The following is a 57040-nucleotide window of genomic DNA, read 5'->3' on the forward strand; positions in this document are numbered from 1 at the left end:
CTCGTGGTGGCCGGCCTGACGGGCCTGCTGGTAGACCGGCCTGCCCTGGCCTTCGCCCTGTGCGCCGCCACCACGATCCTCGGCGTCCCCCTGGCCCTGCGCCTACGCCGACCAGGGGCCACGATCTAGGGCCGGTCCAGCGCGGTGATCAAGGCGCGAACAACATCTCCGGCGTTGCCATAGGTGGTGTAGCCGGCGGCGAAGCGGTGGCCGCCGCCGCCGAAAACCCCTGCCACCGCGGCGACGTCGATACCGTCGGTGCGGCAGGGCGCCGAGTCGCGGGACCGCAGCGAGACCGTCCAGCGATCGTTGTTGCCGCGAGCTTCTTTGAAGACGGCGGCGATGCCCGCTTCGGCGGTGGTGCGAATGATGTCGATGACGCTCTCGACCTCTTCGGGGCCGACGGCGTGGGTATCGCCGGCGCGCACGAGCGCGTAGACCAGACCGACCCCGGCGGCGGAGGGCACCACCACGGCGGTGGACAGCACCTTCGACAGCATCGGGAGCCAGGCGTAGGGGTGGGTGTCGAGCAGGACCCGGGTGATCTCGGTGCCATCGATGCCGGTGGCGAGCAGGCGCTCGGCCAAGGCGTGGCTGCCGGGGCGGGCCCAGCGGAAGGAGCCGGTATCGGTGACCAGGCCCGCGAACAGGCAGTGCGCGATGGGTGCGTCGATCTCCACGCCCCAGGCGTCGAGCAGCCGGGTCACCAACTCGGTGGTCGAGGCCGCTGATTCGTCGATCAGGTCGACGGTGCCGAAACCGTCGTTGGCGCGATGATGATCGATCACCACCGACATCGCCGCACCGGGTAATCGGTCGGCGAGCGCGCCGAGACGGCTGCGCGCGCCGCAGTCGACGACGATCAACAGGTCGACCTCGGCGGGCACCCGCGCGGGCGGCACGATCAGCTGCACACCGGGCAGTGTGCGCAACGAGGCGGGCAGCTCGGCGGGCTCGGCGAAGGACACACACACCGGCACCTTTCGCCGATGCAGCGCCAGCGCCAGCGCCAGCCCGCTCCCGACGGTATCGGCATCGGGCTGCACGTGGCACAGGATCGTCACCGACCGCGCCGCCGCCAGCGCGGCGACGACGGTGCCGAGCTCGGTCCCGTCGTGCACGCCCGTCATCCGGCGTCCACGACGGGCACCGGTCGTCGACCCGACAGGGCAGTGCCCACCGGGCAGCATCGCGCACCCTGCGTGGTCACTCGCGCTACCGCCTCGGGGCGCTGACCGGACATGGGTGCCTACTCGTCTTCGTCGTCGCGATCGGCCTTGTACGGATCGGCCTCGCCCGCGTGCTTGGCGTTGGCGGCGACCTTGGCCACCTCGTCGTCGATGGCGCGCGCTCGCGCGAGCAACTCTTCCATCTCGCGGGCCACCTCGGGCACCTTATCGAGAGTGAAAGACAGGATCGGGGTGAACTTCACCCCGGTACCCGCGCCCACCTTGGACCGCAACACGCCCCTGGCCGCGTCGAGTCCGGCGGCGGCTTCGGCGTAGTCGGGTTCGGCGTCGATGGTCTCGCCCATCACGGTGTAGTAGACGTTCGCCTCACGCAGATCCCCGGTCACCTTGGCATCGGTGACGGTGACGAACCGCAGTCGCGGATCCTTGATCTCGTATTCGATCGCGGTGGCCACGATCGCGGAAATCCGCTTGGCGAGCCGGCGTGCCCTGGCTTGATCAACCATGGCGATACCTCCCTAGTCTTCGGGTCCGAAGATCCGGCGGCGTACTGCCAGCAACTCTATCTCCGGACGCGCGGCAACGTGCCGCTCACACTTGTCGAGCACCTCGTTCAGGTGTCCCGTCTCCGCACTGACCATGGCCACCCCGAGCAGTGCCCGGCGGTGCAGGTCCTGATCTCCGGCTTCGGCGGCATTCACGCCGAAGCGCTTCTGTAGCTCGGCGAGGATCGGCCGGATCACCGACCGCTTCTCCTTGAGCGAATGCACGTCACCGAGCAGTAGATCGAATTCGAGCGCACCGATGAACAGCGGTGCTCACCTCCTGGTAGATGGGTCGGTTCGGGGGCAAGACTCCACGCCGCACCCGAGGAATCGGATGCGGCGTGGATCGAACCGGTATTCGTTGATCAGTCGCGCGGCTTTTCCCGAAGCTCGTAAGCCTCGATGATGTCGCCGTCCTTGATGTCGCTGTAGGTGACGGTCATACCGCACTCGAAACCTTCGCGAACCTCAGGAGCGTCGTCCTTCTCCCGCTTGAGCGAGGAGATGGTCATCGTCTCCGCGATCACTCGGCCGTCACGGATCAGGCGCGCCTTGGCGTTGCGCTTGACCGAGCCGGAGGTGACCATGCAACCGGCGATGTTGCCGATCTTCGACGAACGGAAGATCGCGCGGATCTCGGCGCGGCCCAGCTCGACCTCTTCGTAGATCGGCTTGAGCATGCCCTTGAGGGCCTTCTCGATCTCGTCGATCGCCTGGTAGATGACCGAGTAGTACCGGATGTCGACGCCTTCGCGGTTGGCCAGCTCAGTGGCCTTGCCCTCCGCGCGGACGTTGAAGCCGATGATGATCGCGTTGGAGGCCGACGCCAGGTTGACGTTGGTCTCGGTGACACCACCGACACCGCGGTCGATGACGCGCAGGCGCACCTCGTCGTCGATCTCGATACCGAGCAGGGCCTCTTCGAGGGCCTCGACGGTACCGGAGTTGTCGCCCTTGAGGATCAGGTTGAGCTCCGAAGTCTCCTTCAGCGCGGCATCCAGATCTTCCAGGCTGATCCGCTTGCGGCTGCGAGCGGCCAGCGCGTTGCGCTTGCGTGCGTTGCGGCGATCGGCGATCTGACGGGCGATGCGGTCTTCCTCGACCACGATCAGGTTGTCACCGGCGCCGGGCACCGAGGTGAAACCGATGACCTGGACCGGGCGCGACGGGGTCGCCGCGTGGACGTCCTCGCCGTGCTCGTCGACCATGCGACGGACGCGACCGTAGGCGTCGCCCGCCACGATCGAGTCACCGACGTGCAGCGTGCCGCGCTGGATGAGCACGGTGGCCACGGGGCCACGGCCGCGGTCGAGGTGCGCCTCGATGGCGACACCCTGAGCGTCCATGTCCGGGTTGGCCCGCAGGTCGAGCGAGGCATCCGCGGTCAGCAGCACGGCTTCGAGCAGCTGATCGATGTTGGTGCCCTGCTTGGCCGAGATGTTGACGAACATGGTGTCGCCGCCGTACTCCTCGGTGACCAGTCCGTACTCGGTGAGCTGCTGCTTGATCTTGTCCGGGTTCGCACCCTCTTTGTCGATCTTGTTGATCGCGACGACGATCGGCACATCAGCGGCCTGCGCGTGGTTGATCGCCTCCACCGTCTGCGGCATGACGCCGTCGTCGGCCGCGACCACGAGGATCGCGATATCGGTGGCCTTCGCACCACGGGCACGCATGGCGGTGAACGCCTCGTGACCCGGGGTGTCGATGAAGGTGATCAGACGCTCTTCCTCGTTGAGGTTGGTGAGCACCTGGTAGGCACCGATGTGCTGGGTGATGCCACCGGCCTCGCCCTCGGCGACGTTGGCCTTACGGATCGTGTCGAGCAGTCGGGTCTTACCGTGGTCGACGTGACCCATGACGGTCACGACCGGCGGACGGTGTTCGAGGTCGTCCTCGCCGCCGGCGTCCTCGCCGTAGGTGAGGTCGAACGACTGCAGCAGTTCGCGATCTTCGTCCTCGGGGCTGACCACGTGGACGACGTAGTTCATCTCGCCGCCGAGCAGCTCGAGGGTCTCGTCGTTCACCGACTGGGTCGCGGTGACCATCTCACCGAGGTTGAACAGTGCCTGCACGAGAGCAGCGGGGTTCGCGTCGATCTTCTCGGCGAAGTCCGACAGCGACGCGCCACGGGCGAGACGGATGATCTCGCCGTTGCCGCGGGGCAGACGCACGCCACCGACGGCGGGAGCCTGCATGTTCTCGTACTCGGCGCGCTTCGCCCGCTTCGACTTACGGCCACGGCGAACCGCGCCACCGGGACGACCGAACGCACCCGCGGCGCCACCACGGCCACCGGGACCACCGGGACGACCGCCGCCGCCACCGGGACGACCACGGAAACCACCGGCAGCGGGAGCACCGGCACCGGGAGCGCCGGGGGTACCGCCGCCACCGCCACCGCCGCGGTAACCGCCACCGCCGCCGCCACCACCGGGACGGCCTGCGCCGCCACCGCCGGGAGCGCCACCGGGACGACCCGGACGGCCACCGGCCGCGGGGCCGGGACGTGCGGAGCGCGCGGGCATGGCACCGGGGTTCGGACGCGGAGGCATCGAACCCGGGTTGGGACGGGGACCACCGGGACGCGGGGCGCCGCCCTGCGCGGCGGCCGGACGCTGACCCTGACCACCCTGCTGACCGGGGCGGGGACCGCCCTGACCGGGAGCCGGACGCGGGCCACCCTGGCCGGGAGCCGGACGGGGACCGCCCTGACCCGGAGTCGGACGCGGGCCACCCTGCGGGGCGGGACGCGGTGCCGGACGCTCACGATCGGGCGCCGAGCTGAACGGGTTGTTGCCGACGCGCGGAGCCTTGGGCCCCGGCTTCGGGCCGGGACCGGCCGGACGCGGACCGGGCGCGGCAGCACCCGGAGTGGCCTGGCCCGGACGGGCCTGACCGGCGGCGGGCGGCTGCGCCGGACGCGGCGCGGCCGGAGTCGGACGCGGGCCGGGTGCCGGAGCGCCCGCGGGCTTGGCCGCCGGAGCTGCCTGCGCCGCGGCGGCCGGAGCCGGGCTCGCGGGTGCCGGGGTAGCGGGCTTGGCCTCGACCGGGGCGACCGGTTCGGGCTTCGGCGCGACCGGCGCGGCAGCGGCTGCCGGGGCGGGCGCGGCCGGAGTCGGACGCGGACCGGGGCGGGGGCCACCACCGGGGGTGGGCTTGGCAGCCGGACGGGCTGCCGAGGCCGGCGACGGACCGGGACGGGCCGCCGGCTTGGCATCGGCCGCCGGAGCGGACTTCGACGCCACAGATTCACGCAGACGACGGGCGACGGGCGCTTCCACCGTCGAGGACGCCGATTTCACGAACTCGCCTTGCTCCTTGAGCTTCGCGAGTAGTTCCTTGCTTGTGACACCGAGCTCTTTAGCCAACTCGTGCACGCGGGCCTTGCCTGCCACTGCTCTCCTCACTGAGAGGCCGAGCAGTGACGCCGCCTAGGTAAGGCGGGCCCGCACGACCTCGGGTTATCTCCGACGGACGTTCATCGTTGGTGCTTCACGGTGTGCTCATGAGTGCTCGTGCCTGTTCTCGAGGTACTGCTCCAGGGCTGAGATATCCAGATTTCCGGACACTCGTAGGGCTCTGCCGAATGCTCGGCGCCGCTCTGCGGAACGCAAACAGACTGAAACGGGGTGCAGCCATGCACCCCGTCCGGGCTGTCTGCGCCGCGGATCGGGAACAATCGCGACATCGGAGTTCCGATGCTGCGCCACGATCCGCAACAGGTCGGCAGATGGCTCACGCTGACGGCATCCGATACAGGTGCGAACGGATTGCGCGGGCCGATCCTGTACCCACTCTACCGGTGACCCGGTCATAACGACGAACCCCTCCCCTCCGGAAGTTACGAACATGTCATCCGCCGGTCGGGATTCGACGTGTTCGGATCAGCTACGGTGCGGTTCCGGCCGGGTGGAGTCGTCCGGTTGCGGAGCCGCGTCGCTGCGGATATCGATGCGCCAACCCGTCAGACGGGCCGCCAGACGGGCATTCTGGCCCTCCTTGCCGATGGCGAGGGAGAGCTGGAAGTCGGGCACGATCACGCGTGCCGCCCTGGCATCGGGATCGACGACGGTGACCGAAACCACCTTCGACGGCGAGAGCGCATTGCCGACGAAAGTCGCCGGATCCTCGGCGTAGTCGATGATATCGATCTTCTCACCCGCCAACTCGCTCATCACGTTGCGCACGCGCTGACCCATCGGGCCGATGCACGCGCCCTTGGCGTTCACCCCGGGCACGGTGGACTGCACGGCGATCTTGGAGCGATGCCCCGACTCGCGCGCCACCGCGACGATCTCGACGGAGCCGTCGGCGATCTCGGGTACCTCGAGCGAGAACAGCCGCCGCACCAGATTCGGGTGGGTGCGCGAGAGCTGGATCTGCGGGCCACGCGGGCCACGCGAGACGCCGTAGACGTAGCACTTGATCCGGTCGCCGTGCTCGTAGGTCTCCCCCGGCACCTGTTCGGCGGGCGGAATCAGCCCCTCGGCGCCATTGGCCTCGCTGCCGATGCGGACCACCACGATGCCGCGGGCGTTGGCCCTGGCGTCGCGCTGGACCACCCCGCCGACGATCTCGCCCTCGTGGGTGGCGAAGTCGCCGAAGGACTTCTCGTTCTCGGCGTCACGCAGCCGCTGCAGCACCACCTGGCGGGCGGTGGTCGCGGCGATGCGGCCGAAACCCTCCGGGGTGTCGTCCCATTCGGAGACGAGGTTGCCGTCGCCGTCGAGTTCGCGCGCCATCACCCGCACCACACCGGTCTTCTGGTTGATGTCGATGCGCGCGTTGGCCTCGTGGCCGTCGGTGTGCCGGTAGGCGGTGAGCAGTGCCGACTCGATCGCCGAGATCACGGTCTCGATCGAGATGCCTTTGTCGGCGACGATCGCCCGCAAGGCTTCGATTTCAATATTCATTCCGCAACCCCTTCGGTGGGAGTGTCACTGTGTTGTCCTGGTGCGGTGAGGTCGGCCGGTTCCTCGCCCGGTACCGGGCGACCCGGTGCGATACCGCCCGCCAGTTCCAGTTCGGCGGCGCCCGGTGCGTTGAACTCGACCTGGACGACAGCCTCGGCGATATCGGCGAGGGGAACATGAACGCGGTGCGGCTTGGCCTTGCCGCCGATGACGAGTGCGATGGTGGGGGCGTCGGCGGCGAGCGGTCCGACGCGCGCGTCGAATCGGGCCTTGCCCTCGACTCGCTCGGCGCCGTCGGCCAGCTTGACCCGAACCTTGCGGCCCTGTGCGCGCCGCCAATGCCGGTCGGTGGTGAGCGGGCGCTCCACGCCGGGTGTCGTCACCTCGAGCAGATACGCGGCTTCGCCGAAATCGTTTGCGGCATCGAGAAATTCGGACATCTCACGGCTGAGCGCGGCGATGGCGTCCAGGTCGGCGGGGCCGTCGCTGTCGACGGTGACCTTCACTCGAACCGGAGCCAACTCGCCATTGCCCGCGGCCGCGATCGCGACGCCCTCGAGGTCGAATCCCCGGCGTGCGACGAGCTCAGCGACTAGCTGGCTCACCCTTTCCTCGGTGGGCATCGGCATATGGGCGGCTCCTGGTTCAGTTGTGACGCGATCGGAAATATCTACGCCGAAGGTCTAGCGTAACGCGCTCAGAGAGTGTAAAGGACCAGGCAACGAGCGCCACGCACCGGTCCGACTCGGCGAGCCAGAGGCGCGTCACCGCGCACGCGCGATCTGGCACGATGGTGCACGTGCCCCACCGCCATCCCGTCCCGCCGAGAGCCGGGCGACCTTCCGGCATGCACTCCGACCGGCACGAACCCGCTCCGTTACGGGTCGAGCTCGCCGGCGCGCGGCTCGCCGGTCCGGCGCCGGTTCCCACCGGCGTGACCGCGTCGCGCCCAGCCGCGGCAGTGCCGCATCCCACACCGACGCAACCGCTTTCGCCGGCACGGCTCGACACCCCGTCGACGTGGCCCCGCCGCACCCTGCTCCGGCTCGTCGGCGCGAGCGCTGTCGGCCTTCCCGTGGTGGCCGCGCTGGCCGCCTGCGCCGAGGACGATACCGTGCACCCGCCGGATCCTCTTGCCGCGCAAGAAGTCCTGGCTCGTGCCGACGCCGCGGCCGCGACGGCGGCGATCGCGCTGGCACCCGGTTCCCATGCCGCGCTGAGCACGATCGCCACCGAGCGCACCGCGCACGCCGACGCGCTTCGCACCGAGATCGACCGGGTGATCGGCGTCTACGGGGACGGCACCACACCCGTCCATCGCACGGGCGCGCTGACTGTGCCCGGTCCCGGCGGTTCCCCGGTCCCGGCCTCGGAGGTCGAGACCGCGTCGGCGCAACCGAGCACTCTCGACGGGGTTCGTGATCAGCTGGTCCGCTCCCAACAGTCCGCCGCCGCCCTGGCTCGCACCGAATCCGGTTATCGCGCCGGGCTTCTCGCGTCGATCAGCGCGGCCTGCGCCACCCAGGCAGGAGTCCTGCTGACATGACCGAACAGCGCAAGAGCTTGCAGAACGCGCTCGACGCCGAGCATGCCGCTGTCTACTCCTACGGCCTGATCGCCGCGTACGCCAACGCCGACCGGTCGCGCCTGGTCGCCGAGTTCAGCGCCGCGCATCGAGCCCGCCGCGACGCCACGGTCGAGCTACTCGAGGCAGAGGGAACAGCACCGGACGCCCCCCGCGCCGCCTATACCCCGCCCGCTCCGGTCGACGATCCGATCCCGGCGGCCCATCTGGCGGTGAGCGTCGAATCCGATTGCGCCGCGGCGTGGTACGCGGTCGTCGAAAACGCCACCGACGAATCGGTGCGCGCCACCGCGACGGAGGCACTCACCGACGCCGCCGTTCGCCGCGCCCGCTGGCAGGCGATCCTGGGAGCGGTCCCGGTCACCGTCGCATTCCCCGGGCGAGCGTAGGCACCGCCGCTTCGAGGGGCAGGACACAGTCGCGGGTGGATCGGCGACCCACCCGCGACCGTGGAACCCGACTACGGGCGCATCGCGTACGCGCCGTCGTAGGCCGCCACCTGCTGCCACACCCGGCCGAAACGCTCGGTATCGGGCACCGGGCTGCGCAGGGCCCCGATCGCCCAGGCGCGCTGAGCCTCGGTGACCGACGGCTTACCCAGCAGTGCCGCCGCCTGGGCGTTGAAGTCACGGATCTGGAAGTCGAAGATCTGATCGAGCACATCGCGGTCGAGCCCGGTGAGCTCGGCCTGCTCGAGAATCAGCTGTCCGTAGACCACCGTGGAGAACAGGTGGCCGATGGTGAGCATGAAGTCCAGGTCCTTCTGCTGGTCCGCATCGGGGGCCGCGGTGAGCAGCAGGCTGCGCAGCGCCTGGGCCTGCTCGTAGAACCGGCCGACATTGGGGACCTCGGCGGCCTGCTCGTAGGCGGGGGTCCAGTCGGCGAACTGCACCTTGCCCGCGCCGCGCGCCGGACCCTGCTCCCAGAAGAACGGCTGGTCGCCGGGTGCGAGGTCGGTGCCGATCGCCGGGTATTCCTTCGGGTTGAGCAGGTAGTTCGGCATGAACTTCAGGATCTGGCCCACGTTCACGTGCACGGTGCCCTCGAGGCGCGGCAGGTGGTTGATGTAGCGCGAGGCCTGCGCGAAGTAGGTGGCCTTCTCGAACCCCTTGGCCGCCAGCACATCCAGCAGCAGGGTCATGGCGACCTCGGCCTCGGAGGTGACCTTGGACTTGGTCATCGGGTTGAACAGCAGGTAGCGGCGGTCCTCGAGCGAGGCGCTGCGGAAGTAGTCGACGGCACGGTCGCTGAACAGCTTCATCGCGATCAACCGCGCGTAGGCGTCGACGAAATTGCCGCGGACGTGGCCGAAATCGGTGACCGGGTTGCCGTAGAGGATGCGGTTGTTGGCGTGGGTGATGGCCTCGAAGAACGAGTGCTCGACCATGCCGATGCCGCCGTGGCAGAGATTGAACTTACCGACGTTGACGGTGTTGAGCGCGGCGGAGAAGGCTTCCGGCCCTTCGTGGAGCAGGTCGGCAGCGGTCACCGGGTAGTTCGCCAACCGGAAGTGGCTGACATACATCTGACCATGGATGACGCTCTCGATCAGGTGGTAGTCGTCGTGGCGGCTGTCGGCGGCGAACCAGATGTAGCCGGCCGGGCCCTCCAGGTCGGCACGACGCGAGAACACCGACACCATCGAGGCGACGTTGCCGTTGCCGATGTAGTACTTCTCGCCACTGGCCCGGAACAGGATGCCCGCCTCGGCGTCGGCGCTGCCCGGCTCGCTCGGGGTGAGGATCAGGTCGGTGTTGTAGATGTCGGCGCCGTGGTCGCGCTCCGACAGCGCGAACGCCATCACCTGACCGTCGTCGAGATCCGCGGCGGCCCGGCGCTTGGCTGCCTCGTTGTCGCTCTGCCAGATCGGGCCCAGGCCGAGGATGGTGACCTGCTCGGCGTACCAGTACGCGAGTCCGTAGAACCCGAAGATCTCGGCCAGCGCGGCGTTGCGCGCCGCGTCCCAGCGCTTGTTCGGGTCGCCATCGGCGTAGGCGGCCGGGGTCAGGAAGGTCGCGAACAGCTTCTCCTTGCCGACGAACTCGAGGAATTCCGAGGTCCACACCGCGCCGCGATCCTCGGCCAGCAGCTGCGCCTTGCCCTTGGACTCGAACCACTCGATGGTGGCCTTCAACAGCCGCCGGGTCTCGGTGTCGAAGTGCTGCGGGTCGTAGGTGGCCGGGTTGAACAGCAGGCTGGGCGAACTCGTCATGCCCGATAACCTATCAGCGCCACGCACTCGCCTCGTCGACCCCGCAGCCCCACTACCAGCACTTTCGCCTACGTAGCCGTAACTTCGCGCAGCCCTACCACCAGCGATCGCGCTGCCCCACAGCACGGGGGACAGCGCGATCCGTGCGACTAACTCAGCCGCGGACCTTGGCGGTGACCGCGCTGACGGCGTCCTCGGCCGGGATCTCCTCGGCTTCGCCGGTGAAGCGGTTGCGCAGCTCCACCTTGCCCTCGGCCCAGCCCCGGCCGATGACCAGGATCCAGGGCATCCCGAGCAGTTCGGCGTCCTTGAACTTCACCCCGGGCGAGGCGGTGCGGTCGTCGAAGAGAACCTCTAGCCCTTCGGCGTCCAGGCCCGCCACGACGTGTTCGGCGCCGTCGCGGGCGGCGGCGTCCTTGTTGGCGATGACCACGTGCACGTCGAACGGGGCGACCTCGGCGGGCCAGCGCAGGCCCTTCTCGTCGTGCTGCTGTTCGGCGATCACCGCGACCATGCGGGAGACGCCGATGCCGTAGGAACCCATGGTGAGGCGGACCGGTTTGCCGTTCTCGCCGAGCACATCGACATCGAAGGCGTCGGTGTATTTGCGGCCGAGCTGGAAGATGTGGCCGATCTCGATGCCGCGCGCGGAGACCAGCGGGCCCGCACCGTCGGGCGAGGGATCACCGTCGCGGACCTCGGCGGCCTCGATGGTGCCGTCGGGGGTGAAGTCACGCCCGGCGACCAGGCCCACCACGTGCTTGCCCTGGACGTCGGCGCCGGTGATCCAGGCGGTGCCGTCGACGACGCGGGGGTCGACCAGGTAGCGAATGCCGTTGGCGGCCAAGCCCTTCGGGCCGATGTAGCCCTTCACCAGGAACGGATTGGCGGCGAAGTCGGCCTCGGTGAGCAGTTCCACCTCGGCGGGCTCCACGGCGGCGCCCAGACGCTTGTCGTCGACCTCGCGGTCACCGGGGACGCCGATGCCGAGGATCTCGGTCTTGCCGTCGGGGTGGCGCAGTTTCACCATCACGTTCTTCAACGTGTCGGCGGCGGTCACCGTGCGATCGAGGACCTTCGCCTCGTTGGCCCAGTCGACGAGCGTCGCGATGGTGGGGGTGTTCGGGGTGTCGTAGTCGACCGCGGCCGCCTGACCGTCGATGGGCAGCGGCGCGGGCGCGGGCGTGACCACGGCTTCCACGTTCGCCGCGTAGCCGGACTCGACGCAGCGCACGTAGGTGTCCTCACCGACGGGGCTGGCGGCGAGGAACTCCTCGGACGCGCTGCCGCCCATGGCGCCGGAGGTGGCGGCCACGATCACGTACTCGACGCCGAGCCGTTCGAAGATGGCCTGGTAGGCCTTGCGGTGGGTGGCGTAACTGTTGGTGAGACCGTCGTCGTCGAGGTCGAAGGAGTAGGAGTCCTTCATCACGAACTCGCGTCCGCGCAGGATGCCCGCGCGTGGCCGTTCCTCGTCGCGGTACTTGGTCTGGATCTGGTAGAGCGTGACCGGCAGATCCTTGTAGGAGTTGTACTCCCCCTTCACGGTGAGCGCGAACAACTCCTCGTGGGTGGGCCCGAGCAGGTAGTCCCCGCCCTTGCGGTCCTTGAGCCGGAACAGGCCCGGCCCGTACTCGGTCCACCGGTTGGTGGTCTCGTAGGGCTCGCGCGGCAGCAGCGCGGGCAGCGAGATCTCCTGGGCGCCGGTGGCGTCCATCTCCTGGCGCACCACGTCCTCGATCTTGCGCAGCGTGCGCAGACCGAGCGGCAACCACGAGTACACGCCGGGGGCGACCCGACGGACGTAGCCGGCGCGAACGAGCAGTTTGTGGCTGGGCACCTCGGCGTCGGCGGGATCGTCTCGCAGGGTGCGCAGGAACAGGCGGGAGAGGCGGGTGATCACGGATGCACAGGGTAGTCCCTGGTCCGGGCAGGGCGACAGCCGATTACCACCTGGGCGGTCCCGGCACCCCCGAAAACGGGGACACGGGGTCGTCCGCGGCGGCGATCGCGGCGGCGATTAGCGTTGACGATCGTGCTGGTGCTGCTGCCTCCCTCCGAAACCAAGTCCGACGGCGGATCGGGCGCGCCGCTGGACCTCGCCGATCTCGCGATGCCACAGCTGAGCGCGGTGCGCGACAAGTTGATCACCGAGGTCGTGCAGCTGGCGGCCGACCCCGCCGCCTCGGCCGAGGTGCTCGGGCTGGGCAAGGGCGCCGATGCCGAGATCGCCCGCAACGCGAGCCTGCGCACCTCGGCGACCCGCCCCGCCCTGGAGCGCTACACCGGCGTCCTCTACGACGCGCTGGACGCGAAGTCGTTCACCAAGGTGCAGCGCGCCAAGGCCTACGCGCGCCTCGGGATCGGCTCGGCACTGTTCGGCGCCGTCCGCGCGGCCGACCCGATCCCCGCCTACCGCCTCTCCGGCGGCACCAAACTCCCAGGGCTGCCGACTCTTTCGGCCCTGTGGCGCGATGTCCTGCCCGACGCGCTCTACGCGGAGGCCGCCGGTGAGCTCGTCATCGACCTGCGGTCGGGGACCTACCAGCAGCTGGGCCGAGTCCCCGACGCCATCACCGCCAATGTGCTCACCGAGCACCCGGACGGCTCACGGACCGTGGTCAGCCACTTCAACAAGCATCACAAGGGTCTGCTCGCCCGCGCGCTGGTCGTCACCCGCGCCGACCCCACCGACATTCGTGGCGTCGCCCGGGTAGCCACCGCCGCGGGCCTGCGCGCCGAAATCGCCTCCCCCACCGAACTTCTGATCATCACGGGGTGACGGGCGCCATCAGCTGGATGAGGTTGCCGCAGGTGTCGTCGAAGACCGCGGTACTGACCGGGCCCATAGGGGCGGGGGCCTGGGTGAAGAAGACGCCGCGGTCGAGCAGGCGACGGTATTCGGCGTCGAGATCGTCGACGGTGAAGACGATCACGGGAATGCCCTCGGCGCTCAGCGCCGTTTTGTAGGCCTTGGCCGCCGGGTGCTGATCGGGCTCGAGCAGCAACTGGATGCCGTCCACGTCGGCGGGCGAGACAAGGGTGAGCCAGTCGTACTCACCGAGGGAGACCTTGTCTTTGACCTGGAAGCCGAGCACGTCGGTGTAGAACGCCTCGGCCTTGGCCTGGTCGTCGACGAAGACGCTGGTCACTCCGATGCGGATCATGTGTCCTCCTGGGGAATCGGCCACCGCGCCGACACCGCCCGCAGCGGCGTGAAATCGTTCGCACCATAGGCAAGCAAGAAATTGCCTGTCAAGCGCAAGCGCCCACTTGCCTGTTACGCGTCGCATCCGGCTCGCCAACTTCGCGCGGCCGCCACCAGCCGCGCGCGGACCAGGTCGACGTGCGGTCGCGACGGTGCGCCGACCCGGCGTGCCAGGAACCCGGTGTTGATCGGCGGGTCGGCCGGATCGAGCAGCGTGACCAGCGTCCCGTCGGCCCGTTCCCGGCCACACAGGTAGTGCGGGAGCACGCTGATCCCCGCCCCGGCGATGACAGCGGCGAGCACCGCGCGCAGATCGCCGACGATCAGGGCGGGCTCGGTCTCCAGCCGGGTTTCGAAGACGTGGCGCCAGTAGCGGCGCAGGATCGGCAGATCGGCGGCGTAGCTGACGAGCGGGATGCCGTCGAGCGCGATCGGCCCCTCGGCCCGCAGTCGTTCAGTGTCGATGCGGTCGGCGATCGAGGGAGCGGCGACGAGCAGGAATTCCTCGTCGACGAGCGGCTCGGCCAGCACGGTCCGCCCCCGAGGGCGAGTGGTGGCGAAGACCAGATCCAGGGCCCCCGAATGCAATCGAGCGAGCAGCTCATCGGTCAGGCCGGTGCTGACGGTGAGCCGCACGCCGTCGGCGACCAGCGGCGACAACGCGGGCACGATCTTGGCCGCGAGCATCTCCGCCGGTCCGCCGAGCAGTACCGGCGGCTCGGGCGGAGCCGCGCGGTCGGTCGCCGCGCCGCTCACGATCGCCTCCAGCTCTTCGAGCGGACCGCCCACCCGCGCCGCGAGTTCGTGACCGGCGGCGGTCGGCGTCACCCCACGCGGCAGGCGTTCGAACAGGGGCCTGCCGAGGTGCCGCTCGAGCGCCTGGATCTGCGTGGTCACCGTGGGCTGCGACAACCCCACCTGGACCGCGCCCGCGGTGAGCGAGCCGGTGCGGAACACCGCCAGGAAGGTCCGCAACTGCACCAGATCCATCGAGCCATCAGCTGACCTATGTCTCATATAGGCCATCCTATTGGTCAGGGCATGCCACCGACCCTAGCGTTGACAACGCGACCCGACGACGAATTCGGCGCTCGCCCCGACACTGTGGAATGGAGAACCAATCCGATGGCACACATCCTGTTCGTCCTGACCGGCGCCGACCACTGGACCCTGGCGGACGGCACCGAGCACCCCACCGGGTACTGGGCCGAGGAATTCACCGCGCCCTACGAGGTGTTCACCGGCGCGGGCCACACCGTCACCGTGGCGACGCCCCACGGCGTGGTCGCGACCGTCGACCAGGCCAGTCTCGCCCCCGACGTCAACGGCGGCGACGAGGGCGCGGGGGCGGTCGCCGCGATCCTGGCCGAGGCCACTGCGTTGCGGAGTCCACTCTCGCTCGACAAGGTCGACCTCGCCGACTACGACGCCGTCTTCTACCCCGGCGGACACGGCCCGATGCAGGATCTCGCCGCCGACCCCATCTCGGGCGCCCTGCTCAACGACGCGCTGGCCTCCGGCAAGCCGCTCGGCGTCGTCTGCCACGCGCCCGCCGCCCTGCTGGCCACGGCGGAGTCGGGCAGCTCCCCCTTCGCCGGCTACCGGGTCACCGCGTTCAGCAATGCGGAGGAGACCCAGGCGGGCTTCGCCGACAAGGCGAAGTGGCTGCTCCAGGATCGTCTGGTCGCGCTCGGCGTCGACTACCGCGAGGGTGAACCGTGGGCACCGCACATCGAGGTCGACCGCAACCTCTACACCGGTCAGAACCCCGCCTCGGCGAATCCGCTGGCCACCGAGATACTCACCGCGCTCTGATCGACGACAGCGCCGGCCTCGTCAGCCGATCGCCGCGGTGAGTGCGGCGAGTTCGGCGGCGAGGTTGGCGCGGGCGATCGCCTCGTACCGATCGTGGGCGAGCTCGGTGCGGAACAGACGGGGCTGGTCCGCCAGATTGCGAAGAACCGAGGCGCGGCCTGCCCGGAACAGATCGTCGGGCACATGGGCGTATTCGGCACGGATCGCGGTGGTGTAGGCGGCGTATTCCTCGGGTGTGCCACCGAGCACGACCAGGTCGGCGTCACAGAGCACCGCGCCGTTCGCATCGCCCGGCTGCGGGCGGTGCCCGCGGGTGAGTACCACGAGCCGCACCACCTCCTCGACCAATTCCGGTGCGGCATCGAGTGATTCGAGAATGTCACGGCCGAGGTCGGCGCTGCGCTCCTCGTTGTCGGCGCGTTCGACCGCGTAGATCGCGTCGTGGAAGAACGCCGCGTAGCGAACCGCATCGATATCGGCAGCGGCAGCGGCCAATTCGTCGATGGCCGCCAGCATCACCGCCAGGTGCGTGCCGGTGTGGTAGCGGCGGTGCGGTTCACCGTAGCGCCCCACCACCCCGGCACCGATCTGTTCGGCCTCGATCCCCGCCAATGCGATCCACCGGTCCATCAGGTTCTGTGACAACGCACTCATACACCAAGTTTCGTCGTCGGCACCGACACCCACAAGACCCCGATCCCGGGCGTCCGGCCGCGACAGGCCGGACGTAGACGGGGATATCCCGTTGGGAGCGGCGGCTTTCGGCGAGGGCGCCACCGGCGACCAGGGTCACTACCGATGCCGTTCGCCACCGCGTGGTCGTTCCCCGCCCGGCACCATTGTCACCGTTGCCACCGCCCGATAGCGTGGGCCGATGGTGTCCTCGGCTCATCTCTTCTCGTTCGCGGGTTTGGCGTTTCTGCTGGTGATCGTGCCCGGCCCCAGCGTCTTGTTCACCATCGGCCGGGCGCTCACCGTCGGGCGACGATCAGCGCTGATGACCGTGCTGGGCAATGCGGTCGGGGTGTACGGCCAGGTCGTCGCTGTCGCGTTCGGGCTCGGCGCGGTGGTAGCGGCGTCTGCTGCGGTGTTCACCGCGATCAAACTGGTCGGCGCCGCCTATCTGGTGTATCTCGGCGTGCAGGCGATTCGCCATCGTGACGCGCTGCGGTCGGCCTTTCACGCCGAGCAGGACGTGGCCACGCACAGTCCGATGGCGGCGTTGCGCGACGGCGTGATCGTCGGAGCCGCCAACCCGAAGACCATCGTCTTCCTGGCGGCGCTGCTGCCACAGTTCGTGGACACCACGCGTGGCGGGGTCCCGCAGCAGATGCTGATCCTCGGGCTCTGCATCCCCGTCTTCGGCCTGATCTTCGACTCGCTCTGGGCGTTCGCGGCCGGGTCGGCACGCTCCTGGTTCGCGCGGTCGCCGCGCCGTCTCGCCGCCATCGGTGGCACCAGTGGCCTGGTCATGATCGGGCTCGGCACGTCACTCGCTCTCACCGGCCGCAAAGACTGAACCACGACCGTCGGGATGCTCGATGAAGCGGCACCAGCGACGAATCGTAATGCGAATGCCGCAACTGAGTACACAGCGTCAACCCGCGAGGGAGGCTGGAGGGAGCAGGGTGGAACCACCACACCGTCGGCGAAACGAGGGGTTATGCAGTCCATCGGCCATTGGATAGACGGCAAAGCGGTCGGCGGCACCAGCGAGGCCACCGCGCCGGTGACTGATCCGGCCACCGGCGCCGTCACCGGGGAGGTGGCGCTGGCGAACGTGGCCGACACCAGGGCCGCGATCGACGCCGCGACGGTGGCGTTCGCGACCTGGCGTGACGCCTCACTCACCCGCCGCACCCAGGTGCTGTTCCGTTTCCGCGAGCTCCTGTCCGAGCGCAGGACCGAACTGGCCGCGGTGATCACCGCCGAACACGGCAAGGTGGCCGCCGACGCGCTCGGCGAGGTGACCCGTGGGCTCGAGGTCGTCGAATTCGCCTGTGGTGTCCCGCATCTGCTCAAGGGCGGCTTCACCGAGAACGCCTCGACCGATGTCGACATCTACTCGATCCGGCAACCGCTGGGACCGGTCGCGATCATCACGCCGTTCAATTTCCCCGCCATGGTGGCGATGTGGTTCTTCCCGCTGGCGATCGGCGCGGGCAATACCGTGGTGCTCAAGCCGAGTGAGAAGGATCCCTCGGCGGCGCTGTGGCTGGCGCGGCTGTGGCAGGAGGCCGGGCTGCCCGACGGGGTGTTCAATGTCGTGCAGGGCGACAAGGTCGCCGTCGACGAACTCCTGGACAACCCGGACGTCAAGGCTGTCTCGTTCGTCGGTTCGACGCCGATCGCGAAGTACGTGTACCAGCGCGGCACCGCGGCGGGCAAGCGCGTGCAGGCGCTCGGCGGCGCGAAGAATCACATGGTGGTGCTGCCCGACGCCGATCTGGATCTGGCCGCCGACGCCGCCGTGAACGCCGGTTTCGGGTCGGCGGGCGAGCGGTGCATGGCGATCAGCGTGGTCGTCGCCGTCGGCGCGGTGGCCGACGACCTGGTCGCCAGGATCAGCGCACGGGCCGCGAGCATCGTCACCGGTGACGGCGCCACCCCCGGTGCCGAGATGGGCCCGCTGATCACCCGCGCGCACCGTGACCGGGTAGCCGAGTACATCGACGCGGGCGAGACGGCCGGGGCCCGGGTGGTGCTCGACGGCCGCACCCTCACCGTCGACGGCGCACCGAACGGGTTCTGGCTGGGACCGACGATTCTCGACGAGGTCACCCCGACGATGAGCGTCTACACCGACGAGATCTTCGGCCCGGTGCTGTCGGTCGTGCGGGTCGACACCTACGCGGAGGCGGTGGCGCTGATCAACGCGAACCGCTACGGCAACGGCACCGCCATCTTCACCAACGACGGCGGCGCGGGACGACGATTCCAGCACGAGGTGGAGGTGGGTATGGTCGGCATCAATGTCGCGATCCCGGTACCGATGGCCTACTTCAGCTTCGGCGGCTGGAAGAACTCCCTGTTCGGCGACTCGCACGCGCACGGCACCGACGGCGTGCACTTCTTCACCCGCACCAAGGCGGTCACCACCCGCTGGCTCGACCCCAGCCACGGCGGCGTGGAACTCGGCTTCCCCCAGAACACATGACCGTCTCGGCCCGCCCCCGACTCTGGACTGACCGAAGGGTGCGACGAAGGAGTGCCCGTAGGGAGGGAAGAGTCGGGGTCACAGGGCCGAGACCCGCGGCGCCAGCCGCCGACAGCACAGGAGACTTCGCATGACGCTTTCCGAAGAGGCCGCCCGCGCCTACGAACTCGACCGCCGCCACGTCTTCCATTCCTGGTCCGCGCAGGCGACGCTGACACCGACGGTGCTCACCGCCGCGCAGGGTTGCTACGTGTGGGACGGCGAGGGCAACCGCCTGCTCGATTTCTCCTCGATGATGGTGAACACCAATATCGGCCACCAGCATCCGAAGGTCGTCGCCGCGATCCAGGAGCAGGCGGCCACGCTGTGCACTGTCGCGCCGTCGTTCGTCAACGCCGCCCGCTCGGAAGCGGCCCGCCTGATCAGCGAACGCACGCCCGGTGACCTCGACATGATCTTCTTCACCAACGGCGGCGCCGATGCCGTCGAGCACGCGGTCCGGATGGCGCGACTGCACACCGGCCGCTACAAGGTGCTCTCGCGCTACCGCTCCTACCACGGCGGCACCGAGACCGCCGTGAATCTCACCGGCGACCCACGCCGCTGGCCCAACGACCACGGCAACACCGGCACCGTGCACTTCTTCGGCCCGTTCCTGTATCGCTCGGAATTCCACGCGACCGACGAGGCTCAGGAAACCGAGCGCGCGCTGGCCCATCTCGAACGCACCATCGAGATGGAGGGTCCGGCCACCATCGCCGCGATCATCCTGGAGCCCGTGCCGGGCACGGCGGGCATCATGGTGCCGACGCGGGAGTACCTGCGCGGAGTGCGCGCACTGTGCGACAAGCACGGCATCGTCTTCATCGCCGACGAGGTGATGGCGGGCTTCGGCCGGACCGGAAAGTGGTTCGCCATCGACAATTTCGATGTCGTGCCCGATCTGATGACCTTCGCCAAGGGCGTGAACTCCGGGTACGTCCCACTCGGCGGGGTGGCGATCAACGCGGCCATCGCGGCGACCTTCGCCCACCGCCCGTATCCCGGCGGGCTCACCTATTCCGGTCATCCGCTGGCCACCGCCGCGGCCGTGGCGACGATCAACGTCATGGCGCAGGAGCGCATCGTCGAGAACGCCGCCGAGATCGGCGCGAAGGTGATCGGACCAGGCCTTCGGGAACTGGCGCAACGGCATCGCAGCATCGGCGAAGTCCGCGGCCTCGGCGTTTTCTGGGCGGTCGAGCTGGTTCGCGACCGGGCCACCCGCGAGCCGCTCGCCCCCTACGGCGGCACCAGCCCCGCGATGACCGAAGTGGTGGCCGCCTGCCGCGCGGGCGGGATATTGCCGTTCGTCAATTTCAACCGCCTGCACGTGGTCCCGCCGTGCGTGATCACCGAGGCCGAGGCCAAGGAGGGGCTGGCCATCCTCGACCAGGCACTCACCGTCGCCGACGCGCACACCGTCTGACCCGCGCCGGAATGCCCGGCCGGGGACACGCGTTGTCCACGAGCGTGACCGATACCGCAGTGCTTTCCGATGAACTGAAGTCCTACCTCGACGAGGAGAAGGTCTACGCGACCGTCGCCACGGTGGGGACCAACGGGCATCCGCACCTGACCGTGGTCTGGATCAAACGCGAGGGTGATGAGCTGGTGTTCTCCACCACCGTGGAACGCCAGCAGGCCAAGAATCTGGTGCGCGATCCGCGGATCACCGTGATGGTGAACCCGCCGGAGCGGCCGTACCTGTACGCCGAGGTGCGCGGAACCGCCACCACCACACCGGATCCCGAACGGGCGCTGCCCGACGAGATGTCGCTCAAGTACACCGGCAAGCCGTACAGCGAGTTCAATCCGGCCTCGGTGGACGACGCGGACCGCGTCGTCATCCGCGTCACCCCGACGAAGGTGACCGGACGCTTCTGAGTGGCGGGCCCGGCGGAGTCAGCTCCGCTGGGCCTCCTCCTGCGCGTGCTGTGCCTGCATCAGCTGCTGCGGGGTGAACCGCAGTGTCAGGGCGACCAGCGCGGCCAGCACCGCCAAGATCGCGCACACGAACAACACCAGGGTGTAGCCACTGTTCAGCGCGTCGATCTGCGAGGGCGACATGTCCGCGGCGCGGCCGTCGGTGCCGCCGAGCGAGAGGGTGCGCGATGCGGCGATCGGGCTCAGCAGGCCGATCGCGATCGGCGTCGCCAGATTCATGAACATCTGGCCGACCGCGGACAGCGGCCCGATATTCGACTGCGGCACGCCGACCAGCACGCACAGCGGCGCCAGCACCATCGCGACGCCGACACCGAAACCGATCACCAGCAGCAGCGCCAGCAGTGTCGGCAGGTACTGCACGTGCCGGTCCAGGGTCGAGCCGAAGAGCAGCCCGATGGCCAGCACGACCGAGGCCGAGGCCAGCAACCAGCGGGGCGCGATCACCAGCGCCAGCTTCGACGCGACCGCCCCGCCCACCCCGATGCCGATGGTGAACGGGATCGAGGCGACACCGGCCTGCAACGGGCTGTAGCCGAGCACGTTCTGCAACAGCTGGGCGACGAAGAACGTCATCGCGCCGAGCACCGCGCCGGCCAGGAAGATCAGCGCGAAGGTGGCGACCCGGTCGCGACTGTCGAACAGTGACCACGGCAGCAACGGGTCGGCCTCGCGGCGTTCGGTGATCACGAAGATCACCAGCAGCGCGAACCCGCCGATCAGCGAGGCGAGGATGACCGGGCTGTCCCACCCCATCGCCGGACCCTCGGTGGCGCCGAACACGATCGTCGCGCAGGCCAGCGTGCCCAGGATCGCGCCCTTGATGTCGAGCGGGGTGCGGTGGTGCTCGGTGTCGGCCAGTTTGTAGATCGCCCCGAGCACGATGAGCGCGCCGATCGGCACATTGATCCAGAAGATCCAGCGCCACGAGAACTCGGTGAGCGCCCCGCCGACCACGAGTCCGCTGACCGACCCGATCCCGGCCATCGACCCGACGATCGCGATCGCTTGATTTCGCGCCGGTCCCGGCGCGAACGTCGTCGCGACCAGGGCGAACGCCGTCGGCGCCGCGATGGCCGCGCCCGCGCCCTGGAAGGCGCGCGAGATCAGCAGCATCGCCTCGCCGTTGGCGCAACCGCAGGCCAGCGAGGCCGCGGTGAACACCCCGACGCCGATGATCAGCATCCGTTTACGCCCGAACGCGTCACCGAGTCGGCCGCCGAGCAACATCAGGCCGGCGAAGGTCAGGCCGTAGGCGGTCACCGTCCAGGCACTGCCCGAACTGGACAGCCCCATCTCCTCCTGCAACCGCGGCAGCGCGAAGATCACGACGGTGCCGTCGAGCACGACCATGAACTGCAGGCCGCTCAGTACGAGGATGGCGAGACCGAAGGCCCGCCCCGTCACCGGATACTGCATCGTCGCAGCGGGTTTATCGAGCACAACGAGGCAGTGTAATTGGCGCTGGGGCAGCGCGAGGGCGCGCGGCCCACGAAGCTAGTCGAGGCCGAAGCCCGCGGTGGGGCCGATGACGATGATCGCGGGCGGCCGGATGCCCTCGTCCTTGACCCGGTCGGCGACGGTGGCGAGGTCGGCGCGCACCACCCGTTGCGTGCGCAGGGTGCCCTCCTGGATCACCGCGGCCGGGGTGTCGCCCGGACGTCCGCCTGCGAGCAGGGCCGCCGCGAACTTGTCGATCCGCTCGACCGCCATCATCAGCACGATCGTGCCGCGCAGCTTGGCCAGCGCCGACCAATCGACGAGCGAATCGGGATGCTCGGGGGCCACGTGTCCGCTCACGACCACGAATTCGTGGGTCACTCCGCGATGGGTCACCGGGATGCCCGCCGCGCCGGGCACCGAGATCGGGCTCGTGACGCCGGGCACCACCGTCACCGGGATTCCGGCCTCGGTGCACGCCTCGAGTTCCTCGTAGCCGCGGCCGAACACGTACGGGTCGCCGCCCTTGAGCCGGACCACGAACTTGCCCGCTTTGAAGCCTTCGACCAGCGCGAGGTTGATCGCCTCCTGGGCCATCGACCGGCCGTACGGGATCTTCGCGGCGTCGATCACCTCCACGTGCGGCCCGAGTTCGGCCAGCAGTTCCGGCGGGGCGAGCCGGTCGGCGACGACCAGATCGGCGCGGGCCAGGAGCCTGCGACCACGCACTGTGATCAGATCGGGGTCACCGGGGCCGCCACCGACGAGCGCGACGCCGGGGGTCACCGGTTCCGAATCATCGGTCACCACACCGGATTGCAGCGCTTCGAGCAGCCCGTTGCGCACGGCGGCCGAGCGGCGGTGCGCGCCACCGGCGAGCACACCGAGGGAGAGCCCGTCGTAGCGGGCGGTCGCGGGCGTGACCGCGGTGCCGTCGCGCGCGATGTCGGCGCGGACGCAGAAGACGCGCTTGGCGGTGGCTTCGGCGACCACCGCGGCATTGGTCTCGGGTTCGTCGGTGCAGGCCATCGCGTACCAGGCGTCGTCGAGATCGCCGTCGGCGTAGGCGCGCAGTTCCACGGTGATCTGCCCCGCCGTGCCCATGCCCTCCACGGCCGGGGTAACCGCCCGGCTGATCACGTGCACATCCGCGCCCGCGGCCACGAGCAGCCCGAGCCGACGCTGGGCGACGGTCCCGCCGCCGACCACCACTACTCTGCGCCCACGCAGATCGAGCCCGACCAGGTAGTTCGGGTCGCCTTCGGGCGGGGTCGATGCGGTGTCAACGGTGTTCGGCACAGTGTCCGAGCCTAGTTCCTGGCTCGGTGGGGCCCGAACGCACCCGCCGACAGGCTCATTTCCGTGCCTCGCGTTGCCGACCGGGCGAGCAGGCAGGACAGTGGAGTCATGACCCAGCCGGACGCACTCCTGGACGTGGCATACGACGAAGCCCTGCGTGGACTGGCCGAGGGCGGTGTTCCCATCGGCGCGGCCCTGTTCGACGTCGACGGCGCCCTGCTCGGACGCGGCCACAATCGCCGCGTCCAGAACGACGATCCGAGCGTGCACGCCGAAACCGACGCCTTTCGCGCGGCGGGCCGCCGCCGCGACTACCGACCGACGATCATGGTCACCACCCTGTCCCCGTGCTGGTATTGCAGCGGTCTGGTGCGCCAGTTCGGGATCGGCACCGTGATCATCGGCGAGGCACAGACCTTCCACGGCGGCCACGATTGGCTGGCCGAACACGGTGTGAAGGTGCTCGTGCTGGACGATCCACGCTGCGTGTCACTGATGACCGACTTCATCGCCGAGCGCCCCGACCTGTGGTTCGAGGACATCGGCGTCGCGCCGACGAAGCAGACACCCGCGTGAGCGTCGCGCCTCGCTCCTCCTCGACCTTCGCATTGTCAACCCTGAGTCCTACTCAGCGATGCCGCTCTTACTTTCTCGCCGCCGGTCCGGTACCCAGAAGTGACACACGTTACAGTTTTGTCGACAGGGGTACCCCATAGATGTCCGATGACCAGGATCCAGCCGCTCAGATGTCGCTCACCGTCAGTGAGCGCGATCTGGACGAGCTCGCCGGGAAGCTGGCGCGCTGGCTGACCGACAAGGTCGGCGCCGACGTGACGGTCAGCAACCTGGACAAACCGTCCACCGGCGGCATGTCGAGCACCACCATCCTGTTCGACGCCGAATGGTCGGCCGACGGTAGCGCCGAGCAAGGGTCCTTCGTCATCCGGATGGCGCCGGAGGACAGCTCCTTCCCGGTATTCGAGTCCTACGACCTCGCGATGCAGTACCAGGTGATGACCGGTGTCGCCGCGGCCTCCGACGTCGCCGTGCCGCCGCTGCGCTGGCTCGAACTCGACGATTCCGTGTTCGGTTCCCCTTTCCTCGTGATGGAACGAGTCGAAGGCCGGGCGCCGTCGGACAACCCGCCGTACGTGTTCTTCGGCTGGCTGTTCGACGCCACCGTCGCCGAGCGCGCACTGGTCGCGGACGCGACGGTCGAGGTGATCGCTCAGGTGCACGCCATCGACAGGGTGGCCGAGCGCTTCCCGCTGCTCGACGGTGCGGGCACCGCGCTGCGCAGGCATTTCGAGGACCAGCGCGCCTGGTACCGGTGGGCACTGACCGACCACGGCGTCGAAGTGCCGCTCATCGAGCGGACTTTCGACTGGCTCGAGGCCCACTGGCCCACCGATCCCGGTCCCGAGGTGCTGAACTGGGGCGACGCCCGCCCGGGCAACATCCTCTTCGACGGGTTCACCCCGGCGGCGGTACTGGACTGGGAGATGGCGACCATCGCGCCGCGCGAACTCGATCTGGGCTGGATCATCTTCATCCACCGGTTCTTCCAGGACATCGCCACCCGCTTCGACCAGCCGGGTCTCGTCGACTTCCTGCGCCGCGACGCGGTAGTGGCGAAATACGAAGAGCTGACCGAACATTCGGTGCGCGATCTGGACTTCTACATCGTCTACGCCGCGCTACGGCACGCCATCGTGATGGCCAGGATCAAGTGCCGGATGATCCACTTCGGCGAGGACACCGTGCCCGCCGAACTCGACGACTACGTGATGCACCGTCTCAGCCTCGAGGCGTTGCTCGACGGCACCTACGAATGGGACTGACTGTGCGCGCCATCATGCCCGTCCCCCTGGACGAGTACCCGATCCACCAGACCCCGCTGTCGCTGGCCAGGGTCGCCACTAGCGACCGCAACTTCTACGACCGCTACTACTTCAACGCCTTCGACCCGGCCGGTGACGCGATGCTGATCACCGGGTTCGGCGTGTACCCCAACCTCGGCGTGGTCGACGCGTTCGCGACGGTGCGCCACGGCGACGCCCAGCGCAGCGTGCGCTTCTCCGACGCGCTCACCTCGCGCGATCTGACCACCGCCGTCGGCGGCTACCGGATCGAGGTGATCGAGCCGCTGCAGAAGCTCCGAGTGGTCTGCGAGCACGACGATCTCGGCTTCGATCTGACCTGGACCGGCGCGCAGCCCGCCGTGCAGGAGCAGCCGCATCTGATCCTGTCCGGCACCAAACCGATGATCGAGGCCTCGCGTTTCGCCCAATCGGGTTCGTGGGAGGGCACTCTCGCGGTCGACGGCATCGACTACCGAGTCGATCCGGCGGCATGGACCGGCAGCCGCGACCGGTCCTGGGGCATCCGGCCCTCCGGCGAACCGGAACCCGCGGGCAGGCCGACCGGCATGGACGGTTTCTGGTGGCTGTACGCGCCGCTGCGGTTCCGGGACTTCTCGATCGTGGTGATCGTGCAGGAGGAGCCCGACGGCAACCGCACCCTCAACAACGCGGTGCGGATCTGGAACGACGGCCGCAAGGAACAACTGGGCTGGCCCCGCATGCACTGGACCTACGAGTCCGGCACTCGGCACCCGAAGTCGGTGCGCCTGGACATGACCACCCCCGACGGGAAGCCGCTCGAGGTCGAGATCGAGTCGCGCCCGGGAATCGCGCTGCACGTGGGCTGCGGTTACGGCGCCGATCCCGACTGGACCCACGGCCGCTGGATGGGCGAGAACTGGTCGCTGTCGAGCGCCTACGACCTCACCGACCCCGCGATCGAGGGCCGCACGCCCTACGGCGTGATCGACCACATCGGCTACGCCCGCTGCGGTGATCTCGAGGGCTGGGGCCTGTTCGAACACGCCTCCATGGGCCGCCACGACCCCACAGGTTTCGCCGATTGGTCCTCCGTCGCACCTTGACGGACCTCTCGCGCGAGAGAAAAAGGCGCCGCCGCGACAACGAGGTCGCGGCGGCTCCGACTCTCCTCCTCACAAGGCCGTGGCCACCACGACACCTTCCAGAACTGTTCTGTCACAGACGAGTTCGCCGTGACCTGCCAGCAGGGCCGCGGCTTCGGCGACACTGGGAGTACCGACCGCCGCTGATGCGTGGTCCGAACGGTGTCGCACGTCGACATCGGCCAATCGCGCGGCGGTGAAGGCCACCACGGGCACGCCCAGGGTCGCCGCGGCGGCCAGGACACCCGGTTCGATCGCACGTCGATCGAGGGTCGCCAAGCAACGGATGGTGTTGTCGCCGACCACCGCCCGCACCGCGCGGACAATTCGCCCCGCATCGGTTCCCGGCCGGACGCCGATGCCGACGGCCAGCGCCGAACCCGGCCCGAGGTCGCCGGTCGCCGGTTGTCGCCCGCCGCCGGAAGTCGTCATGTGCCGCTGCGGTCCATCAGTGGTCGAATCGTCGTGCGGCGGTGACGAACCGGGCGACCGCGTCGGGATTACCCGCCGGATGGGTGTGCAGGTAGGAGGCGTGCACCTGGCGGATCACCGCGCCTTCGGACACCGAACCCGTTGTCCGCCAACCCCATGCGGCGTTCTCCGCGCCGGTGCGGACCACCCGGGTGCGGTGGAATTCGTGACCGCGCACCCGCGCACCCGCGCGCCACAGCGCCGAATCGTGCAGGGCTACGGCGTCGCGGTAGCCCAGCGTCAGACGCGGGCCGAATTCAGCGTCGGCGTCGATGACCCCCGCCATCGGGTGGCCGTCGAGCGAGCGGGTGAGATAGAGCAGCCCCGCGCATTCGGCGTGGATCGGCAGGCCGCGCGAGGCGCCGTCGGCCACTGCGGTCCGTAGGCGCTCGTTGGCCGAGAGCTCCCCCGCGTGTTCCTCCGGGAAGCCGCCGGGAAGAACCAATCCCGCTGTGCCGACGGGAAGTTCATCGGTCAGCGGATCGAAAACGACCACTCGGGCGCCGGCCGCGGCCAGGAGTTCCCGATGCTCGGCGTAGCCGAACGTGAAGGCCGGACCGCCCGCCATCGCGATCAATGGATCCCTGCCCGGGATCACCCCGGACCCCGCGACCGAGGACACATCAACGGGAGCGACCGAGGTCGGCTGCTGGTGGTGGGTCGGCACAGCATCCGTCGTCCGCGTACCGTCCGAGCTTCCGGCGCCCTCGAAATCTGTTCCACCCGTGCCGTGTTCGGCGGCGGCGGCCAGTTCGACGTCCGGATCCCACGCGGCACCGAGTACCGACCCGCCCGCCAGCCCCACGATCGCGCGCAGGTCCACGTGTGCCGCGACGAGTTCGGTCATGGCGTCGACGGCGGCGGTCGCGGCGGCGCCGTGTTCGACGGCGGGAATGAGACCGAGATGACGGGAGGGAACTTCCAGTTCGGCCATGCGGGGCAGCGCGCCGAGGACGGGCAGGCCGACGCGGTCGCAGGCCGCGCGCAGGACCTGTTCGTGGCGTTCACTGCCGACCCGATTGAGGATCACACCGCCGAGGCGGACCGAGGAGTCGTAGGTGGCGAAACCGTGGAGCAACGCCGCGAGACTCTGGGAATGACCGCGGGCATCGACCACCAGCACCACCGGCGCCCCGAGCAGCCCGGCCACCTGGGCGGTGGAACCCTCGGCGATCGCCTCGCCCCGGTTCTCGTCGATCCGGCCGTCGAACAGGCCCATCACGCCCTCGACGATGGCGATATCGCAGCCCCGCGCGCCGTGCTGATACAGCGGCACCACCCGATCCTCGCCGACGAGCACGGGATCCAGATTGCGCCCCGGCCGCCCGGCCGCGAGTCCGTGATAGCCGGGATCGATGTAATCGGGCCCCACTTTGAACGGCGCCACTCGATGACCGGCACGCCGCAGCGCACCGATCAGCCCGGTGGCCAACGTGGTCTTCCCACTGCCCGACGCCGGGGCCGCGATCACCACCGCGGGTGCGCTCATCACCGACCACCCTCGGTCCGGGCGGGCAGCGCCGTCACCATTCGATACCGCGCTGTCCCTTTCGGCCCGCGTCCATGGGGTGCTTGACTTTGGTCATCTCGGTGACGAGATCGGCAGCCTCGATCAGGGCCGGGGGCGCGTCGCGGCCGGTGATGACCACGTGCTGGTTGCCGGGGCGATGGGTGAGGGTGTCGACGACCTCGTCGATGTCGACCCAGCCCCATTTGAGGGGGTAGGTGAACTCGTCGAGGACGTAGAAGCGGTGCTGTTCGGCGGCGAGGCGGCGGGAGATCTCCTGCCATCCGGACAGGGCGGCGGCCGCGTGGTCCTCGTCGGTGCCGTGCTTGCGGGTCCAGGACCAGCCTTCGCCCATCTTGTGCCACTCGACCGCGCCGCCGACGCCGGTCTCCTCGTGCAGAGTGGCCAGGGTCCGGAAAGCGGCTTCCTCGCCGACCTTCCACTTCGCGCTCTTCACGAACTGGAACACCGCCACGTCGAAGCCCTGGTTCCAGGCCCGCAGCGCCATCCCGAACGCCGCGGTGGACTTGCCCTTGCCCGGGCCGGTGTGCACGGCGAGCACCGGCTGATTGCGCCGCTGCCGGGTGGTCAGACCGTCCTCGGGGACGCTCTCCGGAACACCTTTGGGCACAGCAACTCCTCTTCTCGACGCACTCGGTGCGCGGTTCTTCGCGACCTCACGATGGGGTCGGTCGCATGCCCGGCTCCGCAACCGGTACGGCCATCTGCCGTCCGTGCCGATTCCTCACCATTTGTATCAGGGCGCGGCCGGGGCACTCACACGGCTAGACACCCACCTCGCCGCGCGCCACGATCCGCCCGTGTGCCGGTGGCGAGGCCGCCGGGCGGCATCGGTCTTCACCCGGGGCCGCCGACCGCGGCCCCAGGTCCGCCCTCGACGCGAGGCGGCTTACGCCGCGCGCGCGGGCGAACCGGTGGCGCGGACAACCTCGGCCACCGTCTCGCCGGTCAATTCGTGCAGGCGCAGACACCGGGCGCGCAGGTCACGGGCCAGTTCGGCGGCGAGGCCGAGCCGGACCATGCCGCGTTCGCAGTCGATGACCATCGCGGTGTGGCCTTCGGCGGCCAGCAGCCTGGCGGCGGTGCGGGCACGTGGGAGGGGGTCGGTGCCGCCGGTGGCGCGGCCGTCGGTGAGCAACACGAGCATCGGGCGGCGACGGGGATCTCGGACGTGTTCGCGGGCGATCACCTCGCGGGCTTTCAGCAGTCCCGCCGCCAGTGGCGTCTTGCCGCCGGTGCGCATCCCGGCCAAGCGGCGAACGGCGATGTCCACCGACGAGGTGGGCGGCAGCACCAGTTCCGCTGCACTGCCCCGGACACTGATCACCGCGACCTTGTCGCGGCGCTGATAGGCGTCGCGCAGCAGGGTCACGATGGCGCCGGTCACGGCGGTGAGGCGGTCACGGGCAGCCATCGAGCCGGACGCGTCGACGACGAAAACGACCAGATTGCCCTCTCTGCCTTCGCGATACGCGCCGCGCAGGTCTTCGCTCGCCAGCGCGAGTGGGCCGCTGAACCTGCCACGTTCGAACTGCTTCGGCGCGGCGGCGAAGACCGTGCCGAGCAGGTGCAGGCCGGTCGAGGGGTCGAGGTCGGGGCGCACAGTCCGGCCGGTTCGGGTCCTGGCTCGCGAACGGCGACCGGGTGCGCCTTCGCCGATGCCGGGGACCTCCCAGCGCGGTGCGGGCTTGGCGGCCGAAGTCGGTGTGCCCGACAGCTTTTCGGGCCCCGGCTGCGAACTGTGGCCCTGATCGGAGCTGTCCGAGCGGTCGCCGCCGGACCCGCCGGGTCCACCGTTGTCAGGTCCGCCGTCGGGTCCTCGATCGTCCGGGCCACCACCGTCGGGGCCCCCATCGTCGTCGGGGCCATCCTCGGGATCGATTCCGTCCGAACCGTTTTCGCGACCGTTGCCCCGGGACCGCTCGTCATCGAAGCCACCGGGTTCGACACCGTCCGGGCGAGTGGGGTCACCACCGTCAGCGTCGAGCTCGTCCCGACGAGCGGACTCCGGCTCACCCGAACCGTCGAATCGCTCATCCTCCGAGGCCTTGTCGACTTCGGCGGCCGCGGCGTCCATCGCCTCGTCGAGTTGCTGCTCACTGATCCCTGGCTCGTCGAACGGATCGCGCCGTCGACGGTGCGGCAGCGCGAGTTCCGCGGCGACGCGCACGTCGTCCTCGGTGACCCGATCCCGCCCGCGCCACGCGGCGTGCGCGGTCGCGGTGCGGGCCACCACGAGGTCGGCGCGCATCCCGTCGACATCGAACGAGGCGCACAGTGCCGCGATCCGGCGCAGCTCCGCATTGTCGAGCGCGACGTCGGGCAACCGGTCGCGCGCGGTCAGGATGCGTTCGGCCACCACCTGATCGGCGTCGACGTAGCGGGCGGCGAACGCGGCCGGGTCGGCCTCGTAGTCGAGACGGCGGCGCACCACCGCCATCCGCACGTCGACCTCGCGTGAGGCCGCCACATCGACCGTGAGCCCGAACCGGTCGAGCAGCTGCGGGCGCAGCTCTCCCTCTTCGGGATTCATCGTGCCGACCAGTACGAACCGCGCCGGATGCGAGTGCGAGACACCGTCGCGCTCGACGTGCACGCGCCCCATCGCGGCCGCGTCGAGCAGCACGTCCACCAGGTGGTCGTGTAGCAGGTTCACCTCGTCCACGTAGAGCACGCCGTGATGGGCCGCGGCCAGCAGCCCGGGGCGGAACGCCTGTTCCCCGTCGCGCAGCACCCGCTCGAGATCGAGCGAGCCGACGACCCGGTCCTCGGTGGCGCCCACCGGCAACTCCACCAGCCGCGCGGGCCGCGCTCCGGTCTCGTCGACCACGGGCGGCAGCAACTGCGCCAGCGCGCGCACCACGGTCGACTTCGCCGTGCCCTTCTCACCACGCACCAGCACCCCGCCGATCCCGGGGTGCACGGCCGACAAGATCAACGCCAGCTGCAGCCGCTCCTGCCCCACCACAGCGGAGAACGGGAACCCCGCCTCACCCGCCACACGCGCGGCGGTATGCGGACCAGCGGCAACATCAGCAAAACCAGGCACGCCCCAACTCTATGCGCGCGGCGATCTCGGCAGCCCCCCGGGCATCGAAGGGCCGGGGAGCCGACGCCCGACGCCACCGTCGACCTGCTCGAACCGGCGAAAAACCGAGGGTGCCGCGGTGACCTGCGTCAACCGCGCCGCATCGGCACGTGCATGATCCCGTCATCGTCGTACGCCGGTCCGTCGACGGCGAAACCGAACTTCGCGTACATGTCGACCAGATGCGCCTGGGCATCCAAACGCACAGTGGCCGAACCGGTTTCAGCCAGCGCGGCCCGCATCAGACGGGTGGTGTAACCGTGTTCGCGAGCAGACGGCGCGACACACACCCGGCCGATGCGAAAACTGCTCACCCCGTCGACGAGCTCCTCGAGCAGGCGCAATGTGGCGAGCACGCAACCGTCGTCGAGCCACAGATGCCGTGTCGTCGCCAGCAGGTCACGCCCGTCCAACTCGGGATAGGCGCATTCCTGCTCGACGACGAACACCTCGACCCGCAGGCGCAGCAGCCGGTAGAGGGTGGCGGCATCGAGATCCGCCGCCCACGACCGTCTCAGTTCGACGCTCACACCTGCGCGTAGCTCGCGGCCCGCTCCGTCGCGGCCGCGTTGCCCGCATCCAGTTTCAGCGACTTGCTGGTCCAGTCCCACACTTCCTGGAACAGGGCCTGGTTCTCCGACAGCTTCTGGCCGAGGGAGGGGATCATCTGCTCCAGCTGCGGCGTCCAGCCGGTGTACTGCTCCGGGAAGCACCGCTGCATCACGTCGAGCATGGCGGTGACACAGGTCGACGCACCCGGCGACGCGCCGAGCAGACCGGCGATGGAGCCGTCCTGGGCGGAGATCACCGCGGTACCGAACTCCAGCACGCCACCGGCGCCCTTGCGGCGGATGACCTGCACGCGCTGACCGGCGGTGATGAGCTCCCAGTCGCGGCCCTGCGCGCGCGGCAGGAACTCCCCGAGCACACCCACCTTGCCGTTCTGCGACTTGAGCAGCTCCTCGACCAGGTACTTGGTGAGACCCAGCTCGGTGAGGCCCACGCCGACGAGCGAGGCGATGTTGTTCGGCTTGATCGACTTGAACAGGTCGGCGTTGGAGCCGTCCTTGAGGAACTTGGGGGTCCAGCCGGCGTAGGGACCGAACAGCAGGCCCTTCTGACCGTTGATGACGCGGGTGTCGAGGTGGGGCACCGACATGGGCGGCGCGCCGACGGCAGCCTTGCCGTAGACCTTGGCCTCGTGCGCGGCGATCAGCTCCGGGTTGGTGGAGCGCAGGAACTGACCACTGATCGGGAATCCGCCGAAGCCCTTGGCCTCCTTGATCCCGGCCTTCTGCAGCAGCGGCAGCGCGCCACCACCGGCACCGACGAAGACGAACTTCGCGTTGACGGTGCGCGAGCGGTAGGTGCGCAGGTTGCGGACGGTGACGTTCCACGACCCGTCGGACTGCTTGTCGAGGTTGCGGACCTCGGTGCCGAAGGCGATCTCGCCGCCGGAGGAGCCGATGAAGGCGAGCAACTGCTTGGTGAGCGCGCCGAAGTCGATATCGGTGCCGCCGTCGGACCAGTTCAGCGCGATCGGGTCGCTGAAATCGCGCCCCTTGGCCATCAGCGGCAGGCGCGCGGCGAACTCGTCGGGGGTGTCGATGTACTCCATCCCGCGGAACAGCGGGTGCGGCGACAGCGCCTCGTGGCGCTTGCGCAGGTAGTCGACGTTGTCGGCGCCGTGCACGAAGCTCACGTGCGGAATGGGGTTGATGAAGCCGGAAGGATCGCCCAACACGCCGGTGTCGACGGCGGAGGCCCAGAATTGACGCGAGACCTGGAAGCGCTCGTTGATGTCGACGGCCTTGCTCACGTCGACCGAGCCGTCCGCGTTCTGCGGGCTGTAGTTGAGCTCGCACAGCGCCGAATGGCCGGTACCCGCGTTGTTCCACGGATCGCTGCTCTCCGCGGCGGCGGCGTCGAGCCGCTCGAACACCGAGATCGTCCAGTCCGGCTGCAGCTGTCGCAGCAGCGCACCCAGCGTGGCACTCATGATGCCTGCGCCGATGAGAACTACATCGGTCTTTTCAGTCTTCGCAGCGTTCGGCACGGGTAGATCGACTTCCTTGTCCTTCTCAGCTACTCACCGACGGGTGAGTTCGCTTGGCGCGGGCGCTTTGGCGGTGTTCATGCGACTCGCGGTGAATCGCCGGGAGGTAGGTTACCCGTCGTTCACCTGAGACCAATTGTGCACCTCACCAGAGCACAGTTCTGCAACCGACCTCCCGAATGTGATGAAAACCAAGCCTGCGCGTCGCCGCGACCCCGCGATAGATTGAGCACTGTGACGAACGAAACCCTCGCTGATCGAACCGACGAGCAGTGGCAACCCGACGTTCTCGGCACCGCTTATCAGCAGCGGACCCTCCCGCTCGGTATCGACCCCGACGGAGAGGGCGAGGTGGTGGCCACCCTCGTGCGCTATCTGCCCGACGCCACGGCACCGGGGACCGAGCCGACCGTGCTGTACGTGCACGGGTTCACCGACTACTTCTTCCAGGCGCACCTTGCCGAGCACTTCGCGGCGCGCGGGCACCGGTTCTACGCGCTCGACCTGCGCAAATGCGGGCGCTCGCGACGTGAGGGGCAGAGCGCGCACTACGTGAGCGACCTGGCGCTCTACGACGAGGAGCTGGCCGAGGCGCTGCGGATCACGCGCGAGGAGACCGGCAACGATGTGCTGATCGTCGCGCATTCGACCGGCGGGCTGATCGTGCCGCTGTGGTTGGACCGGCTGGAGGCGGCCGGAGGCAGCGCGGCGGCGGGCGTGGCCGGCGTGGTCCTCAACAGTCCCTGGTTCGACCTGCAGGGACCGTCCTTCTATCGCACCATCGGCACCCCCATCATCAACACCGTCGGCCGGTTCCGCGCCTTCGCCCAGTTACCCGCCGGCGGGGTCAGCACCGCCTACGGCGACAGCCTGCACACCAGCCGCTCGGGTGAGTGGGACTACAACCTCGACTGGAAGCCGCTCACTGGTGAACCGGTGCGGCTGGGCTGGCTGCGCGCCATCCGCCAGGGCCACGCGCGTCTGCACCAGGGCTTGGCCATCGGGGTGCCCGCGCTGATCCTGCGCTCGCGGATCACCAAGTTCGCCCGCGAGCACTCCGCCGCTCTCGACGTGGCCGATGCCGTGCTCGATGTGAAGCAGATCCAGCGCTGGGCGGGCTGCCTGGGCGAGCGCACCTCGATCGTCCCGATCGACGGCGCCCGCCACGACGTGTACCTGTCCTCGGAAGCCGTGCGCGCCAACGCATTCCAGGAAACCGACAACTGGCTCGACTGGTTGGTGTCCTACCGCAAGTCCTGATCCGGGCCGCCACTCACCGGGTGCTCGCGCGAATCGCGTCAGCGCCTGGCGAGCTGGGCCGTGCCTACCAGAGGCTGGTGCGGAGCACGATCTCGGTGGCGAACTCGTGGCCCGCCTCGGTGGCGATGTTGTCGACTTCCAGTGGCACGACCCGGAATTCGCCGTAGACATAGCGGCCGGACGCGTCGGCGGTGGCCCGGGGCAGGTTCTTGGTGACCAGCATCGTGACCGGCAACTCCAACGGCGGACAGGCCGAGTCGGGAACTCGGCCGTCGGCGTCGGGAACGGCCGGGTGCCCGTGGTCGGCGACGACCAGGCTCATGAACCGCCCGAACCGGCCCGCGCACACCCGCCACGCCAACTCCGCGCCCGACCCTCGGCCCGCGACGTTGACGTAGGGCATGTCGAGTTCGTCGAGAATCGCGCGTACGCCCGCCGGATCGAGCCCCTCGACGGACTCGACGGCAACGGTCTGCAAGTCGGACTCGTGCAGCCGTGCGCACACCTTGTCGAACACGTCGGCAGGGTCGTCCGCGTCTGGAAGCAGCAGCACATTGTGCCGCGAGGAAGGTCCGTCGACCCGCACTGCCCAGGCCTGGTCACCGACCGTGATCTGCCGAGATTTCATGCCGGGTTACGGTACACGTCCAGCCTGAACGACGCGGCCTGTTCCGCCGCGCCCCGCCGATCCGACCACCCCCGTGTACTGGGCTTTCACTGCTACCGACACCGAAATTGCCGAACCTGTCACAACGCCGCGCCCCGGCCGGTGAGGCGAGACGGCCCCCACACCCACGCGCCCCAGCGACCGGCGCCACCCCTCGGTCGCCGACCACGAAGCCGACGGCCCTGGCAGGCTGTGTGCGCCAGGTCACCGAGAGGTGCGGATGACCGGGATGTCGGTGGTGGCGCCGTCGCGGATCAGCTGATCCAGCGCCGCGAGATCGACGTGTTTCTCGATGAGGTCGGCGAGCAGGTCGAGCTGCGCGGATCTGACGGCGGCGACCGAGGTGTCGGGCGCGACGGTGAAGCCGGTGCGCCCGGCCACAGCGGCCACTTCGGTGAGCCAGGTGCGGCGGAACTCGTCGGACTCGAGCAGTCCGTGCACATGGGTGCCCCAGATCGCCGTTCGCGCACTGCCTTCCGGCTCGCCGTCGATGGTCAGCCAGGCGGGGTCGGCGGTGCGGGTGACTCGGCCGTGATGGATCTCGTAGCCGTGCAGCGGATCGGCGCCCGCGCTGCCCGACACCTGCCGGGCGATCTTCGGGTCCGCGAATTCGATGTCGAGGTCGAGCAGCCCGAGGCCGTCCACCACACACGGCGCCGATTCGGCGACCTCGGCTCGACCCGCTGCCGCGGTGTGCTCGACACCGTCGACGATGCGATTGCCGAGCATCTGATACCCACCGCAGATGCCGAGGACCGGACGGCCCGCGACCGCGCGAGCGTGCAGCGCGTCGGCTATTCCGTTGGCACGCAACCAGTTCAGGTCCGAGATCGTCGCCTTGCTGCCGGGCACGATCACCAGGTCGGCGGTGGCCAGCTGGTGTGGACCGTCGGCCCAGCGAACCGAGACGCCGGGTTCGCAGGCGAGCGCCTCGATGTCGGTGGAGTTGGAGATGCGCGGAAGCCGGACGGCGGCCACGGTGAGCCAGTCGGTGCCGTGCGGTGGGCCCGGGCGACCGACCGGCGCGCCGGACAGGGTCCCGAGGGAGTCTTCGGCGTCGAGCCAGAGGTCTTCGGCGAAGGGCAGGACGCCGAGGGTGGGGCGCCCGGTCAACGCGCGGAGTTGGTCCAGACCGGGTTGCAACAGGGACACGTCACCGCGGAATTTGTTGATGAGGAAGCCCGAGATGAGCTGCTGGTCTTCGGGTTCCAGCACTGCGACGGTGCCGAACAGGTGGGCGAGGACGCCACCGCGGTCGATGTCGCCCACCACCAGGACCGGAAGATCGGCGGCCCGCGCCAATCCCATGTTCGCGAGATCGGTGGCCCTGAGATTGATTTCGGCGGGCGAGCCCGCCCCCTCACAGATCACGACGTCGAATTCGTCACGTAACGAGGCCAATTCGGCCGCGACGACCTCGCGCAGCTCCTGCCGACGAGTGAAATAGTCACGCGCGCCGACCGTTCCGACAGCTGCGCCGCGCACCACCAGCTGCGAGCGGCGATCGCTACCGGGCTTCAACAGCACCGGGTTGAACCGCACGCTCGGCTCCAGCCCACAGGCTCGCGCCTGCAGTGCCTGGGCGCGCCCGATCTCCCCGCCGTCCAGGGTGACGACCGAGTTGTTCGACATGTTCTGCGCCTTGAACGGCGCCACCCGCACCCCGCGACGCGCCAGCATCCGGCAGATACCCGCGACCACGACGCTCTTGCCCGCGTCGGAGGTGGTACCCGCGATCAACAACGCGCCGCGCAGCGGGGCGCTCACGGCAAGGTCAGAATTTCCACGCCCGTGTCGGTGACCACCAGCGTGTGTTCGAACTGCGCGGTCCACTTGCGGTCCTGGGTGACCACGGTCCAGCCGTCGTCCCAGATGTCGTAGTCGATGCCGCCGAGGTTGATCATCGGCTCGATCGTGAAGGTCATACCGGGCTCGATCACCGACTCGATGCTGGGCTGGTCGTAATGCAGCACCACCAGGCCGCTGTGGAAGGTGGGGCCGACGCCGTGGCCGGTGAAGTCGCGCACCACGCCGTAACCGAAGCGGTTGGCGTAGGCCTCGATGACGCGCCCGACCACGTTCAGCGCACGCCCGGGCTTGACCGCCTTGATGGCCCGGTTGGTGGCCTCCTCGGTGCGCTCGACGAGCAGGCGCACCTCCTCGTCGACGTCACCGGCGAGGAAGGTCCTGTTGGTGTCGCCGTGCACCCCGTGGATGAACGCGGTGACGTCGATATTGACGATGTCACCGTCTTCGACCACCGTCGAGTCGGGGATGCCGTGGCAGATGACCTCGTTGAGCGAGGTGCAGCAGGACTTGGGAAAACCCTTGTAGCCCAACGTCGACGGGTAGGCGCCGTGGTCGCACATGTACTCGTGGGCGATCCGGTCGAGCTCGTCGGTGGTGACACCCGGGACCACGGCCTTGCCCGCTTCCTCGAGCGCTTGCGCCGCGATCTTGCCCGCGATCCGCATCTTCTCGATGGTCTCGGTGGTCTGTACCCAGGGCTCGTTGCCCTCGTTCGCGGTCTTCTTCCACACGTATTCCGGCCGCTCGATGGAGCGGGGAACTTCCCGGATCGGCGACTGGGTACCGGGAACTAGTGGCTGACGGGTGCGCACGGACATGAGAGCAGTGTATCTATGCGAGCACGCCGCTGTACGTCCCGTCCGTCACAGCACCGGCTCGAGACGGACGATGATGCCTTTCGAGGTCGGCGTATTGCTGATGTCGGCGACGCTGTCGAGCGGAACCAGCACATTGGTCTCCGGGTAGTACGCGGCCGCCGAACCACGGCTGGCCGGATAGGCGACGGCGACGAATCGCGGCGCCCTGCGCTCGGTGCCGTCGTGCCAGATGCTCACGATGTCGACCACTTCGCCGTCGGCGATTCCCCGCTGCGCCAGGTCCTCGGGGTTCACCAGCACCACCCGGCGCGCGTGGTGGATGCCCCGGTAGCGATCGTTGCCCGCGTAAGGGATGGTGTTCCACTGGTCGTGGGACCGCAGCGACTGCAGCACAAGGTAGCCCGGCGGCGCGTCGATCATGTCGAAGTCGTTGCGGGTGAATTCGGCCTTCCCGCTCGCGGTGCGGTAGATGCCCTCGTTGACCGGATTGACCAGCAGCATCCCGCCCGGTCGCGCGACCCGTTCGTTGAAGTTCTCGAAGCCGGGCACGACGCGGGAGATGCGGTCGCGCACGGTGCTGTAGTCGGCGATGAACTCCTCCCACGGAATCGTGGACTCCGCCCCCAGCGTGGCGCGCGCCAGCCGGGAGATGATCGCGATCTCGCTCAGCAGATCTGGTGAGGCCGGGTCGAGACGCCCGCGCGAGGTGCGGACCTGGCTCATCGAATCCTCGACGGTGTAGAACTGCTCGCCGGTGGCCTGGATATCGCGATCGCTGCGGCCGAGGGTGGGCAGGATCAGGGCCGTCGCGCCGCAGACCGTGTGGGAGCGGTTGAGTTTGGTGGAGATCTGCACGGTCAGCGAGCACTGCCGCAGGGCCGCCTCGGTGACCGCACTGTCGGGCGTCGCGCGCGCGAAATTGCCTGCGACACCGACGAATACCTTCGCGTGGCCGTCGCGCATGGCACGGATGGAATCCACCGCGTCCAACCCGTGGGCCGTCGGTGGGGTGAACCCGAATTCCCGGCCGAGCGCGTCCATGAACGCCTGCGGCATCCGCTCCGAGATCCCCATGGTGCGATCGCCCTGGACATTGCTGTGCCCACGCACCGGGCACACGCCGGCGCCGGGACGGCCGAGGTTGCCGCGCAACAGCAGGAAGTCGACGATCTCGCGGATGGTCGGCACGCCGTGCTTGTGCTGGGTCAACCCCATCGCCCAGCACACGATGACCTTCTCGCTGGCCAGCACCTGTTGGTGCACGGCCTCGATCTCCTCGCGCCTCAGCCCGGTGGCGGTGAGCGCGTGTTCCCAGGTCACCGTCCTCGCGTGCGCGGCGTAGGCGTCGAACCCGCTGGTGTGCGCGGCGATGAACTCGTGGTCGAGCACCGTGCCCGGCGCCGCGTCCTCGGCATCGAGGAGCAGCTTGTTCAGCATCTGGAACAGGGCCAGGTCGCCGCCGGGCCGGATCTTGAGGAAGATATCGGCGATCTCGGTGCCGCGCCCGATTACGCCGCGCGCTTTCTGCGGGTTCTTGAACCGGATCAGCCCGGCCTCGGGCAGCGGGTTCACCGCCACGATCTTGCCGCCGTTGCGCTTGGTCTCCTCGAGCGCCGACAGCATGCGCGGATGGTTCGTGCCGGGGTTCTGGCCGACGACGAAGATCAGGTCCGCCGCGTAGATATCCTCGAGCGAGACGCTGCCTTTGCCGACACCGATGGTCTGCGACAGCGCCGAACCGCTCGATTCGTGGCACAGGTTCGAGCAGTCGGGCAGATTGTTGGTGCCGAAAGCGCGGACGAACAACTGCAGCAGGAACGCGGCCTCGTTGTTGAGCCGCCCCGAGGTGTAGAACAGGGCCTCGTCGGGGCCGGCGAGCCCACGCAGTTCGTCGGCCAGCAGGCCGAACGCGTCGTCCCAGCCGATGGGTTCGTAGTGCGTGGCGCCGGGCCGCTTCACCATCGGCTCGGTGAGCCTGCCCTGCTGATTGAGCCAGTAATCGGACATGGTGTCGAGCTCGGCGACCGGATGCTCGGCGAAGAACTCCCGGGTGACGCGGCGGGTGGTGGCCTCGTCGTTGACGTGCTTGGCGCCGTTCTCGCAGTACTCGTTGAGGTGGCGGCGCCCCGGCTCGGGCCACGCGCAGCCGGGGCAGTCGAAGCCCTTGGTCTGATTGATATTGAGCAGGGTGAGTGCGGTGCGGACCGGGGAGTTCTGCGACAGCGAGTACTCGATCGCGTGCGCCACGGCGGGAACGCCGACCGCCCAGGTCTTGGGCGGGGTCACGCTCAGATCGTCCTGTGGGTCCTCGATCGAGGTCATGTGTCAGCTTCTTCTCAGTTCCGCGGCACCGCGCGTTCGGTGTATCCGACACCAGGCTTCTCAGATTCTCCACCCTTGTCAACGCGGAAGGCCCGATCACCTGATGAGGTCGGTGATCGGGCCTCGCGCCTACCTCAGTCCCTCGACGACTCGAAGACGCTGCTGCCGTACACGTCGTCGGGGGTGAGCGTGATGAGGTCGGATTTGCCCAGCGGCCGGTCGAGCGCGACCAACCGGCGGGCCTGGCGCAGGCGACAGCGTTCGATCGCGTTGCGCACACTGCGCGCGTTGGAGAACCTCGGCTGCTCCATCCGCAGCGTGAGGTACTCGGCGAAGGCCTTGTGCGCGTCGTCGTCGAAGGCGAATCCCTCCGATTCCACCATCAGTCCCGCGATCTGGGTCAGCTCCGAATGGTCGTAGTCGGCGAACGTGAGATGGTGCGGCACACGGGAACTCAGGCCCGGATTGGCGGCGAAGAAGGTCGCCATCCGATCGGGATAGCCGGCGAAGATCACCACCAGATCACCGCGCTCGTTCTCCATCTCGGTGAGCAGGATCTCGATGACCTCCTGCCCGTAGTCCCGCTCGTTGTCCGGCCGGAACAGGTAGTAGGCCTCGTCGATGAACAGCACTCCCCCGGCCGCGCGGGCGATCGCCTCCTTGGTCTTGGGCGCGGTGTGGCCGATGAACTGGCCGACCAGGTCGTCACGGGTGACGGTGTGCACGCGCGGCGCCCTGATGTAATCGAGCGCGTGCAGGATCGCCGCCATCCGCACCGCGACCGTGGTCTTGCCGGTGCCGGGACCGCCGGTGAAACTCATGTGCAAGGTGGGACGGGTGGTCGTGAGCCCGAACCGGCGCCGCGCCCGGTCCACCTGGAGCAGCGAGGCGATCTCGCGTACCCGCCGCTTCACCGACGCCAAGCCGACCAGCTCGGCATCGAGCGCGGCCAGGGTGTCGCCCACCCTGGCCGCGGCCTCGTCGGCCGAGAGATCGAGCACCTCGTCGTCGCCGAGAATCGCGGGCTCCGTCGTCTGCTCCTCGATTGCCGCGGCCGGTGGCGCGCCGGACGGTCGGTGGAACCCGAATCCCTTTGGTGTGTCCATCAATTCACTCGCCCGTGTACCGATCGCCGGTCGGCCGGGCGGTGGCGTAGGACTTCACCGAGTACCGCTGGGTGCGGTCGGGGCCCTCGACGCGTTCGAGCAGGAAGCCCGGCTCGTGCGCGGGTCGGTGGACGAGAAACGACATCGCGGTGGACTGTCTGCCCAGGGTCGCGTCGTAGGCGAGCAGCCGGATGTAGTGCTGGGGGAAGGTGGCACGGCAATCCGCGAGCTGGGCGAGTACGCCGTCGGGTTCGGCCAGGTCGAACATCGGCAGCCCCCACATCTCCCAGTACACATTGCGTGGGTGCGGGTCGTCGGTGTACTCCAGCGATACCGGCCAGCCGTGCTCGAGGGCGTACTTCACCTGGGCGGCGATCTCGTCGTCGGTGAGGTCGGGCAGATAGGAGAAGGTTCCGTAGCGCAGTCTCATCGGGTGCTCCTGGTCAGATCGAGGGCACCGGAGTCGCCACCACATCGGGGGCGTCGGTGCTGGTGTAGTCGAAGGTGATGTCGCCCCAGGTATCGAGGGCCGCCTGCAGCGGGGTGCAGTGTTTGGCCGCCCTGCGCAGCACGTCGGGTCCTTCGATCAGTAGATCGCGACCTTCGTTGCGCGCCTTGACCATTGCCTCCAGCGCCACCCGGTTGGCCTCGGCGCCCGCGGCGATGCCGTACGGGTGCCCGATGGTGCCGCCGCCGAACTGCAGGATCACATCGTCACCGAAGAGGTCGAGCAGCTGGTGCATCTGGCCGGCGTGGATGCCGCCGGAGGCCACCGGCATCACGCCGGGCATCGAGATCCAGTCCTGATCGAAGAAGATGCCGTTGCCGAGATCGCGGGGAACGTAGTTGTCGCGCAACGTGTCGTAGAACCCACGGGTGGTGACCGGGTCGCCCTCCAGCTTGCCGACAACAGTGCCCGCGTGCACATGGTCGACGCCCATCAACCGCGACCACTTCCCGATCACCCGGAAGCTCACCCCGTGCGTCTTCTGCCGCGTGTAGGTGGAGTGCCCGGCCCGGTGCAGGTGCAGCAGCAGGCCGTTCTCGCGGGCCCAGTGCGCCATCGACTGGATGGCGGTGTAGCCGATGGTGAGGTCGATCATCACCACCACGCTGCCCAGCTCCTTGGCGAGGTTCGCCCGCCGATACATCTCCTCCATCGTCCCCGCGGTGACATTGAGGTAATGGCCCTTGATCTCGCCGGTTTCGGCCATCGCCCGGTTCACCCCCTCCATCGCGTAGAGGAAGCGGTCCCGCCAGCGCATGAAGGGCTGGGAGTTGATGTTCTCGTCGTCCTTGGTGAAGTCGAGGCCGCCGCGACATGCCTCGTAGACCACGCGGCCGTAATTGCGGGCCGACAGGCCGAGTTTGGGCTTGATGGTGGCGCCCAGCAGCGGGCGGCCGTACTTGTTGAGCATCTCCCGTTCCATGACGATGCCGTGGGCGGGGCCCTGGAACGTCTTGGTGTAGGCGACGGGGATGCGCATGTCCTCCAGGCGCAGGGCCTTGAGCGGCTTGAAACCGAAGACGTTGCCGATGATCGAGGACGTCAGGTTCGCGATGGAACCCTCCTCGAAGAGGTCGATGTCGTAGGCGATGTAGGCGAAGTACTCGCCGGGCCTGCCCGGCACCTCGTCGACCTGGTACGCCTTGGCCTGGTAATGGCTGTTGGCGGTGAGCCGGTCGGTCCACACGACAGTCCAGGTGGCGGTGGACGATTCGCCCGCGACGGCGGCCGCGGCCTCGATCGGGTCGACCCCGTCCTGTGGGGTGACCCGGAAGACGGCGAGTACGTCGGTGTCCTTCGGCACGTAATCGGGGTTCCAGTAACCCATTCCGGCGTAGCTCTGCACGCCCGGATCCCACCGCTGCTTGGTCGCCGTGCCGTCGTTGTCGATCGTCGTCATCGCCGTTCCTTTCGGGTCACGCCTGTGGAGCACTTCCAGTGTGTGGGCGGGACTGTTCAGCGACAATGGAATGTTTTCTGTGCATTGTTAAGTCATCATTGAACGATGTTCGCCAGCCCCGACCTGCCCGCGGCCGCTACCTGGGGTCGGCTGCGCACCTTCCTCGCGGTGTACGACACCGGGAGTGTGCGGGCCGCCGCGCAGGCGTTGCAGGTGACGCCGCCCGCGGTGTCGGCCGCTATCACCGCGCTCGAAATCGCCCTGGGTACAACGCTTTTCGGCAAGTCCGGCCGGGGTATCGTGGCGACGGATTCGGGCGAGATCTTCGCCGGGTACGTGCGCAAGCTGCTCGGCCTGCTCGCGGAGGCGGCCGGGGCGGTACACGACGCCGACCGTGGGCGGGTGCGCATCGGCGCGGTCGCGACGGCCAGCGAGTACGTGCTCCCGGCGCTGATGGCCACGTTCGCGCGCGCCCATCCGGGTGTCGAACTGTCGCTGTCGGTGCTGACGCGCGGCGAATTGTTCGCCAGGGCGGCCGATCACGTCTTCGATATCGCCCTTGCCGGTCGACCACCGCGGGGCGCCGGCCTGGTCACCGCCGCCCGGCGGGCCAACCGGCTGGTGCTGGTCGGGCGGCCCGGCCTGGTCGAGGACCCACTCACCACACCGTGGCTGCTCACCGGGATCGGCTCCGGCACCCGCGACACCACGCTGTCGCTGCTGAGCCGATTGCAGGCCGCGCCGCCGCTGCTCACCCTCGGCACCTCCGGCGCCGCCGTGGCCGCCGCCAGGGAAGGGCTCGGGGTCACCCTCGTGCACGAGGAGGCGGCGCGCGAGCACCTCGCCGCGGGCGAACTGGTCGCCTACGACGTGCCGGGAACGCCGCTCGACCGGCCGTGGCACGTCTGCACGAGCCAGGAACCGACCTCGGCGACCCGATTGTTCGTGGCGCACCTGTGCGATCCGGAGCAGGTGGGCGGGGCCGCATTTCACACCCGGTCTCGCCCGAAGGGGTGAAGCCCGCCGCGACCGGCCGCTCGCATGCTGGTCATCATGACGACACTGCCCGCCACCGCCCTCGCCGAGATCGCCCAGCAGTTGACCACCGGCGGCCGAGGCATTCTCGCCGCCGACGAGTCGATCACCACCATGTCATCGCGCCTGGAACAGGAGGGGGTTCGCGCGAGCGCGTCCGCCCGGCGCGATTACCGCGAACTGCTGCTCACCGCCGACGGCCTGTCGACGTGGATCAGCGGAATCATCCTGTGCGACGAGACCTTCGGCCAGGATCTCGCCGACGGACGCGCGTTCCCGATCGCGGCGCGCGAACTCGGCGTCCTGCCCGGCATCAAGGTCGACGCCGGTACCACCGCGCTCCCCGGCCATGACGGTGCGCTGATCACCGAGGGGCTCGACGGCCTCGCCGTCCGACTGGCCTCCTACGCCGATCGAGGGGCCGCGTTCGCCAAGTGGCGGGCGGTGTTCGACGTGCGCACCGTCACCCCCTACTCCGCGGCCGCCAACGGGCACGCGCTGGCCCGCTACGCCGCACTGTGTCAGCAGCACGCCATCGTGCCCATCGTCGAGCCCGAGGTGCTGTGCACCGGCGATCACGACCTCGCGGCCTCGGCGACGGCGACCCGCCTGGCCCTGAGCGCGGTGTTCACCGCACTCGTCGACGCCGGGGTGGATCTCACCGGCATCGTGCTCAAGCCCAACTTCGTCACCCCCGGCCTGGACGCGGGCGATGTCGCGCCCGCCGACATAGCGGCCGCTACCTACGCCGTGTTGCGCGAATCGGTGCCCGACGAGGTGGCGGGTATCGCGTTCCTGTCCGGCGGGCATCCGACCGCACGGGTGTGCGCCTTTCTACGCGAACTGTCCGCCATAGACGAGCGGCCGTGGCCTGTGACATTCTCCTTCGGGCGCGCGCTCGTGAGCGCGGCCCTGCACACTTGGGGTGGAACAACCTCCGAAGTTCCCGCAGCACAGCATGTTCTGCTCCAGAACTGCCGCAATGCCTCCGCTGCCGCCGAGTACGCCGCGTAGGCGGTGCTCGGCAGCTCGCTGAGCGCGGCGGCGACGCGCAGCGGCGGCGCTACCCCTCGGGCACCGCTGCTGCGCTGTTGGCCTACTTCAGCGGGAGGTCGACCAGCACGGTGGTGCCGCGTCCCGGCATCGATTCCAGACGCAGCGAGGCTTCGATCAGGGCACACCGTTCGGCGATCGAGCTCAGGCCGAAATGTTGTTCGCTGTCGGCGGCGCGGTGCGCGCGGCGCGCGGGCAGGTCGAAACCCTCGCCGTCGTCGGAACAGCCGAGCACGACCGAGTCGCCGACGCGGCGCAGGGAGAGCACGATCCGTTGCGCCCTCGCGTGTTTCACGGCATTGGCCAGCGATTCCTGGGCGATCCGGTACAGGGTGGCGGCGGCGTGGTCGGGGATGTCGTCGATGGCGGCGGTGTGGTCGACGAGGAATTCGATGGTCGGCGGAGGGTCGCCGCTCATCGTGCGCACCAGCGATTCGATCGCGGCGACCAGACCCAGGTCGTCGAGCACGAGGCTGTGCAGACCCGAGATCGCCGCCCTGGTCTCGTTGTAGGCGAAGTCGGCCAGCTCACGGGCGCTGACGAGTTCGGCGCGCGCCCTGGCGAGGTCGCGCAGACTGGCCTCGTCGGCGCCGTCGACGTGTCCGGCGAGTTCGGAGACGGTGAGGTCGGCGGCGGACAGGTGGAACGACATCGAGGCCAGGGCGGTGGTCACGCCGTCGTGGAGATCGAAGGCGATGCGCCGACGTTCGGCCTCCTGAGCGGTGATCGCCTGCTCGACCAGCCGGTCGCGCTCGGTGCGCTGCCGGTTGACGGTGCGGAACAACCGCTGCGCGTGCAGCCACAGACCGAGCACGCCCACGTACTGACGAGCGGCATCGAGATCGTGCTGCCCGAACGGGTCCCGGGGATCGCGATGCACCGCGAGCACGCCGACCACGTCGCCTTCCAGCCCCGGCAGCGGCAAACACATCCGCGCGAGGGTCTGTTGCGGTTCCAGCCGTAAGAGACTGCGGTGCAACGTGTTACGTGGGAAGTCGTTGTCGAGCAGCACCGGCGTGCGGGTGCGAGCCACCAACCCGGTCACACCGAATCCGACCTGTAACCGCAGCGAACCCGCCGAGGGATGCGGCGGCCACAGATCGACGATGCTCAGATCCTGGCCGTCGACGGCGAAGACCAGCACGCCCTCGGCGCCGAGCAGCGGGGTCAGCTCCGCTGCCGTAGGAACCGCGCCGTTCGCAAAGCTCACCGGAACAGCCCCTCCCGCAACGCGACCGCGATCGCCGCGCTGCGATCGGACACCCCCAGTTTGCGATAGAGCCCCCGAATATGGGTCTTCACCGTGTCCTCGCTGACCACCAGCTTGCCGGCGACCGCGCGGTTGGAGTGGCCGGATACCAACAGCCCCAACACTTCCGACTCACGCTGGGTCAGTCCCAGATGCGCGCCGGACCAGAATTGGCCCGCGTGCAGCCGTGCCGCGGCCAGCGCCACCCGCCCGGCCAAGCTCGCGTCGACCACTGTCTCGCCCTCGCGGACGCGGCACAGCTGGGCGACGAGTTCGCGCCCGTCGACCCGCTTGAGGATGTAGCCCGACGCCCCGACGCGCAGCGCCTGGTACAGGTAGTGCTCGTCGTCGTAGACAGTGAGCAGCACGACCTTGGTGTCGGGATATTGCAGGGTGATCTGGCGGCACAGGTCGAGGCCGCTGGCCTTGCCGATGCGCACATCGCACAGGACGATGTCGGGCCGCTGTTCGGCCACCATCCGGAGCGCGGTGGTGTCGGTGGTCGACTGGCCGACGATCACGACGTCGTCGGGGAAGTGTCCGAGCATCGTGTCGAGCCCGTGCAGCACCATTTCGTGATCGTCGACGAGCACCAGCTTCAACGGGGTCGGAGGTAACTCCGGCATCCCCTCACTTTACGGCGAACGACACTGAGGGTTACGGGCATTGACGAGATCTCACCCGGTGCCCCACCCGCGAGGGGGAGTGCGGCAGGTGGGCGGTGCGGTCCGATGAACGGACCCGATGAGAAAGGCCTCGCATGCCGGAGTACTCAGTCAGTAGGCAGCTCGCAGCGCCGTCGGCATCGCCCGATGTCGAGTTCGGACGTTGCGCCGAGCCCGGCGCGGACCGCGCGGACTCGATCGGGACCCGCACGCGAGTGGCCGCCCGATGACCGACATCGCGCCGACGGCTTTCCTGCCGTCGCTGGAAACCGACCTGCTGGCCGTGGATACCCTGCGGTTCCTCGCCGCCGATATGGTCGAGGCCGCGCAGTCGGGCCACCCCGGCATGCCCATGGGGGCGGCGCCGATGGCGTGGACGCTGTGGAGCCGACACCTGCGCCACGATCCGGCCGATCCCGAGTGGGCCGATCGGGACCGATTCGTGCTCTCGGCCGGACACGGGTCCGCCCTGCTGTACGGGCTGCTGCACCTGTTCGGATACGACCTGCCGATCGAGGAATTGCGGCGGTTCCGGCAGTTGGGGTCGCGGACGCCGGGGCATCCCGAATTCGGTGTCACACCCGGTGTGGAGTGCACCACCGGGCCGTTGGGGCAGGGCCTGGCGATGGCGGTGGGGATGGCCCTCGCCGAACGGATGACCGCCGCCCGGTATCCGGAGATCACCGGGCACCGCACCTACGCGATCGTCGGCGACGGCTGTCTGATGGAAGGTGTCAGTCACGAAGTGGCCTCGTTCGCAGGACATCTGGGCCTCGGCGGGTTGATCGTGCTCTGGGACGACAACGAGATCACCATCGACGGCGCGGTCGGACGCTCGTGCGGCGACGATCAGGTGGCGCGGTTCGCCGCCTACGGATGGCATACCGACGTGGTCGCCGACGGGACCGACATCGAGGCGATCGACGCGGCGCTGACCCGGGCCGGGTCCGATCCTCGGCCGAGCTTTCTCGCGGTGCGCACGGTGATCGGGCACGGCGCGCCCGGTGTCGCGGGAACGTCGAAGGTGCATGGTTCGCCGCTGGGCGCCGAACGGCTCGCGCAGGCCAAACAGCGGGCGGGCTGGAGTCTGCCACCGTTCGCGGTGCCCGCCGAGGTCGCGGCGACGTGCGCGGTGCTCGCGGCGATCGGCGGTGCCGAGCATGCGAAGTGGCGCAACGGATTCGAAGCGTTCGGCGCGGCCGAGCCGAAGCGAGCGGCCGAGTTCGGACGCGCCGGAGCGCGCCTGCTGCCCGCCGGTGCGCTGGCCGCGCTGGGTGCCGTCGCGGCGGCTTCGCCCCGGGCCACCCGCCAATCGTCGCAGGCCTGCTTGGACGCGCTGCGGTCGGCGATGCCGGAATTGGTGGGCGGGTCCGCGGACCTGGCCGGGTCGACCGGCACGGTCGGTGGCGAGGTGGTGCGTCGCGACGACTTCACCACCAGCGCTATCGCTTTCGGCATCCGCGAATTCGGGATGGCGGCGATTCTGAACGGAATGAGCCTGCACGGCGGGTTCCGGGTCTTCGGCGCCACGTTCCTGGTGTTCGCCGACTATCTGCGACCCGCACTGCGCCTGTCCGCGTTGATGGGGCAGCCGGTGATCTATGTGCTCACCCACGATTCCGTCGCGGTCGGCGAGGACGGACCGACACATCAGCCCGTCGAGCAGGTCGAGTCGCTGCGGATGATTCCCGGAGTGCGGGTGTTGCGGCCCGCCGACGATGCCGAGACCGCGCTGGCCTGGCAACTCGCGCTGACCCGTGTCGACGGACCGACCGCGTTGATCCTGTCCCGCCAGTCCCTGCCACAGCTGGATATGGCATGCGACGGCGACGGCGCGCGCATCGCCGGCAGTGACGCCGCGACGCACCACCACTCCCCTGCCGCCAGGGCATTGGGCGCCCCCGCCGCCAGGGCATTGGGCGCGCCCGTCGGCGCCCGCGAATCGCGCGCCGGGGGCACGCGCCGGATCGACATCGTCGCCACCGGTTCCGAAGTCGCGCTGGCGGTGGCCGTCCGGAATCAGCTGTGGGCCGACGGGTACGACGTTCGGGTGGTGTCGGCGCTGGACCGCGCGCGCTTTACCCCGGATCCCTCGGCGCACACCATCAGCATCGAGGCGGGCAGCACAGCGGGCTGGGCGGGATCGGTCGACCTGGCGATCGGCATCGACGAGTTCGGACACAGCGGGCCCGGCGACGAGGTACTCGCCCACTTCGGATTCACCGAAGCGGCGGTGCGCGAACGCATCCGCGCGTACCTCGACGGTGCGCCGTGACCGCGCTGCGGGCGGTGATCTTCGACGTCGACGGCACCCTGGTCGACAGCGAGCGCGACGGCCATCGGGTGGCGTTCAACGCGGCCTTCGCCGCCGCAGGCCTGCCCGATCACTGGCAGGTCGAGGAGTACGGGACGCTACTGAAGGTCGCCGGCGGCGCGCAGCGGCTGGCGTTCTGGTTCGAGCGCAACGGCAGGCCGGTCGAGCAAGCACGTGAGCTCGCACGCCGGGTACACCGCGACAAGACCCGCATCATGGCGCAGATGGCCTCGGACGGGCACATCCGTGCCCGTCCGGGCGCGCGGGAACTGATCGAACGGCTCCGCTCCCACGGTGTCCGGTTGCACGTGGCGACCACCGGTACCCGCGCGTGGGTGCAACCCCTGCTGAAGCACGCTTTCGGTGACCCGTTCGACACCGTGACCACCGGAACCGAGGTGTCGGTCTTGAAACCGAGCCCCGCCGTGTACCTGGATGTCCTGATCCAGACCGGCTTGTCTCCCGATCAGGCAGTGGCCGTGGAGGATTCGGCCAACGGCGTGCGATCGGCGGTGGCGGCGGGGCTGCGGTGTGTCGCCGCGAGGAACGCCTACACGCGCACCGACGACCTCTCGGCGGCGATACTCGTCGCCGACGGGCTCGACGATCCGCGGCTGGTGACCTGGTTCGACGACCACCTCGGGTGAGGTGGTCGTCGCGCCGCGCTCAGCGGGTGCGACCGCGACGTTCCATGAGCCGCAACAGCATCGGTGTGAAGATCAGCTGCATCGCCAGGTCCATCTTCCCGCCCGGACACACGATCGTGTTCGAGCGGGACATGAACGAGTCGTGCAGCATCGACAGCAGATACGGGAAATCGATGCCGTGCGGATCGGCGAACCGGATCACCAGCATCGACTCATCGGGTGTCGGAATAGTACGGGCGACAAAGGGATTCGAGGTATCGACCACGGGAACCCGCTGGAAGTTCACGTGGGTGCGGGAGAACTGCGGGCACATGAAGTTCACGTAGTCGTGCATGCGGCGCAGGATCGTCTCGGTCACCGCCTCGGTGGAGTACCCGCGCTTGTCCTTGTCGCGGTGCAGCTTCTGGGTCCATTCGAGGTTGATCACCGGCACCACCCCGATGAGCAGATCCGCGTACTGCGCCACGTCGACCTGTTCGTTGGACACCGCGCCGTGCAGACCCTCGTAGAACAGCAGGTCGGTGCCGGGGCGCAGGTCCTCCCACGGCGTGAATGTGCCGGGCTCCTGATCGTAGGGCGCGGCTTCTTCCTTGTCGTGCAGGTACTTTCGCACCCGACCCGTGCCGGTCTCGCCGTAGCCGCGGAACAGCTTCTCGAGATCCTCGAACAGGTTGGCCTCGGCACCGAAATGACTGAAGGTGTGGTCACCGTCGGACAGTGCGCGCGCCAGCTCCTCCTTCATGCCCGCCCGGTCGAATTTGTGGAAGCTGTCGCCCTCGACGTACGCGGCGTCGATGCCTTCCCGACGGAAGATCGAATCGAACGTGCGCATCACCGACGTTGTTCCGGCACCGGATGACCCGGTGATGGCGACGACAGGGTGCTTGGCGGACATGAATCCCCTCCTCAGGTGGTGGAACGGTAGAGACCGCGTAGCCCGAACAGCGGACTCCACTGACCGTCGGGCTCCTCGGCCGTTTCGGCGTGGTAATCCACGATGCGCGCGACTTCGTCGCGGGAACCGAAAATGAACGCGATCCGCTGATGCAGTGCGCTGGGGGCGACGTCGAGGATCCGCTCGCGACCGGTCGACGCGAGACCGCCCGCCTGTTCGATCAGCAGGGCGATGGGGTTGGCCTCGTAGAGCAGCCGCAATCTGCCCGGCTTGTCCGGGTCCTTGGAGTCGCGCGGGTACAGGAACACCCCACCCCGGGTCAGGATGCGGTGGGTTTCCACCACCAGCGACGCCACCCAGCGCATGTTGAAGTCCTTCTCGCGCGGGCCCGTCGCGCCCGCCAGGCATTCGTCGATGTAGCGGCGCACGGCAGGTTCCCAGAAGCGGCGGTTGGAGCTGTTCACCGCGTATTCCGAGGTGGACGTCGACAGCCGCAGGTTCTGCCCGGTCAGGAAGAACTCGCCCAGTTCGGGATCGAGGGTGAAGGCGTGCACGCCGGTGCCGACCGTGAGCACGAGTTGGGTCGCGGGGCCGTAGATCGCGTAGCCCGCGGCGACCTGCTCGGTGCCGGGTTGCAAGAAGTCCGCCGCCGTCGCGTCCACGCCGGGCGTCGGTGCGCGCAGGATCGAGAAGATACTGCCCACAGCGACATTCACATCGATATTGGACGAGCCGTCGAGCGGGTCGAAGGCGAGGAGGTACTTGCCGCGCGGATATTCGGGCGGGATCGGGTACGGGTCGTCGAGTTCCTCCGACACCATGCCCGCCAGCTGGCCGCCCCATTCATTGGCGCGCAGGAACACATCGTTGGCGACCACATCGAGCTTCTGCTGTTGCTCCCCCTGCACATTCACCACCCCGGCGCCGCCGAGGACGCCGGTGAGCGCACCGGAGGCGATGCGCTGGGAGATCGCCTTGCAGGCCAGCGCGACGTCGAGGATCAGGGAATTGAGCTCACCGCTGGAGTCGGGATGGCGCCTGCGCTCTTCGATGAGGAATCGGGTCAACGTCGTGCGATCGGTCAGCATCTTTCGAGAACACCAGCGAACCCCCGGGCAGACATCCTCCCGGGGGGTGAATCGCGGGGGTGGGTCGTCGGGTCAGGCGGGCGAGACCACCTGCGCGACCGCGGCGTCCGCCGGCGTGGGCCGCTTGCGCAGCACGGTGGCGCCGAGAACCAGTGCCGCACCGAGCATTCCGGCCGCGACCGTGAAGGCCAGTCGGTAACCGCTGGTCAGCGCGACAGCCTCGGCTGCTCCGGCCACCAGTTCGGTCTCGGTCCGCGCGGCGGCGAGGGTGGACAACACCGCGACGCCGATCGCCATGCCGACCTGCTGGGTGGTGTTGAACAGTCCGGAAGCCAGGCCCGCGTCGTCGGCTTCGGCGCCCGACATGCCCAGCGCGGTGAGCGCGGGCAGCACCAGCCCGCCACCGGACAGGGCCACCATCACCGGCAGCACGTCGGTGACGTAACCGGCGTCGACCGGCAGCCTCGTCAACCAGGACATCCCGGCCAGCAGGAGGGTCAGACCGGCGATGAGCACGGCCCGCTCACCGAATCGGGTGATCAGCGCAGCGGAGGCGAACAGCGACACCCCGCCGATGGCGACCGCGGCGGGCAGCATGGCCAGGCCGGTCTGCAAGGCGTTGTAGCCCAACACTTTCTGCAGATACAGCGCGACGATGATCTGGAAGGCGAACATGGCCGCGAGAGTGAGCATCTGGACCACATTGGCGCCGGAAACCGTGCGGGAACGGAAGATTCGCAGGGGAAGCAGCGGGTTCACGGCGGTAGCCTGACGCAGGACGAAGGTAGCGAGCAGCGCGGCGGCGAGTGCGCCGAGGCCGAGCGTGTGCGCCGAGACCCAGCCGTAACGTTCGACCTCGACGACGGTGTAGATGCCGAGCATCAGCCCGGCGGTGACCAGGCCCGCCCCCAGCACATCGGCGCCGGCGGACCAGCCGAGGCCGCGGTCGGCGGGCAGCGCCCGCACCGCCACCAGCACTGTCAGCGCGCCGATCGGCACATTGATCAGGAAGATCCAGTGCCAGTTCAGCGCGTCGGTGAGCACGCCGCCGAGCACCTGTCCGATCGAGGCGCCCGCGGCCCCGGTGAAGCTGAAAACACCGATGGCCGTAGCTCGTTGGCGGGGCTCGGTGAAGATCGTCACCAGGATGCCGAGCACCACCGAGGCGGCGATCGCACTACCGATGCCCTGGAGGAATCTGGCGCCGACCAACACGGCGGAGGTGGTCGCCACGCCCGCCAGCACCGACGCGGCGGTGAAGACCACCGTGCCGGTGATGAACATCGTCTTGCGGCCGATCAGGTCGCCGAGGCGTCCCGCCAGCAGCAGTAGACCACCGAAGGCGATCAGGTAGGCGTTCACGGTCCAGCTCAGACCGGCGGGCGAGAAGCCGAGGTCTTGCTGGATCGCGGGCATGGCGACGGTGACGATGCTGCCGTCGAGGATGGTCATCAGCATCGCGGCCGACAGCACCGCGAGGGCGGTGCGCTGGGACTTGGTCATGGGTCATCTCCTGCTGGAAGCGAACAAGAGAGACCGTACTAGATAGTTCCGTAATAGACAATCTACAACGGACTATTGTCGGGCGCGGCGCGCGGGCGCGGCCTCGACCGCTGTCGACAGATGCCCTTCCACCAGGTGATTCAGTGCGGCCAGCAAGGATTCACGCTCCGCCTTCGGCAGCGAACCGAGCGCCCCCTGATGGACGCCATCGACGATCGCGGTACTGCGCGCGGCAAGTTCGGCACCGGCCGGAGTCACCGAGATGATGCGCGCGCGGCGGTCGGTGCTCGACGGTTTCCGTTCGGCCAGACCGGCCTTCTCCAGCGCGTCGACGGTGACGACCATGGTCGTTTTGTCCATATCGCCGAGCTCGGCGAGTTGAGCCTGGGTGCGCTCGGCCTCCAGCGCGTGCACCAGCACGCAGTGCATGCGAGCCGTGAGCCCGATCTCGGCCAGCGCCGCCGCCATCCGGGTGCGCAGAACGTGACTGGTGCGATCGAGCAGGAAGGAGAGGTCGGGTGCGGTGCGCGTAGTCGCCAGGGCAGTCATACCGCCCACTATAGTTTTGTCATAGATAATCCGCATACATCCACATCTCGCGGGAATGTTGTCGGACTGCGGTCCGTTTACCAGGTGACCGCATCCCGAAGAGAGGTTCACATGGAACTGGGGCTCACCACCTTCGCCGAGCTGTACCCGACCGGCGACCGGCCCGCGCCGACCGCCGCCGAGCGGCTGCGCCAGGTGGTCGACGAGGCCGTCGCGACCGAGGCCGCCGGGCTCGACGTGTACGGCGTCGGCGAACATCACCGGCGCGACTTCGCCGCGTCCTCCCCCGCCGTCGTCCTGGCCGCCGCTGCCGCCAGGACCGAACGCATCCAGCTCACCAGCGCCGTGACCGTGCTCAGCTCCGACGACCCGGTGCGCGTGTACCAGGACTTCGCGACGCTGGACGGGCTGTCGAACGGGCGCGCGGAGTTGATGGCGGGTCGCGGGTCGTTCACCGAGTCGTTCCCACTGTTCGGCTACGACCTGTCCGACTACGACGCGCTGTTCGAAGAGAAGCTGGCCCTGCTGCTGCGGGTCCGCGAGGAAGAACCGGTCACCTGGACGGGCCGATTCCGTCCGCCGCTGCGCGAGGCGACGGTGTATCCGCGCACCGATGGCCGACCGCTGCCGGTGTGGATCGCGGTCGGCGGCAGTCCCGAATCGGTGATCCGGGCCGGGCTACTCGGGCTGCCGCTCGCGATCGCGATCATCGGCGGCGAGCCCGCGCGTTTCAAGCCGCTGGTGGAGCTGTATCACCGGGCACTCGCCGAAGGCGGTCACGAGAGGCAACCGGTGGCGGTGCACGCGCACGGCTACGTCGCCGACACCGACGACCGAGCGGTCGCCGAGTTCTACGAGCCCTACGCCGCGGCGATGTCGGTGATCGGCCGGGAGCGCGGCTGGGGCCCGATGTCGCGCGAGCAGTTCGACGCGCTGCGCTCGCAGAGCGGTTCCCTGTTCGTCGGCACCCCCGACTACGTGGCCGACAAGATCGCGCGGGTCCGCGACACGCTCGGTCTCGATCGCTTCATGCTGCACACCAGCGTGGGGACGCTGCCGCCCGAGCAGGTGCTGCGCGGCATCGAACTGCTCGGCACGAAGGTGGCCCCGCAGGTGCGGTGAGCGGCACCCCGCGGGCCTACTCGAGCACCGGTTCAGTACCGCCGGTCCGGGCGCCCCGGCGTTCTCGCCTTCGTCGACGGTATCGGCTGATTCGACTGGCGCACAGGTAGACCACCCACAACCCGATGGCCAACAGAACAGCGGCGATCACCGCGGCCAGCACCGGGAAGAACACCGCGAGGGTGAGTACGCCGCCGACCGTGAAGTCCTCGGCGGTACTCACGGCGATATTGGTGACCGGTTCCGGCGAGGTGTTGATCGCCATCCTGGTACCCGCTTTGACGATGTGGCTGAGCAAGGCGGTGGTCCCACCCACCGCCGCGGCGAACATCGTGGGCAGCGAATCGTCCTGCCCGGCGATCAGCGCCGAGACGACCGCGCCCGACGCGGGCCGCACCACGGTGTGCACCGCGTCCCAGAACGAGTCGAGGTACGGGATCTTGTCCGCGACAGCCTCGATCAGGAACAGCGCCGCGGCGGCGATGAGCACATCGGTGCGCTGCAGCCCCGGCGGAACGTCGCCGGCCCACCCGATCCGCCCGAACAAACCCAGCAGGAAAACGACCGCGTACGCGTTGATACCGCTGGCCCAGCCCGCGGTGAAGATCAGAGGGAGCACCGACACCCGCTCAGCCTAAGCCCGCCTACCGACACCGTACGGAAAGGATGATCAACAGTCAGATCTAGCATCGCTAGACAATCTAGCTATGCGGATGTTACCTTTGCTCCAGCTTCTAGCGCTGCTAGATATTGAGAGAGGGAGCCCCGCAATGCTCATCGTCACCGGCCAGATCATCGCCACCGCCGCCGTTCTCGCCAATGCCGTCGTCTACGGAACCGATGTCTGCGCGGCCGTGATCATGCGATCGGTGTACCGCGAACTCGACGACGCGACCGTCACCATCAGCGCGGGCTGGGGCCACTACTACGGCGACCGGCGCATGCCGGTGGTCGGTGCGGGCGGAGTGATCACCGCGGTACTCACCCTGCTCATCGCACTGCTGGCCGGGCAGTTCGGCGCCGCGGTCGCGGCCGGCATCTCGGTGGCGGCACTGCTCGCCTGGCTCGCCCTCTACGTCCGCATCGCCAAGCCGATCAATACCCAGCAGACCGCCGCCGCCCAGAGCGGCATCATTCCGGCCGATGCCCGTGCGCTGCAGGACAAGTGGGACAGCATTCTGAAGTACCGGGTCACCCTGCAGTTCACCGCCATCGCCGGACTGTGCGCCGCGCTGATCCTGTTCTGACATCACCTGCCGGCCCGATGCGATCAGCTGGCTCACTATCAGCAATCAGGATGGTCGAGTCGCCTTATCCGGCCGAACATCGATGAAATTACTGTTCAATTTCCGATGATGAATCGAGAGTCGGCCCCAATAGCGACAATCGCACTCGACGAAGACCAGCCCGCGTAACGTTTTCGATCACCTGGCGATCTTTCAGACAACATCGATTCAGGAGGTTGGAAATGCTTTCTGTGAAGAAACTCGCCGCGGGTGTCATCGTTACCGCCGCCACCGCGTCCGCCGTCGTCGCCGGTGGCGGCGCG

54 protein-coding genes (2 of these 54 only partly in view) are annotated in these 57040 nt (G+C 68.9%); 20 read left to right on the forward strand and 34 right to left on the reverse strand.

Translation table 11 applies throughout. The features are described from left to right. Positions 1-129 carry the final stretch of an MFS transporter gene (locus NA12_RS10260; protein ID WP_067448742.1) on the forward strand. Its footprint begins 1032 nt before the window's first position, so the window shows 129 of its 1161 coding nt (coding positions 1033-1161); its start codon lies beyond the left edge, outside the window; its stop codon occupies positions 127-129. Here NA12_RS10260 and NA12_RS10265 read toward each other — a convergent pair. From NA12_RS10265 to rimP, 7 genes are all read right to left on the reverse strand, one after another. Beyond that, entirely contained in the window at positions 126-1130 is a 1005-nt protein-coding gene (locus tag NA12_RS10265) for a DHH family phosphoesterase (protein ID WP_067448744.1), read from the reverse strand. The genes NA12_RS10260 and NA12_RS10265 overlap by 4 nt on opposite strands. Before the next feature lie 119 nt (positions 1131-1249). Beyond that, positions 1250-1696 carry a 30S ribosome-binding factor RbfA gene (rbfA, locus tag NA12_RS10270; RefSeq protein ID WP_067448746.1) on the reverse strand — a complete coding sequence of 149 codons (447 nt, stop codon included), beginning with the start codon at positions 1694-1696 and terminating at the stop codon, positions 1250-1252. A 12-nt stretch (positions 1697-1708) separates the two neighbouring features. Then, on the reverse strand, positions 1709-2002 hold the full coding sequence (locus NA12_RS10275) for a DUF503 domain-containing protein (RefSeq protein WP_056811534.1): 294 nt from the start codon (positions 2000-2002) through the stop codon (positions 1709-1711). 98 nt (positions 2003-2100) lie between these two features. Further along, entirely contained in the window at positions 2101-5133 is a 3033-nt protein-coding gene (gene infB, locus NA12_RS10280) for a translation initiation factor IF-2 (protein WP_067448748.1), read from the reverse strand. A gap of 108 nt (positions 5134-5241) precedes the next feature. After that, positions 5242-5553: a YlxR family protein gene (locus NA12_RS33060; protein WP_084472637.1), complete on the reverse strand. Its 312-nt coding sequence runs from the start codon at positions 5551-5553 to the stop codon at positions 5242-5244. Positions 5554-5622: 69 nt separating this feature from the next. After that, entirely contained in the window at positions 5623-6651 is a 1029-nt protein-coding gene (gene nusA, locus NA12_RS10285; protein ID WP_067448751.1) for a transcription termination factor NusA, read from the reverse strand. Next, positions 6648-7280 (reverse strand): ribosome maturation factor RimP, encoded by a 633-nt coding sequence (gene rimP / locus NA12_RS10290; RefSeq protein WP_067448752.1) that lies wholly within the window; start codon positions 7278-7280, stop codon positions 6648-6650. Before rimP ends, nusA begins: the two co-directional genes overlap by 4 nt. Positions 7281-7498: 218 nt before the next feature. On the opposite strand from rimP, the gene NA12_RS10295 reads away from it, so the two are divergent. Then, positions 7499-8197: a hypothetical protein gene (locus tag NA12_RS10295; RefSeq protein WP_307188344.1), complete on the forward strand. Its 699-nt coding sequence runs from the start codon at positions 7499-7501 to the stop codon at positions 8195-8197. Continuing rightward, positions 8194-8625 carry a ferritin-like domain-containing protein gene (locus NA12_RS10300; RefSeq protein WP_067448754.1) on the forward strand — a complete coding sequence of 144 codons (432 nt, stop codon included), beginning with the start codon at positions 8194-8196 and terminating at the stop codon, positions 8623-8625. The genes NA12_RS10295 and NA12_RS10300 overlap by 4 nt, the downstream gene beginning before the upstream one ends. A 71-nt stretch (positions 8626-8696) precedes the next feature. On the opposite strand, the gene NA12_RS10305 is transcribed toward NA12_RS10300, so the two are convergent. Both NA12_RS10305 and NA12_RS10310 read right to left on the reverse strand, forming a co-directional pair. Further along, the gene (locus tag NA12_RS10305) at positions 8697-10448 is read right to left on the reverse strand and encodes an acyl-CoA dehydrogenase family protein (protein WP_067448757.1); all 1752 of its coding nucleotides are present in this window, start codon (positions 10446-10448) and stop codon (positions 8697-8699) included. A gap of 154 nt (positions 10449-10602) precedes the next feature. After that, on the reverse strand, positions 10603-12351 hold the full coding sequence (locus NA12_RS10310) for a proline--tRNA ligase (RefSeq protein ID WP_067448759.1): 1749 nt from the start codon (positions 12349-12351) through the stop codon (positions 10603-10605). Between the two features lie 132 nt (positions 12352-12483). Between NA12_RS10310 and yaaA the strand changes: the two genes are divergently transcribed. Next, the gene (yaaA, locus tag NA12_RS10315; protein ID WP_067448888.1) at positions 12484-13230 is read left to right on the forward strand and encodes a peroxide stress protein YaaA; all 747 of its coding nucleotides are present in this window, start codon (positions 12484-12486) and stop codon (positions 13228-13230) included. On the opposite strand, the gene NA12_RS10320 is transcribed toward yaaA, so the two are convergent. Together NA12_RS10320 and NA12_RS10325 are read right to left on the reverse strand one after the other, a co-directional pair. After that, complete coding sequence (locus tag NA12_RS10320; RefSeq protein WP_067448890.1) at positions 13220-13612, reverse strand: VOC family protein; 393 nt, start codon at positions 13610-13612, stop codon at positions 13220-13222. The two genes, yaaA and NA12_RS10320, sit on opposite strands and share 11 nt — an antisense overlap. 116 nt (positions 13613-13728) lie before the next feature. Continuing rightward, the gene (locus tag NA12_RS10325; protein WP_067448892.1) at positions 13729-14673 is read right to left on the reverse strand and encodes a LysR family transcriptional regulator; all 945 of its coding nucleotides are present in this window, start codon (positions 14671-14673) and stop codon (positions 13729-13731) included. 108 nt (positions 14674-14781) lie between these two features. Here NA12_RS10325 and NA12_RS10330 point away from each other — a divergent pair, with 108 nt between their 5' ends. Further along, positions 14782-15471, forward strand: coding sequence for a type 1 glutamine amidotransferase domain-containing protein (locus NA12_RS10330; RefSeq protein ID WP_067448894.1), 690 nt, complete (start codon positions 14782-14784; stop codon positions 15469-15471). A 21-nt stretch (positions 15472-15492) separates the two neighbouring features. Here the strand turns inward: NA12_RS10330 and NA12_RS10335 are convergent, their stop codons facing one another. Next, positions 15493-16125: an HD domain-containing protein gene (locus NA12_RS10335; protein WP_067448761.1), complete on the reverse strand. Its 633-nt coding sequence runs from the start codon at positions 16123-16125 to the stop codon at positions 15493-15495. Between the two features lie 220 nt (positions 16126-16345). Between NA12_RS10335 and NA12_RS10340 the strand changes: the two genes are divergently transcribed. From NA12_RS10340 to NA12_RS10355, 4 genes are all read left to right on the forward strand, one after another. Continuing rightward, complete coding sequence (locus NA12_RS10340; protein WP_067448763.1) at positions 16346-16990, forward strand: LysE family translocator; 645 nt, start codon at positions 16346-16348, stop codon at positions 16988-16990. Between the two features lie 144 nt (positions 16991-17134). Beyond that, positions 17135-18628, forward strand: coding sequence for a CoA-acylating methylmalonate-semialdehyde dehydrogenase (locus NA12_RS10345; RefSeq protein ID WP_067448765.1), 1494 nt, complete (start codon positions 17135-17137; stop codon positions 18626-18628). Between the two features lie 130 nt (positions 18629-18758). After that, entirely contained in the window at positions 18759-20096 is a 1338-nt protein-coding gene (locus NA12_RS10350; protein WP_067448767.1) for an aspartate aminotransferase family protein, read from the forward strand. 44 nt (positions 20097-20140) lie between these two features. Further along, complete coding sequence (locus tag NA12_RS10355; RefSeq protein WP_067448896.1) at positions 20141-20554, forward strand: PPOX class F420-dependent oxidoreductase; 414 nt, start codon at positions 20141-20143, stop codon at positions 20552-20554. Positions 20555-20572: 18 nt separating this feature from the next. Here NA12_RS10355 and NA12_RS10360 read toward each other — a convergent pair whose 3' ends face one another. Beyond that, complete coding sequence (locus tag NA12_RS10360) at positions 20573-22033, reverse strand: MFS transporter (RefSeq protein ID WP_067448769.1); 1461 nt, start codon at positions 22031-22033, stop codon at positions 20573-20575. A gap of 78 nt (positions 22034-22111) precedes the next feature. Continuing rightward, on the reverse strand, positions 22112-23353 hold the full coding sequence (gene cobA / locus NA12_RS10365) for a uroporphyrinogen-III C-methyltransferase (RefSeq protein WP_067448771.1): 1242 nt from the start codon (positions 23351-23353) through the stop codon (positions 22112-22114). Positions 23354-23461: 108 nt separating this feature from the next. On the opposite strand from cobA, the gene NA12_RS10370 reads away from it, so the two are divergent. The 3 genes from NA12_RS10370 to NA12_RS10380 all read left to right on the forward strand — a co-directional run bounded on the left by NA12_RS10370 (position 23462) and on the right by NA12_RS10380 (position 26300). Further along, positions 23462-23929 carry a nucleoside deaminase gene (locus NA12_RS10370; protein WP_067448773.1) on the forward strand — a complete coding sequence of 156 codons (468 nt, stop codon included), beginning with the start codon at positions 23462-23464 and terminating at the stop codon, positions 23927-23929. A gap of 140 nt (positions 23930-24069) precedes the next feature. After that, positions 24070-25194 carry a phosphotransferase family protein gene (locus tag NA12_RS10375; RefSeq protein ID WP_067448775.1) on the forward strand — a complete coding sequence of 375 codons (1125 nt, stop codon included), beginning with the start codon at positions 24070-24072 and terminating at the stop codon, positions 25192-25194. Beyond that, positions 25185-26300, forward strand: coding sequence for an Rv3169 family protein (locus NA12_RS10380; RefSeq protein WP_371855984.1), 1116 nt, complete (start codon positions 25185-25187; stop codon positions 26298-26300). The genes NA12_RS10375 and NA12_RS10380 overlap by 10 nt, the downstream gene beginning before the upstream one ends. Positions 26301-26369: 69 nt before the next feature. On the opposite strand, the gene NA12_RS10385 is transcribed toward NA12_RS10380, so the two are convergent. The 6 genes from NA12_RS10385 to mqo all read right to left on the reverse strand — a co-directional run bounded on the left by NA12_RS10385 (position 26370) and on the right by mqo (position 33482). Then, positions 26370-26771 carry a cobalamin biosynthesis protein gene (locus NA12_RS10385; RefSeq protein WP_067448777.1) on the reverse strand — a complete coding sequence of 134 codons (402 nt, stop codon included), beginning with the start codon at positions 26769-26771 and terminating at the stop codon, positions 26370-26372. 16 nt (positions 26772-26787) lie between these two features. Further along, positions 26788-28299: a cobyrinic acid a,c-diamide synthase CobB gene (locus NA12_RS10390; protein ID WP_067448779.1), complete on the reverse strand. Its 1512-nt coding sequence runs from the start codon at positions 28297-28299 to the stop codon at positions 26788-26790. Positions 28300-28333: 34 nt separating this feature from the next. Next, entirely contained in the window at positions 28334-28948 is a 615-nt protein-coding gene (gene cobO / locus NA12_RS10395; RefSeq protein WP_067448781.1) for a cob(I)yrinic acid a,c-diamide adenosyltransferase, read from the reverse strand. Between the two features lie 279 nt (positions 28949-29227). Beyond that, positions 29228-31339 carry a magnesium chelatase subunit D family protein gene (locus NA12_RS10400; protein WP_067448783.1) on the reverse strand — a complete coding sequence of 704 codons (2112 nt, stop codon included), beginning with the start codon at positions 31337-31339 and terminating at the stop codon, positions 29228-29230. Positions 31340-31515: 176 nt separating this feature from the next. Beyond that, positions 31516-31956 carry a GNAT family N-acetyltransferase gene (locus tag NA12_RS10405; RefSeq protein ID WP_067448785.1) on the reverse strand — a complete coding sequence of 147 codons (441 nt, stop codon included), beginning with the start codon at positions 31954-31956 and terminating at the stop codon, positions 31516-31518. After that, a complete protein-coding gene (gene mqo, locus NA12_RS10410; protein ID WP_084472631.1) occupies positions 31953-33482 on the reverse strand; it encodes a malate dehydrogenase (quinone) in 1530 nt (509 codons plus the stop codon). The genes NA12_RS10405 and mqo overlap by 4 nt, the downstream gene beginning before the upstream one ends. Before the next feature lie 234 nt (positions 33483-33716). Between mqo and NA12_RS10415 the strand changes: the two genes are divergently transcribed. Next, entirely contained in the window at positions 33717-34742 is a 1026-nt protein-coding gene (locus NA12_RS10415; RefSeq protein WP_067448787.1) for an alpha/beta hydrolase, read from the forward strand. Positions 34743-34806: 64 nt separating this feature from the next. Here the strand turns inward: NA12_RS10415 and NA12_RS10420 are convergent, their stop codons facing one another. The 7 genes from NA12_RS10420 to NA12_RS10450 all read right to left on the reverse strand — a co-directional run bounded on the left by NA12_RS10420 (position 34807) and on the right by NA12_RS10450 (position 43371). Then, a complete protein-coding gene (locus NA12_RS10420; protein WP_067448789.1) occupies positions 34807-35370 on the reverse strand; it encodes a glycosyltransferase family protein in 564 nt (187 codons plus the stop codon). Positions 35371-35613: 243 nt separating this feature from the next. Next, positions 35614-37176, reverse strand: coding sequence for a cobyric acid synthase (locus NA12_RS10425; protein ID WP_067448791.1), 1563 nt, complete (start codon positions 37174-37176; stop codon positions 35614-35616). Then, on the reverse strand, positions 37173-38036 hold the full coding sequence (gene map / locus NA12_RS10430) for a type I methionyl aminopeptidase (RefSeq protein WP_067448793.1): 864 nt from the start codon (positions 38034-38036) through the stop codon (positions 37173-37175). The genes NA12_RS10425 and map overlap by 4 nt, the downstream gene beginning before the upstream one ends. 45 nt (positions 38037-38081) lie before the next feature. After that, on the reverse strand, positions 38082-40358 hold the full coding sequence (locus NA12_RS10435) for an FdhF/YdeP family oxidoreductase (protein ID WP_067448795.1): 2277 nt from the start codon (positions 40356-40358) through the stop codon (positions 38082-38084). 134 nt (positions 40359-40492) lie between these two features. Beyond that, complete coding sequence (locus NA12_RS10440) at positions 40493-41464, reverse strand: AAA family ATPase (RefSeq protein WP_067448797.1); 972 nt, start codon at positions 41462-41464, stop codon at positions 40493-40495. 4 nt (positions 41465-41468) lie between these two features. Continuing rightward, on the reverse strand, positions 41469-41894 hold the full coding sequence (locus NA12_RS10445) for a ribulose bisphosphate carboxylase small subunit (protein ID WP_067448799.1): 426 nt from the start codon (positions 41892-41894) through the stop codon (positions 41469-41471). A gap of 13 nt (positions 41895-41907) precedes the next feature. Next, entirely contained in the window at positions 41908-43371 is a 1464-nt protein-coding gene (locus NA12_RS10450; RefSeq protein WP_067448801.1) for a form I ribulose bisphosphate carboxylase large subunit, read from the reverse strand. Between the two features lie 105 nt (positions 43372-43476). Between NA12_RS10450 and NA12_RS10455 the strand changes: the two genes are divergently transcribed. Then, positions 43477-44388, forward strand: coding sequence for a LysR family transcriptional regulator (locus tag NA12_RS10455; protein WP_067448803.1), 912 nt, complete (start codon positions 43477-43479; stop codon positions 44386-44388). Positions 44389-44424: 36 nt separating this feature from the next. Next, positions 44425-45420: a class I fructose-bisphosphate aldolase gene (locus tag NA12_RS10460; protein ID WP_067448902.1), complete on the forward strand. Its 996-nt coding sequence runs from the start codon at positions 44425-44427 to the stop codon at positions 45418-45420. Between the two features lie 82 nt (positions 45421-45502). On the opposite strand, the gene NA12_RS10465 is transcribed toward NA12_RS10460, so the two are convergent. Both NA12_RS10465 and NA12_RS10470 read right to left on the reverse strand, forming a co-directional pair. Then, positions 45503-46669 (reverse strand): GAF domain-containing sensor histidine kinase, encoded by a 1167-nt coding sequence (locus NA12_RS10465; protein ID WP_067448805.1) that lies wholly within the window; start codon positions 46667-46669, stop codon positions 45503-45505. Beyond that, positions 46666-47334, reverse strand: a complete 669-nt coding sequence (locus NA12_RS10470; protein ID WP_067448807.1) for a response regulator — start codon at positions 47332-47334, stop codon at positions 46666-46668. Before NA12_RS10470 ends, NA12_RS10465 begins: the two co-directional genes overlap by 4 nt. 265 nt (positions 47335-47599) lie before the next feature. Here NA12_RS10470 and NA12_RS10475 point away from each other — a divergent pair, with 265 nt between their 5' ends. After that, positions 47600-49648 carry a transketolase family protein gene (locus NA12_RS10475; protein WP_067448809.1) on the forward strand — a complete coding sequence of 683 codons (2049 nt, stop codon included), beginning with the start codon at positions 47600-47602 and terminating at the stop codon, positions 49646-49648. Continuing rightward, the gene (locus tag NA12_RS10480; RefSeq protein ID WP_067448811.1) at positions 49645-50334 is read left to right on the forward strand and encodes an HAD-IA family hydrolase; all 690 of its coding nucleotides are present in this window, start codon (positions 49645-49647) and stop codon (positions 50332-50334) included. Before NA12_RS10475 ends, NA12_RS10480 begins: the two co-directional genes overlap by 4 nt. 19 nt (positions 50335-50353) lie before the next feature. Here the strand turns inward: NA12_RS10480 and NA12_RS10485 are convergent, their stop codons facing one another. The 4 genes from NA12_RS10485 to NA12_RS10500 form a co-directional block, all read right to left on the reverse strand. Then, positions 50354-51229: a phosphoribulokinase gene (locus NA12_RS10485; RefSeq protein ID WP_067448813.1), complete on the reverse strand. Its 876-nt coding sequence runs from the start codon at positions 51227-51229 to the stop codon at positions 50354-50356. 11 nt (positions 51230-51240) lie between these two features. Then, a complete protein-coding gene (locus NA12_RS10490) occupies positions 51241-52317 on the reverse strand; it encodes a class 1 fructose-bisphosphatase (protein ID WP_067448815.1) in 1077 nt (358 codons plus the stop codon). Between the two features lie 72 nt (positions 52318-52389). After that, on the reverse strand, positions 52390-53820 hold the full coding sequence (locus NA12_RS10495; protein WP_067448817.1) for a DHA2 family efflux MFS transporter permease subunit: 1431 nt from the start codon (positions 53818-53820) through the stop codon (positions 52390-52392). A gap of 72 nt (positions 53821-53892) precedes the next feature. Beyond that, positions 53893-54369 (reverse strand): MarR family winged helix-turn-helix transcriptional regulator, encoded by a 477-nt coding sequence (locus tag NA12_RS10500; protein WP_067448819.1) that lies wholly within the window; start codon positions 54367-54369, stop codon positions 53893-53895. A gap of 111 nt (positions 54370-54480) precedes the next feature. On the opposite strand from NA12_RS10500, the gene NA12_RS10505 reads away from it, so the two are divergent. Beyond that, complete coding sequence (locus tag NA12_RS10505; RefSeq protein WP_067448822.1) at positions 54481-55491, forward strand: LLM class flavin-dependent oxidoreductase; 1011 nt, start codon at positions 54481-54483, stop codon at positions 55489-55491. Positions 55492-55507: 16 nt separating this feature from the next. On the opposite strand, the gene NA12_RS10510 is transcribed toward NA12_RS10505, so the two are convergent. Continuing rightward, positions 55508-56116 (reverse strand): DUF4126 domain-containing protein, encoded by a 609-nt coding sequence (locus NA12_RS10510; protein WP_067448824.1) that lies wholly within the window; start codon positions 56114-56116, stop codon positions 55508-55510. Positions 56117-56261: 145 nt separating this feature from the next. Between NA12_RS10510 and NA12_RS10515 the strand changes: the two genes are divergently transcribed. Next, complete coding sequence (locus NA12_RS10515; RefSeq protein ID WP_067448826.1) at positions 56262-56738, forward strand: DUF1772 domain-containing protein; 477 nt, start codon at positions 56262-56264, stop codon at positions 56736-56738. A 221-nt stretch (positions 56739-56959) separates the two neighbouring features. Next, positions 56960-57040 carry the start of a hypothetical protein gene (locus tag NA12_RS10520; RefSeq protein ID WP_067448828.1) on the forward strand. 237 nt of this gene lie beyond the right edge of the window, so 81 of the gene's 318 nt are visible here — the first part of the coding sequence; it begins with the start codon at positions 56960-56962; its stop codon lies beyond the right edge, outside the window.

The organism is Nocardia alba NBRC 108234 (assembly GCF_001612665.1).
In the GTDB taxonomy this organism is placed as follows: Bacteria; Actinomycetota; Actinomycetes; order Mycobacteriales; family Mycobacteriaceae; genus Nocardia; species Nocardia alba.

What these genes read in the sequence shown, in the direction of transcription:
- NA12_RS10265 (WP_067448744.1), bottom strand. Translation starts at nt 1,130, where the DNA reads ATGACGGGCGTGCACGACGGGACCGAGCTCGGCACCGTCGTCGCCGCG.
- rbfA (WP_067448746.1), bottom strand. Translation starts at nt 1,696, where the DNA reads ATGGTTGATCAAGCCAGGGCACGCCGGCTCGCCAAGCGGATTTCCGCG.
- NA12_RS33060 (WP_084472637.1), bottom strand. Translation starts at nt 5,553, where the DNA reads ATGACCGGGTCACCGGTAGAGTGGGTACAGGATCGGCCCGCGCAATCC.
- nusA (WP_067448751.1), bottom strand. Translation starts at nt 6,651, where the DNA reads ATGAATATTGAAATCGAAGCCTTGCGGGCGATCGTCGCCGACAAAGGC.
- rimP (WP_067448752.1), bottom strand. Translation starts at nt 7,280, where the DNA reads ATGCCGATGCCCACCGAGGAAAGGGTGAGCCAGCTAGTCGCTGAGCTC.
- NA12_RS10295 (WP_307188344.1), top strand. Translation starts at nt 7,499, where the DNA reads ATGCACTCCGACCGGCACGAACCCGCTCCGTTACGGGTCGAGCTCGCC.
- NA12_RS10300 (WP_067448754.1), top strand. Translation starts at nt 8,194, where the DNA reads ATGACCGAACAGCGCAAGAGCTTGCAGAACGCGCTCGACGCCGAGCAT.
- NA12_RS10305 (WP_067448757.1), bottom strand. Translation starts at nt 10,448, where the DNA reads ATGACGAGTTCGCCCAGCCTGCTGTTCAACCCGGCCACCTACGACCCG.
- NA12_RS10325 (WP_067448892.1), bottom strand. Translation starts at nt 14,673, where the DNA reads ATGAGACATAGGTCAGCTGATGGCTCGATGGATCTGGTGCAGTTGCGG.
- NA12_RS10330 (WP_067448894.1), top strand. Translation starts at nt 14,782, where the DNA reads ATGGCACACATCCTGTTCGTCCTGACCGGCGCCGACCACTGGACCCTG.
- NA12_RS10335 (WP_067448761.1), bottom strand. Translation starts at nt 16,125, where the DNA reads ATGAGTGCGTTGTCACAGAACCTGATGGACCGGTGGATCGCATTGGCG.
- NA12_RS10340 (WP_067448763.1), top strand. Translation starts at nt 16,346, where the DNA reads ATGGTGTCCTCGGCTCATCTCTTCTCGTTCGCGGGTTTGGCGTTTCTG.
- NA12_RS10345 (WP_067448765.1), top strand. Translation starts at nt 17,135, where the DNA reads ATGCAGTCCATCGGCCATTGGATAGACGGCAAAGCGGTCGGCGGCACC.
- NA12_RS10350 (WP_067448767.1), top strand. Translation starts at nt 18,759, where the DNA reads ATGACGCTTTCCGAAGAGGCCGCCCGCGCCTACGAACTCGACCGCCGC.
- NA12_RS10360 (WP_067448769.1), bottom strand. Translation starts at nt 22,033, where the DNA reads ATGCAGTATCCGGTGACGGGGCGGGCCTTCGGTCTCGCCATCCTCGTA.
- NA12_RS10370 (WP_067448773.1), top strand. Translation starts at nt 23,462, where the DNA reads ATGACCCAGCCGGACGCACTCCTGGACGTGGCATACGACGAAGCCCTG.
- NA12_RS10375 (WP_067448775.1), top strand. Translation starts at nt 24,070, where the DNA reads ATGTCCGATGACCAGGATCCAGCCGCTCAGATGTCGCTCACCGTCAGT.
- NA12_RS10380 (WP_371855984.1), top strand. Translation starts at nt 25,185, where the DNA reads ATGGGACTGACTGTGCGCGCCATCATGCCCGTCCCCCTGGACGAGTAC.
- NA12_RS10385 (WP_067448777.1), bottom strand. Translation starts at nt 26,771, where the DNA reads ATGACGACTTCCGGCGGCGGGCGACAACCGGCGACCGGCGACCTCGGG.
- NA12_RS10390 (WP_067448779.1), bottom strand. Translation starts at nt 28,299, where the DNA reads ATGAGCGCACCCGCGGTGGTGATCGCGGCCCCGGCGTCGGGCAGTGGG.
- NA12_RS10420 (WP_067448789.1), bottom strand. Translation starts at nt 35,370, where the DNA reads ATGAAATCTCGGCAGATCACGGTCGGTGACCAGGCCTGGGCAGTGCGG.
- map (WP_067448793.1), bottom strand. Translation starts at nt 38,036, where the DNA reads ATGTCCGTGCGCACCCGTCAGCCACTAGTTCCCGGTACCCAGTCGCCG.
- NA12_RS10435 (WP_067448795.1), bottom strand. Translation starts at nt 40,358, where the DNA reads ATGACCTCGATCGAGGACCCACAGGACGATCTGAGCGTGACCCCGCCC.
- NA12_RS10440 (WP_067448797.1), bottom strand. Translation starts at nt 41,464, where the DNA reads ATGGACACACCAAAGGGATTCGGGTTCCACCGACCGTCCGGCGCGCCA.
- NA12_RS10445 (WP_067448799.1), bottom strand. Translation starts at nt 41,894, where the DNA reads ATGAGACTGCGCTACGGAACCTTCTCCTATCTGCCCGACCTCACCGAC.
- NA12_RS10450 (WP_067448801.1), bottom strand. Translation starts at nt 43,371, where the DNA reads ATGACGACGATCGACAACGACGGCACGGCGACCAAGCAGCGGTGGGAT.
- NA12_RS10455 (WP_067448803.1), top strand. Translation starts at nt 43,477, where the DNA reads ATGTTCGCCAGCCCCGACCTGCCCGCGGCCGCTACCTGGGGTCGGCTG.
- NA12_RS10460 (WP_067448902.1), top strand. Translation starts at nt 44,425, where the DNA reads ATGACGACACTGCCCGCCACCGCCCTCGCCGAGATCGCCCAGCAGTTG.
- NA12_RS10470 (WP_067448807.1), bottom strand. Translation starts at nt 47,334, where the DNA reads ATGCCGGAGTTACCTCCGACCCCGTTGAAGCTGGTGCTCGTCGACGAT.
- NA12_RS10475 (WP_067448809.1), top strand. Translation starts at nt 47,600, where the DNA reads ATGACCGACATCGCGCCGACGGCTTTCCTGCCGTCGCTGGAAACCGAC.
- NA12_RS10485 (WP_067448813.1), bottom strand. Translation starts at nt 51,229, where the DNA reads ATGTCCGCCAAGCACCCTGTCGTCGCCATCACCGGGTCATCCGGTGCC.
- NA12_RS10490 (WP_067448815.1), bottom strand. Translation starts at nt 52,317, where the DNA reads ATGCTGACCGATCGCACGACGTTGACCCGATTCCTCATCGAAGAGCGC.
- NA12_RS10495 (WP_067448817.1), bottom strand. Translation starts at nt 53,820, where the DNA reads ATGACCAAGTCCCAGCGCACCGCCCTCGCGGTGCTGTCGGCCGCGATG.
- NA12_RS10500 (WP_067448819.1), bottom strand. Translation starts at nt 54,369, where the DNA reads ATGACTGCCCTGGCGACTACGCGCACCGCACCCGACCTCTCCTTCCTG.
- NA12_RS10505 (WP_067448822.1), top strand. Translation starts at nt 54,481, where the DNA reads ATGGAACTGGGGCTCACCACCTTCGCCGAGCTGTACCCGACCGGCGAC.
- NA12_RS10515 (WP_067448826.1), top strand. Translation starts at nt 56,262, where the DNA reads ATGCTCATCGTCACCGGCCAGATCATCGCCACCGCCGCCGTTCTCGCC.